Origin of the sequence: Methanosarcina sp. UBA411 (assembly GCF_002495725.1) — an archaeon.
Classification (GTDB): domain Archaea; phylum Halobacteriota; class Methanosarcinia; order Methanosarcinales; family Methanosarcinaceae; genus Methanosarcina.
This window is the reverse complement of record NZ_DAGK01000002.1, coordinates 1-57,671: the sequence shown is the minus strand read 5'-3', so window position 1 is coordinate 57,671 and position 57,671 is coordinate 1. Positions and strand designations below refer to the sequence as shown.

At 39.5% G+C, this 57,671-nt stretch carries 53 protein-coding genes and 4 tRNA genes (1 of these 57 running past the window's edge); 39 read left to right on the top strand and 18 right to left on the bottom strand.

All coding sequences use genetic code 11. The annotated features are described in order from the left end of the window. From BP861_RS00645 to BP861_RS00575, 15 genes are all read left to right on the top strand, one after another. Window positions 1-11, top strand: the 3' portion of a protein-coding gene (locus tag BP861_RS00645) for a sodium-translocating pyrophosphatase (protein ID WP_292371551.1). Its footprint begins 2,431 nt before the window's first position; only the last 11 of its 2,442 coding nucleotides appear in the window; its start codon lies off the left edge, out of view; it ends in the stop codon at window positions 9-11. A 989-nt stretch (window positions 12-1,000) separates the two neighbouring features. Next, the gene (locus tag BP861_RS00640) at window positions 1,001-2,119 is read left to right on the top strand and encodes an MFS transporter (RefSeq protein ID WP_292371549.1); all 1,119 of its coding nucleotides are present in this window, start codon (window positions 1,001-1,003) and stop codon (window positions 2,117-2,119) included. Between the two features lie 280 nt (window positions 2,120-2,399). Continuing rightward, window positions 2,400-3,554, top strand: a complete 1,155-nt coding sequence (locus BP861_RS00635; RefSeq protein ID WP_292371547.1) for an MFS transporter — start codon at window positions 2,400-2,402, stop codon at window positions 3,552-3,554. A gap of 155 nt (window positions 3,555-3,709) precedes the next feature. Further along, window positions 3,710-4,195: an RNA-binding protein gene (locus BP861_RS00630; protein ID WP_292371544.1), complete on the top strand. Its 486-nt coding sequence runs from the start codon at window positions 3,710-3,712 to the stop codon at window positions 4,193-4,195. 172 nt (window positions 4,196-4,367) lie between these two features. Beyond that, window positions 4,368-4,748 (top strand): cell division protein SepF, encoded by a 381-nt coding sequence (locus BP861_RS00625; RefSeq protein WP_292371542.1) that lies wholly within the window; start codon window positions 4,368-4,370, stop codon window positions 4,746-4,748. After that, complete coding sequence (locus BP861_RS00620) at window positions 4,745-5,389, top strand: ZPR1 zinc finger domain-containing protein (protein WP_292371540.1); 645 nt, start codon at window positions 4,745-4,747, stop codon at window positions 5,387-5,389. Before BP861_RS00625 ends, BP861_RS00620 begins: the two co-directional genes overlap by 4 nt. 492 nt (window positions 5,390-5,881) lie before the next feature. Further along, window positions 5,882-7,324 carry a proline--tRNA ligase gene (gene proS, locus BP861_RS00615; RefSeq protein WP_292371539.1) on the top strand — a complete coding sequence of 481 codons (1,443 nt, stop codon included), beginning with the start codon at window positions 5,882-5,884 and terminating at the stop codon, window positions 7,322-7,324. A gap of 519 nt (window positions 7,325-7,843) precedes the next feature. After that, the gene (gene cobT / locus BP861_RS00610; protein WP_292371537.1) at window positions 7,844-8,893 is read left to right on the top strand and encodes a nicotinate mononucleotide-dependent phosphoribosyltransferase CobT; all 1,050 of its coding nucleotides are present in this window, start codon (window positions 7,844-7,846) and stop codon (window positions 8,891-8,893) included. Between the two features lie 1,655 nt (window positions 8,894-10,548). Then, window positions 10,549-10,621, top strand: a tRNA-Asn gene (locus BP861_RS00605). Between the two features lie 110 nt (window positions 10,622-10,731). Beyond that, window positions 10,732-10,806, top strand: a tRNA-Ile gene (locus BP861_RS00600). Window positions 10,807-10,879: 73 nt separating this feature from the next. After that, window positions 10,880-10,952: transfer RNA gene (locus BP861_RS00595), tRNA-Asn, on the top strand. A 477-nt stretch (window positions 10,953-11,429) separates the two neighbouring features. Next, a complete protein-coding gene (locus tag BP861_RS00590; protein ID WP_292371535.1) occupies window positions 11,430-12,353 on the top strand; it encodes an aldolase in 924 nt (307 codons plus the stop codon). Between the two features lie 85 nt (window positions 12,354-12,438). Then, the gene (gene pyk / locus BP861_RS00585; protein ID WP_292371534.1) at window positions 12,439-13,872 is read left to right on the top strand and encodes a pyruvate kinase; all 1,434 of its coding nucleotides are present in this window, start codon (window positions 12,439-12,441) and stop codon (window positions 13,870-13,872) included. 267 nt (window positions 13,873-14,139) lie between these two features. Then, window positions 14,140-15,045, top strand: a complete 906-nt coding sequence (locus tag BP861_RS00580) for a hypothetical protein (RefSeq protein ID WP_292371533.1) — start codon at window positions 14,140-14,142, stop codon at window positions 15,043-15,045. A 163-nt stretch (window positions 15,046-15,208) separates the two neighbouring features. Beyond that, window positions 15,209-15,574, top strand: coding sequence for a tetratricopeptide repeat protein (locus BP861_RS00575; protein WP_292371531.1), 366 nt, complete (start codon window positions 15,209-15,211; stop codon window positions 15,572-15,574). Between the two features lie 92 nt (window positions 15,575-15,666). Here the strand turns inward: BP861_RS00575 and BP861_RS00570 are convergent, their stop codons facing one another. From BP861_RS00570 to BP861_RS00560, 3 genes are all read right to left on the bottom strand, one after another. Beyond that, the gene (locus tag BP861_RS00570) at window positions 15,667-16,857 is read right to left on the bottom strand and encodes a geranylgeranyl reductase family protein (RefSeq protein WP_292371529.1); all 1,191 of its coding nucleotides are present in this window, start codon (window positions 16,855-16,857) and stop codon (window positions 15,667-15,669) included. Between the two features lie 175 nt (window positions 16,858-17,032). Beyond that, window positions 17,033-17,437, bottom strand: coding sequence for a cache domain-containing protein (locus tag BP861_RS00565; RefSeq protein ID WP_292371528.1), 405 nt, complete (start codon window positions 17,435-17,437; stop codon window positions 17,033-17,035). Continuing rightward, window positions 17,427-19,382: a transporter substrate-binding domain-containing protein gene (locus tag BP861_RS00560; protein ID WP_292371527.1), complete on the bottom strand. Its 1,956-nt coding sequence runs from the start codon at window positions 19,380-19,382 to the stop codon at window positions 17,427-17,429. The genes BP861_RS00565 and BP861_RS00560 overlap by 11 nt, the downstream gene beginning before the upstream one ends. 283 nt (window positions 19,383-19,665) lie before the next feature. Between BP861_RS00560 and BP861_RS00555 the strand changes: the two genes are divergently transcribed. Beyond that, window positions 19,666-19,806 carry a hypothetical protein gene (locus BP861_RS00555; RefSeq protein WP_292371525.1) on the top strand — a complete coding sequence of 47 codons (141 nt, stop codon included), beginning with the start codon at window positions 19,666-19,668 and terminating at the stop codon, window positions 19,804-19,806. A 91-nt stretch (window positions 19,807-19,897) separates the two neighbouring features. Here BP861_RS00555 and BP861_RS00550 read toward each other — a convergent pair whose 3' ends face one another. Then, window positions 19,898-20,779 carry a class I SAM-dependent methyltransferase gene (locus BP861_RS00550; RefSeq protein WP_292371524.1) on the bottom strand — a complete coding sequence of 294 codons (882 nt, stop codon included), beginning with the start codon at window positions 20,777-20,779 and terminating at the stop codon, window positions 19,898-19,900. Window positions 20,780-21,050: 271 nt separating this feature from the next. Here BP861_RS00550 and BP861_RS00545 point away from each other — a divergent pair, with 271 nt between their 5' ends. Further along, window positions 21,051-21,395 (top strand): P-II family nitrogen regulator, encoded by a 345-nt coding sequence (locus BP861_RS00545; RefSeq protein ID WP_292371522.1) that lies wholly within the window; start codon window positions 21,051-21,053, stop codon window positions 21,393-21,395. A gap of 10 nt (window positions 21,396-21,405) precedes the next feature. Continuing rightward, the gene (locus tag BP861_RS00540; protein ID WP_292371520.1) at window positions 21,406-22,602 is read left to right on the top strand and encodes an ammonium transporter; all 1,197 of its coding nucleotides are present in this window, start codon (window positions 21,406-21,408) and stop codon (window positions 22,600-22,602) included. A gap of 194 nt (window positions 22,603-22,796) precedes the next feature. Here BP861_RS00540 and BP861_RS00535 read toward each other — a convergent pair whose 3' ends face one another. The 4 genes from BP861_RS00535 to BP861_RS00520 form a co-directional block, all read right to left on the bottom strand. Next, on the bottom strand, window positions 22,797-23,732 hold the full coding sequence (locus BP861_RS00535) for a magnesium transporter CorA family protein (RefSeq protein WP_292371518.1): 936 nt from the start codon (window positions 23,730-23,732) through the stop codon (window positions 22,797-22,799). A gap of 212 nt (window positions 23,733-23,944) precedes the next feature. Next, a complete protein-coding gene (locus BP861_RS00530; protein WP_292371516.1) occupies window positions 23,945-24,274 on the bottom strand; it encodes a YnfA family protein in 330 nt (109 codons plus the stop codon). Then, window positions 24,271-24,648, bottom strand: a complete 378-nt coding sequence (locus tag BP861_RS00525; RefSeq protein WP_292371515.1) for a YnfA family protein — start codon at window positions 24,646-24,648, stop codon at window positions 24,271-24,273. Before BP861_RS00525 ends, BP861_RS00530 begins: the two co-directional genes overlap by 4 nt. Before the next feature lie 192 nt (window positions 24,649-24,840). Then, window positions 24,841-24,996 carry a hypothetical protein gene (locus BP861_RS00520; RefSeq protein WP_292371513.1) on the bottom strand — a complete coding sequence of 52 codons (156 nt, stop codon included), beginning with the start codon at window positions 24,994-24,996 and terminating at the stop codon, window positions 24,841-24,843. 1,060 nt (window positions 24,997-26,056) lie between these two features. On the opposite strand from BP861_RS00520, the gene BP861_RS00515 reads away from it, so the two are divergent. Genes BP861_RS00515 through BP861_RS00490 form a run of 6 tightly spaced genes read left to right on the top strand, consistent with a single transcriptional unit; the run spans window position 26,057 to window position 31,139 of the window. Further along, a complete protein-coding gene (locus BP861_RS00515) occupies window positions 26,057-27,973 on the top strand; it encodes an NADH-quinone oxidoreductase subunit L (protein ID WP_292371511.1) in 1,917 nt (638 codons plus the stop codon). Continuing rightward, complete coding sequence (locus BP861_RS00510) at window positions 27,970-28,833, top strand: respiratory chain complex I subunit 1 family protein (protein ID WP_292371510.1); 864 nt, start codon at window positions 27,970-27,972, stop codon at window positions 28,831-28,833. The genes BP861_RS00515 and BP861_RS00510 overlap by 4 nt, the downstream gene beginning before the upstream one ends. A 14-nt stretch (window positions 28,834-28,847) precedes the next feature. After that, window positions 28,848-29,318: an NADH-quinone oxidoreductase subunit B family protein gene (locus BP861_RS00505; RefSeq protein ID WP_229396110.1), complete on the top strand. Its 471-nt coding sequence runs from the start codon at window positions 28,848-28,850 to the stop codon at window positions 29,316-29,318. Then, window positions 29,311-29,664: an NADH-quinone oxidoreductase subunit C gene (locus BP861_RS00500; RefSeq protein WP_292371506.1), complete on the top strand. Its 354-nt coding sequence runs from the start codon at window positions 29,311-29,313 to the stop codon at window positions 29,662-29,664. The genes BP861_RS00505 and BP861_RS00500 overlap by 8 nt, the downstream gene beginning before the upstream one ends. Window positions 29,665-29,685: 21 nt before the next feature. Then, complete coding sequence (locus BP861_RS00495) at window positions 29,686-30,762, top strand: nickel-dependent hydrogenase large subunit (protein WP_292371504.1); 1,077 nt, start codon at window positions 29,686-29,688, stop codon at window positions 30,760-30,762. Window positions 30,763-30,785: 23 nt separating this feature from the next. Next, complete coding sequence (locus BP861_RS00490) at window positions 30,786-31,139, top strand: 4Fe-4S dicluster domain-containing protein (RefSeq protein WP_292371503.1); 354 nt, start codon at window positions 30,786-30,788, stop codon at window positions 31,137-31,139. A 570-nt stretch (window positions 31,140-31,709) separates the two neighbouring features. Here the strand turns inward: BP861_RS00490 and BP861_RS00485 are convergent. Continuing rightward, window positions 31,710-32,234, bottom strand: a complete 525-nt coding sequence (locus BP861_RS00485) for a GNAT family N-acetyltransferase (RefSeq protein WP_292371502.1) — start codon at window positions 32,232-32,234, stop codon at window positions 31,710-31,712. A 268-nt stretch (window positions 32,235-32,502) separates the two neighbouring features. Between BP861_RS00485 and BP861_RS00480 the strand changes: the two genes are divergently transcribed. Then, window positions 32,503-32,952, top strand: a complete 450-nt coding sequence (locus tag BP861_RS00480) for a hypothetical protein (protein WP_292371500.1) — start codon at window positions 32,503-32,505, stop codon at window positions 32,950-32,952. A gap of 649 nt (window positions 32,953-33,601) precedes the next feature. Next, window positions 33,602-35,341, top strand: a complete 1,740-nt coding sequence (locus BP861_RS00475) for a DEAD/DEAH box helicase (RefSeq protein ID WP_292371498.1) — start codon at window positions 33,602-33,604, stop codon at window positions 35,339-35,341. Between the two features lie 173 nt (window positions 35,342-35,514). On the opposite strand, the gene BP861_RS00470 is transcribed toward BP861_RS00475, so the two are convergent. Next, window positions 35,515-35,877, bottom strand: coding sequence for a sulfite exporter TauE/SafE family protein (locus BP861_RS00470; RefSeq protein ID WP_292371496.1), 363 nt, complete (start codon window positions 35,875-35,877; stop codon window positions 35,515-35,517). 457 nt (window positions 35,878-36,334) lie between these two features. Then, window positions 36,335-36,835, bottom strand: a complete 501-nt coding sequence (locus BP861_RS00465; RefSeq protein ID WP_292371495.1) for a metallophosphoesterase — start codon at window positions 36,833-36,835, stop codon at window positions 36,335-36,337. A gap of 470 nt (window positions 36,836-37,305) precedes the next feature. Between BP861_RS00465 and queC the strand changes: the two genes are divergently transcribed. From queC to nifB, 5 genes are all read left to right on the top strand, one after another. Continuing rightward, complete coding sequence (gene queC / locus BP861_RS00460) at window positions 37,306-38,001, top strand: 7-cyano-7-deazaguanine synthase QueC (protein WP_292371493.1); 696 nt, start codon at window positions 37,306-37,308, stop codon at window positions 37,999-38,001. Between the two features lie 71 nt (window positions 38,002-38,072). Then, window positions 38,073-38,633: a DUF366 family protein gene (locus BP861_RS00455; RefSeq protein WP_292371491.1), complete on the top strand. Its 561-nt coding sequence runs from the start codon at window positions 38,073-38,075 to the stop codon at window positions 38,631-38,633. Continuing rightward, on the top strand, window positions 38,633-39,400 hold the full coding sequence (locus BP861_RS00450; protein WP_292371489.1) for a 7-carboxy-7-deazaguanine synthase QueE: 768 nt from the start codon (window positions 38,633-38,635) through the stop codon (window positions 39,398-39,400). Before BP861_RS00455 ends, BP861_RS00450 begins: the two co-directional genes overlap by 1 nt. Before the next feature lie 83 nt (window positions 39,401-39,483). Further along, on the top strand, window positions 39,484-39,837 hold the full coding sequence (queD, locus tag BP861_RS00445; protein WP_292371487.1) for a 6-carboxytetrahydropterin synthase QueD: 354 nt from the start codon (window positions 39,484-39,486) through the stop codon (window positions 39,835-39,837). A 335-nt stretch (window positions 39,838-40,172) separates the two neighbouring features. After that, entirely contained in the window at window positions 40,173-41,141 is a 969-nt protein-coding gene (gene nifB / locus BP861_RS00440; protein ID WP_292371485.1) for a nitrogenase cofactor biosynthesis protein NifB, read from the top strand. 174 nt (window positions 41,142-41,315) lie between these two features. Here the strand turns inward: nifB and BP861_RS00435 are convergent, their stop codons facing one another. Further along, a complete protein-coding gene (locus BP861_RS00435; protein WP_292371483.1) occupies window positions 41,316-41,489 on the bottom strand; it encodes a 4Fe-4S binding protein in 174 nt (57 codons plus the stop codon). 417 nt (window positions 41,490-41,906) lie between these two features. On the opposite strand from BP861_RS00435, the gene BP861_RS00430 reads away from it, so the two are divergent. Beyond that, window positions 41,907-42,887: a methanogenesis marker 2 protein gene (locus BP861_RS00430; protein ID WP_292371481.1), complete on the top strand. Its 981-nt coding sequence runs from the start codon at window positions 41,907-41,909 to the stop codon at window positions 42,885-42,887. A gap of 280 nt (window positions 42,888-43,167) precedes the next feature. On the opposite strand, the gene BP861_RS00425 is transcribed toward BP861_RS00430, so the two are convergent. Further along, window positions 43,168-43,476, bottom strand: a complete 309-nt coding sequence (locus tag BP861_RS00425; protein WP_292371479.1) for a hypothetical protein — start codon at window positions 43,474-43,476, stop codon at window positions 43,168-43,170. A 768-nt stretch (window positions 43,477-44,244) separates the two neighbouring features. On the opposite strand from BP861_RS00425, the gene BP861_RS00420 reads away from it, so the two are divergent. The 5 genes from BP861_RS00420 to BP861_RS16070 all read left to right on the top strand — a co-directional run bounded on the left by BP861_RS00420 (window position 44,245) and on the right by BP861_RS16070 (window position 48,854). After that, window positions 44,245-44,559, top strand: a complete 315-nt coding sequence (locus BP861_RS00420) for a DUF5611 family protein (RefSeq protein ID WP_292371477.1) — start codon at window positions 44,245-44,247, stop codon at window positions 44,557-44,559. A 67-nt stretch (window positions 44,560-44,626) separates the two neighbouring features. Next, window positions 44,627-45,139 carry a chorismate--pyruvate lyase family protein gene (locus BP861_RS00415; protein ID WP_292371476.1) on the top strand — a complete coding sequence of 171 codons (513 nt, stop codon included), beginning with the start codon at window positions 44,627-44,629 and terminating at the stop codon, window positions 45,137-45,139. A 197-nt stretch (window positions 45,140-45,336) separates the two neighbouring features. After that, a tRNA-Thr gene (locus tag BP861_RS00410) sits at window positions 45,337-45,408 on the top strand. Between the two features lie 1,159 nt (window positions 45,409-46,567). Continuing rightward, complete coding sequence (locus tag BP861_RS00405; protein WP_292371475.1) at window positions 46,568-48,409, top strand: PKD domain-containing protein; 1,842 nt, start codon at window positions 46,568-46,570, stop codon at window positions 48,407-48,409. Window positions 48,410-48,734: 325 nt separating this feature from the next. Next, window positions 48,735-48,854 carry a DDE-type integrase/transposase/recombinase gene (locus BP861_RS16070; protein ID WP_394339153.1) on the top strand — a complete coding sequence of 40 codons (120 nt, stop codon included), beginning with the start codon at window positions 48,735-48,737 and terminating at the stop codon, window positions 48,852-48,854. 505 nt (window positions 48,855-49,359) lie between these two features. Here BP861_RS16070 and BP861_RS00395 read toward each other — a convergent pair. Next, a complete protein-coding gene (locus BP861_RS00395) occupies window positions 49,360-49,707 on the bottom strand; it encodes a hypothetical protein (RefSeq protein WP_292371474.1) in 348 nt (115 codons plus the stop codon). A gap of 283 nt (window positions 49,708-49,990) precedes the next feature. Here BP861_RS00395 and BP861_RS00390 point away from each other — a divergent pair, with 283 nt between their 5' ends. Next, entirely contained in the window at window positions 49,991-50,878 is an 888-nt protein-coding gene (locus BP861_RS00390) for a DHH family phosphoesterase (protein ID WP_292371473.1), read from the top strand. Window positions 50,879-51,221: 343 nt separating this feature from the next. Beyond that, window positions 51,222-51,542: a hypothetical protein gene (locus BP861_RS00385; RefSeq protein ID WP_292371472.1), complete on the top strand. Its 321-nt coding sequence runs from the start codon at window positions 51,222-51,224 to the stop codon at window positions 51,540-51,542. A gap of 427 nt (window positions 51,543-51,969) precedes the next feature. Here BP861_RS00385 and BP861_RS00380 read toward each other — a convergent pair whose 3' ends face one another. The 4 genes from BP861_RS00380 to BP861_RS00365 all read right to left on the bottom strand — a co-directional run. After that, window positions 51,970-53,205, bottom strand: a complete 1,236-nt coding sequence (locus BP861_RS00380) for a TIGR04279 domain-containing protein (RefSeq protein WP_292371471.1) — start codon at window positions 53,203-53,205, stop codon at window positions 51,970-51,972. A 265-nt stretch (window positions 53,206-53,470) separates the two neighbouring features. After that, window positions 53,471-54,346: a hypothetical protein gene (locus BP861_RS00375; protein ID WP_292371470.1), complete on the bottom strand. Its 876-nt coding sequence runs from the start codon at window positions 54,344-54,346 to the stop codon at window positions 53,471-53,473. A gap of 340 nt (window positions 54,347-54,686) precedes the next feature. Further along, a complete protein-coding gene (locus tag BP861_RS00370; protein ID WP_292371469.1) occupies window positions 54,687-55,766 on the bottom strand; it encodes a hypothetical protein in 1,080 nt (359 codons plus the stop codon). Between the two features lie 342 nt (window positions 55,767-56,108). Beyond that, window positions 56,109-57,671: TIGR04279 domain-containing protein (locus BP861_RS00365; protein ID WP_292371468.1), on the bottom strand; the 1,563-nt coding region annotated here is incomplete at its 5' end.

The following is a 57,671-nucleotide window of genomic DNA, read 5'->3' as shown; positions in this document are numbered from 1 at the left end:
CAAAGGAGTAATAAAGGAATCATTAGCCTAACTAGGTAAGAATATGGGATCAAGCCTCACAGCCTATAGTTGTGAGGCTTCGAATATTTATTTCACTAAATAGTAAATCTTATTCTCAAACTTTTTTCATTATGAATAAGTCCACTTCCCTAGAGTACTTTTATTGGTAAGCCTATGGTATTCATAATTTCTCTGGAAATGAAATTTCATTGAACATAGTTCGAATTTCTTTTTTCTGAAACATAAAAACTGATTTCTATACAATGATAAGTTCCCTTGACCTTTTTTTCTTCTGAACGGTGAGGCAAAAAAACTGGGAGGACTGAGGGTCTAAGTAAATAAATCAATAAATCAATAAATCAATAAATCAATAAATCAATAAATCAATAAATCAATAATCAATAAATCAATAAATCAATAAATAACTAAAATTGAAATTACCATACAGAATTGAAATTCTAAAGAAATAATATTAAAATTCAAGGAATAAAACTAAGTTCTAAGGAAATAACTAAAATTCTAAAGAAGCAGGAACTAAAAGCTCAACATATAAGGAAAAGTTCCATCAATTCAACATATTGAAAAAAATTCCATTGACCTTTGTTAGATTGATAAGTAGAAGTAGTGTGAGCGGGTTGGGGAGTGGGGGGTCATATGGGGAGTGGGGGGTATGGTATGTGAAAAAAGTTTCCCGCTCACATTACTCACATTACCCCTATTCAAACTAATTATATAAATAACTATGCATTCTATCCAACTTATTATAATAAAAGTGTTATATTACATTAATGACCAGAGCTTAGTAACTGGATTTAATCTTCTTAAAGCGTTATGACTATGCAATGGATAAAAGTCCTGCGAAGAGCTGAAGAGGGTTTTAAAAATCGATCCCTGGCCTCCCAGCCTCCGGGAGACGGATTTTTGAAACTTTTACGGACAAGAAATACAGACCGGAAACTAATAAGAAACTATATACTTAGTTAAGGGTTTTTTTAGTGCTATGAACCTCCACAGGCTTTTGATTTACGGAGCAGCTTTTACTATAATGGGACTCTCTAATGCTGTTGTCCCTATCCTTCCGGAGCTTGCGAGCCTGAGTAATAATTCCCCTGGAGGGTTCGCCTTAAGCCTGTTATTTTCCGCCTACTTCCTTGGAGCTCTGGGAACAATGCTCCCTTTTGGAATTCTCGCGGATAGGTTCGGTAATTTTAAGTTCATAGCACTAGGTATCATTCTGACGTTCAGTTCAGGGTTGATAATTCTACTTTCCGAGAACCTCTGGATTCTTTTAATTGCAAGGTTTATAGAAGGTTCGGCCTGTGGAGCCTTTTTTCCGTCTTCTTTTGCTATATTATCAAAACTCAGCAATCCAGGGCGCTATCTAGGAGAGCTTACTTTTCTTTTTAATGCCGGCTTGGCAGCAGGAGCCTTTCTCTCAGGGGTGCTGGCAGAAACCTATTTGAAAGGAGCAATTCTGATTTTCACGATTCTTACCTTCCTTTTGACCACTTCCCTGCTTTTCAGGTACAAAGAACTGGCTTGTCCTGAAATCTTAGGGAAAACAAGTGCATTAAAAAGTCCCGATTTTTTCAGAAAGCCTTATAGGGAAATTAAGGATCTCCTGAACTGTGGCAGTTTTGGACTCTGGCTCAGTTCTTTCTTGCTTAACGGAGCCATCGGAGTGCTTTTGGCCTACTATCCTGACTACAGCTTGGGCACTATAACAAAAACTCACCTTGGGATCTTGATTTCCAGCCTTTATATTTGTGCAATGATTACCTCTCTTCTTGGAGGGTATTTCAAATTAAATGAAAAAACTTTAATTCGAATTGGATTAGGGTTTTCTGCCCTTGGAGCTCTCTCTGCAATAAAATATCCCTTGCTGGGATTCTCAAGCCTTGGTGGAGGGTCCGGAATTGCAACTGTAGGCTTTGCCCTTGCGGTTGCCAGAATAAACGCTGACAGAGGTCTTGTAATGGGGCTTTTTAACACGACTATCTATGCTGGGCTTTCGCTTTCCCCAATTGTTGCAGGTTTTTTTACAGACTTTGTGAGCATTGAAAAGTTGTTTATAGCAAACGGCTGTATTCTCGCAGTTACTCTTATTTTGAAAAAGTAAAGATTCCTTAATGGATATTTATCTCGGTTTTATATCAATAAGCTTCTTTTGATATATTGCAGAGAATATTGCGTAAAATATTTATTCAAAGGAATTTTCTGATATTTAGGAAAATTTTTAGAAATAATAGTCGTTTTTAGAAATAGAAGCAGTTCTCTAAAATAGAGTAGTTCTCCGAGATAAAGTGTTTTTTTAAAAGTAATAATAATTTTAGAAACCGGAAATATAAGCACTGGGTAGAAAATCAGTATAGGGCTCAATACATAAACTCGAATTGTCTATGAACCTCAAAAAACTAACACTCTATTCTTCAGTTTTTGCGCTCCAGGGTCTCTCAAACGCAGTAATCCCTGTTCTTCCAGAACTTGCTGGAGGAGAGAGCGGAGGTTCTGTGATTTCAAGCCTTATTTTTTCAGGATATTTTATGGGAGCTTTTCTTGCTCTTGTGCCCCTTGGAATTCTAGCAGACAGGATCGGGAGCCTTAAGGTGATAAGATTTGGAATGCTTCTTACTGCCTTATCGGGTCTTGTTATTACATTTTCGGACACCCCGTGGATTCTTGGAATTTTCAGGTTCTTAGAAGGAGTCGGTTGTGGGGCTTTTTTTCCTGCAGCTTTTTCAATACTTGCAGAATGGAAGGATAGCCAGCAAAGCCTTGGCGAATTTAACTTCCTGCTAAACGGTGGGCTAGCTGCAGGTGTTTTCTTCTCAGGGTTGCTTTCCGGGTTTGGAATTAAAACCGCAATATCCAGCTTCACTTTCCTTGCAGGTTTTTCCTGCATTCTCCTCCTCTCGAGAACCGGAGAACTACTTTCTCCGAAAATAAACGGGAAAGAGTTAATCCATGAAAAAAATGAAACCCATGTAAAAAATCATCAAGATACCCTTTTACTCCCTGAATTAAAAAATTACCTAAAAAAAGCCAGAAGAACTCTATTTAATACCAATTTTGGGAAAATATGGGGAATTTCAGTACTTCTTTATGGGACAACAGGCCTGTTAAATGCGAACTATGCCGATTACAGTGCTGGCTTTCTGACAAAACCCGAACTTGGGCTGGCAATTTCAGTATCTTATCTGGCTGCAATGATGAGTTCCCTGATTGCAGGCAAGGCAGATATCAATTCTAATAATATAATAAGGACAGGAATAGTTCTTGCAGCAGCAGGTATCTTTCTTTCGGTAAAGCTGCCTTTACTGGCTTTTTTTCTGATAGGGGCAGGAGGAGGAACCGCGGTAGTGGGGTTAATTATAGCTGTTTCCAGAATCAACTCCAGTGGCTTCGTAATGGGGCTTTTTAACACCGGAATCTATGCAGGGCTCGGGTTTGGTCCTGTGCTTGGAAGCTTCTTCTTGGGACCCTTAGGTTATGAGGTCGTATTTATCGGAAGTGCCGTTGCACTTCTTTCAGTATTCTTTATAAAACTTGAGTAAAAGTACCCTGAAAAATTTCCTGAGCAGACACTCTGAGTATAAAATCGAAGATGGCAAAATCTATTTCAGGAAACCTCGGCTCTCCACATAAGTTTTAATAGGCACAAAAACACTATGCTATAAATAATATCTAACATTTGAAATCCGGTGATTAATTGAAAGTCAAGTCAAGAGTTCAACTGAGAAAGAATGTCAAGAACAAAATGTTGAAAGACCTTGTATCCACTTTTGGCGAAGAAATGTCAGGGCTGGAAAACAAAACCCTGGAAAAAATTACCCTTGAGGAATATTCCCTTATTCTGGTGGATGGCAAGCCTTTGCTTTTCGAAATCGAAGGACATCTTTTTCCTACCGTTCGTGGAGCTCTTGAGATGGGACTTCAAAAGCGGGTTGTAACTGTGGATAAAGGAGCTATCCGTTTTGTTTCAAACGGTGCGGATATAATGGCCCCTGGAGTTGTGGCTGCAGATCCAGATATCAAAAAAGGAGACTTCGTAATCATAGTAGAAGAGACTCATCAAAAGCCTCTCGCAATAGGAAAAGCCCTTATGGAAGGATTGGAAATGGTCGAAGCTACTTCGGGTAAAGCCATAAAGTCTATAACTCATGTAGGAGACAAACTCTGGAACATGGAGCTCTGAAAGTTCCCTAAATAAATATATTTTCATTAAATGAAACCTGAGCCAGGGAATGAGAATTTCCTGAAACAGAAAGAAAACCAGAATCAGCTTTATAATAGCAAAATTAATTAATATAGATTTCAATATAGGACAATGCGATTCGAATTTTAAAAAATACAATAGGTGCGCATAAATGGCAAAACTCATAGACAAGCTCCTTGGCAGCAATGTAAAAAGTCCAACCAGTCCCGAAGATTACACTGAAATCGATCTCAGCAAATATGAGGAAGTTCTCGAGGACGAGCCTGCAGAAACTTATGTAAAGATTGCGGAAATCTCGAGTATTAACCAGGTATCCCAGCTCAAGCAGGAAATCTATAATGGAAACATCCTGATGGTAGATATTTCAAACATCAGGGGAGATGACCTTCTGAGAGATAGGGTTTTAAAAGAGCTCAAAGACGTTATTATCGATGTACATGGGGATATTGCAGGAGTCAAAGGAAATACCGTAATTGTAACCCCTACAGGCATTAAAATCGACAGATCTAAACTTACTGGTGGAAAATATTGAATCCGGATTTTTATAAACAGGAAAGGTTTGAAACAAAAATCTGCTGCCCTCTGTGCCATACAGATCTTGTGATGAACTGGCAGAGAGATAATATTCCCTATTTTGGGGAAATCCTATACGTCAGTGCAAGATGCCAGTGCAGTTTCCGTTTTGCAGATACCATGATTCTCTCGAGTAAAGAGCCCATGCGCTATGAGATGCCAGTTGAAACTCTTGAAGACCTGGATGCAAGGGTCATCCGTTCAACCTCAGGAACAATACGCATTCCGGAAATGGGAGTTACCATCGAACCTGGATCGGTTTCGGAGTCATATATAACGAATATAGAAGGTGTAATGCAGCGGGTCCGCGAAGTCCTTCTGACCGCGAGCAGGTGGGTACAGGGAGATGAAGAGAAATCCTCCCGTAGTGAGGAACTTCTGGGTATGATTGAAGAAGTGATCCAGGGAAAGAGAAGAATCACAGTCATAATCGAAGATCCGCTAGGGAACAGCGCGATCATTTCAAAGAAGGTAAAAGCTACCAAACTCTCCGAAGAAGAAGCAAAGAAGCTAAATACCGGCATGATTGTTTTCGATGTTGACAAATCCGAGCTCGTACACGATGTCTCAGACAATGTTCAGCCCCTCGGAGGAGATTAATTCTTTTTTCCGGTTTTTCGAAGCCTGACAAATTCCAGGGGCTACTTCCAATATAGTTATTAACTTTTATTCCATAAAGGCAGGCATATTGCGGAATATGAAGGCAATTTCACGTCAGGGTGCCGCATTCTTAAGAGCCAAATCTCTCAAAATGTCACCCCTCAAATGTGACCGCTCGGAAAACCTTCTATAGAATTTCCGGAGAAAAAGTATGCTCAGGATTATTGTATTTCTTGGGCAAGCCTTTAAATTTCCCGAGAACTGTATCCAAAAGAACTGTATATTTCTCTCAGAAAATTCTAATTGGCACTGAAGGCATGAGAATTGAATCTACTCTTATCTCTCTTAGAATTAGATCAAATAAACGCCAATTAAATATAATTCTGAGAATTTAGAATTATCTAAGAATTATTCAATCTATCTAAGAGTTCAATCTATTTAAGAGTTTAAGATTTGTTTTAGATTATCAGATTATAATAGTACGGTGAAGGTATGGCAGAAAGCGAAAAAGAAGCAGCACTCCCTCCAAAAGATGAATTCAGCGAATGGTATAATGAACTCCTGTGGATGGCCGAAATAATGGACGTCCGCTATCCTGTAAAAGGATTATACGTCTGGTATCCTTTCGGTTTTGCAATCCGGAGAAACACCTATAATATTATCAGAGAAATTCTTGACAACAGCGGGCACCAGGAAGCTCTCTTCCCTCTTCTTATCCCGGAAAACGAGTTCATGAAAGAAGCCGAGCATATAAAAGGCTTTGAAGACGAAGTGTACTGGGTAACCCACGGTGGAAGAGATCCTCTTGACATCCCTCTGGCCCTTCGTCCAACAAGTGAAACTGCCATTTACCCGATGTACAAAATATGGGTCAGGTCCCACGCGGATTTACCTGTTAAAATTTATCAAATAGTCAATACTTTCCGCTACGAGACAAAACATACCCGTCCTCTTATAAGGCTTCGAGAGATTACCTCCTTTAAAGAAGCTCATACAGTCCATGCTACCTGGGAAGATGCAGAAGCTCAGGTTAAGGAAGCTGTCAGACTCTATACCGAGATCTACCGCAGACTTGGAGTCCCTGTGCTTCGCTCAAGGAGACCTGATTGGGATAAATTCCCGGGTGCAGACTATACCGATGCTCTTGATGCTGTCATGCCTGACGGAAAGACCCTTCAGATAGGGACTGTCCACCATCTGGGGGATAATTTTGCAAAAACTTTTGATATTAAGTATGAAGCCGCTGACGGAGAACAGCGTTATGCCCACCAGACCTGTTACGGAATTTCAGAGAGGTCTATTGCAGCTACAATTTCTATTCACGGAGATGACAAAGGGCTGGTTTTACCCCCAGAAATCGCGCCTGTACAGGTTGTCATTATCCCGATTATCTTCAAGAACGGAGCCGAAGAGGTTCTTGCAGCCTGCAAAGATGTCAAGGAACGTCTGACGAAAACTGGAGTCAAAGTCGAAATTGATGCAAGTGACCTTCGTCCCGGAGCAAAGTACTACAAATGGGAAATGAAAGGTGTACCCCTTAGGCTCGAAATCGGGCCCAGAGACCTTCAGAATAATGTTGCTGTAGCTGTCAGGAGAGATACCGGAGAAAAAGAACAGATTCTACTCACTGAAATCGAAGCCGGCGTGAGATCGAGATTTGAGGCAATCCACGAAAATCTGTACCAAAAAGCGAAAGCCGAACTTGAAAACCGCATATTTGACTGTACTGAACTTGAAGAAGTAAAGGAAAAAATCCAGGATGGCGTTGCAACAATACCTTGGTGCAGAAAGAGAGAATGCGGACTTGCTATGGAAGATGTAATAGGTGCAGGAATTCTTGGAATTCCTCTAGAGCAGAAAAAAGATCGAAAAGAAAAATGCCCTATATGCGGGGAAGAAACCGAAACCCGTGTGTACGTGGCAAGAACATATTGAAACAAGAATTTGCTCTTAAAACAAGAAAGTTGCTTTTGCACAAACTGGAAAGCTGATCATTCTGTATCTGCTCCGGCTTTCATCTTTTTCTTTTTCTTTTTATTCTATGCAGGTTATTATATAATCTTTACAGGCTAAGTGAACCTGAAAACAAAACTATCAGGGCCTAGTTATATCCAAAGACTTAATCAACTGATCTTTAATAGAGACTCAATCAATATCCTGTATCTGAGCCCGAAAATTAGGATAAATAAAGTAAATTTAATTTGAGTAATATTAAAATATATTTGTTTATGGATAAATATTAAATAGTAAGTTGAATAATTCTCATTAGATCTCAGAAAGAATTTAAATTTTTTACAAAAGCTTGGCCGCAAGCCTTTTGAGATAAAGGCTGAGCGAAAACCTCGAATAGCTGCATGGTCAAGAGATGCAACGCAAGCCGTTTGAGAAATGGTTTGATAGAAAACCCCGAGTAACTATGTGGTCAAGTAACGCTTGCATGAAGGAGATACAATAATGTCTTGGATCGAACCGGAAGTAATCAGAAAACCCAGAAGACCAATGTTTTTATGCGTCCTTTCCAATACCAAAACCGCGCATATTCCCAAGCTTTCAGCTGCAGGAAAAACGGCTGAACTTACGGACTATACGCCTGCAGGAGATGCGGAACTTATGGAAACAGGAAATATTATAAGCGTACCCGTTCTTCCCATGACTCCTCCTTATGATACCCCTACTCCTGCAATTATGACCCGTTCTGCATTGAAACTTACAGATGTTCCTTATCATTTCATTAATTCCGGTCTTATTGTAACTCCGGAAGTTCCGTGCATTGACCTCAAGGCAAAGCCCGGAGAGGATATTCGGAAACCAATTGCAGTCAATGATGTACAGGGAATCTACGAACGAGCAAAGTTCTTGGCCAAGAGGCTCAGAAACCAGGTAGATCATGTAGTCATCGGAGAAAGCATCCCGGGAGGCACAACAACCGCAATGGGAGTTTTAATGGCATTGGGATATAATGGAAATGTCAGCAGCAGTGCTGATGAGAATCCTCTTGAACTAAAAAAACAGGTTATTGAAGAAGGCTTGAAAGCATCAGGCTTGACGTTTGGCTGCCTGAAAGATGATCCCGTGAAAGCTATTGCCTGCATGGGAGATCCGATGATGCCTGCTGTTGTAGGGCTTGTCGCAGGTTTCCAGGGCACTGATGTCAGTGTCGTGCTTGCGGGGGGGACTCAGATGGTAGCAGTGTATGCCCTGATCAAACATCTGGGTTTCAATACGGAAAAGCTGGCAATTGCTACTACTCGGTACGTCGTGGAGGATAAATCCGCAAACTTTTCCGAACTTACCAGAATCCTCGGGGTGCCCGTGGTTTACGTTGCGGATCCTGGATTTGGAAAGTCCGAACTCAAAGGGCTTCAAAGATATGAGACAGGTACGATCAAAGAGGGTGCAGGCGCTGGCGGAGCAATGTATCTTGCAGGTCTCTACGGAATCTCCCAGGACGATTTCAGGACAGAAGTAGAAAATGTTTGCAAACTACTCAAAGCAGGGCATTAAAATAGCCGCCTTCTGACTGATTTTTAAGGAATTAACCCTTTTAAATAACTTTCTTAATTCAATCCTTTTCTTTATTTTTTAAATTATTTTATTCTAGCACGAAATATTGAAAAGGTTTACGAAATTTTCAGTCAAGGAATTATGAAAGACCGATGATTATTCAGAATAATATGATCTGTAACATATAAAAACGTAATAATTAAATCGTTAAATTTTATATCAACTTTAAAAAGAGAGTTTGGAGCCATTAAGGCTCTTTATAAGCTAATTTTTCCAGCTTTTTAAAAATCAAACTCCTTTTTTCAGTCCAAGTTTTAATTATAGCGGTTTAGGTGTCTTCATAAGGTTTGAAGGCGAAGATCTCATACCTATATATGTCGGTGGTTTTTGGGAGTGGAGAACGTTTATCCCCTCTGATAAATATGATTCCGAGCTCACACTTCCACAGTTCCGGCAGTAGTAGAAGACATTAGAACCTAGGACTTGACGTTTCAACGCCGTCTGGCATACGCTGCAAAACATAGAAACATTTGCGTTTCTCATGCAGGGTCCTCATCCATAAATCATAATCGAATCGAGCCTTGCAGTACCCACTTTTGTCCAGTACTTGCAAATGCTACAGTACTCCATTTTCCCATCTGAGCTCACTTTCAGTCTAGCATGGCATTTTGGACATATTTTTAGCCTTTTCGTAAACAAACCCCCTTGGATTTTCCATTTTTTTAAAACTGCAAGATCAGGTGGTCAAAAGCCCGAAAAGATACTCTGACAGTACACAAAGTATCTGAAAGAATATCAATCAGTACGGAAAACTACTGACCCTGAACCTTGAAGTTACAACTAAAATCTGTTTTTGACCTTTAAATGACAATACATTAATTCCCCCGGACAGGACCGCAGATAAAGTCTTTTTAAGCGATATGAGTTAATTGCTTAAAATCAGACCCGTCCGACCTCGCTGCAAATTGCTACAACAAGCTAATCAAATATATTATTCCTGATAAGATATAAGTTTTGGCTCAATATGAACTGCTTTTTATACAACCAAGAGGAAAAAGGATGCCGTGTGGCTAGGTCGGAGGCTCTCCATGGAGTGCTATAAAGTGAGGGGAAAATAAATTCGAAAATGACAGCAGGGATTATTGGTAGGTCTTATTAGTAGGAGTTAGACCGCTATTTAATAAGGCATTTTAATTTAATTCCATTAGTTAAATAAACATCAATTTATTGATGTCAGTTCAGTTTAACAGCAGTTCAGTTTAATAGTAGTTCAATTTAAAAGTGTTAATTAAATTCCATTAGTTTTACCGATACCGATTTAACCATAATTCAAGTCACCTATATGTCTATTAATCTAACAGAGATTGAACAATTATAATTGAATAAGTTGTTGAATAAACTATACATTGAACAGAAATTAAATAATGATATTTGTTAATAAGCGATAAGTGAGTGAAAAATAAAAATAAACGGGTTTGGAAACAATATATAATGGCCAGACTGATAATATTCTGGATTAACAGGCATTCACGTTGTCAGATTTTTCAACTCAGTTATGGCTATTAAAACGGCTCCAAGCGAAATATATAAATAAGATCATCGCTTTAGGAATGTTCGCGACAGGGTGGGCAAAACGGGCACATCCGATAACATAAGCCGCTTTAACTCAGTTGGTAGAGTGTCTGGCTGTTAACCAGAATGTCGTAGGTTCGAGCCCTGCAAGCGGCGTAAAATTTTTGCATTTTTATATTAATATTTCCTGAATGGAAAATACATATGCAAAAACTTTATTATTATAGCCATACTAAAAGTTACTAATCACGCTATTAAGTCCATAAGGGCCTGTAGCTCAGTCAGGTTAGAGCGCTCGGCTCATAACCGAGTGGTCACCGGTTCAAATCCGGTCAGGCCCATAAACTTTATATCCAAAGAATCTCTTGTATAAGGAAGCTCTAGTGTAATATATAATAACTCTCCTATCAGAAAGCCGCTTTAACTCAGTTGGTAGAGTGTCTGGCTGTTAACCAGAATGTCGTAGGTTCGAGCCCTGCAAGCGGCGTAAAATTCTTCTAATTTTTATTTTTTATCGATTACATTATTTTCTAGTTATTTTTATTTTTTTTTATTGAAAGGGACTTTCAAGGTTTATTTTACTGAAATGAGATTACTTTGCATTCTTGCCTGTTCCTTTTGGTTTATTTCATCTGAAGCCAGTTTTGAATTTGTTTTATCTGAAGCCAGCTTTGAATTTGTTTTATCTGAACCTGCCTATTGATTAAATTTTTAAATTTTAGGAACATACAGTTTTTAATCGAATATATTTTAAAATCATACATGGGGAGTCAGAAATTTCAGGAGAATATCAACAAATTCGATTCCTGAATAGACTTAACAATACTATGTAAAAAAACTATTGATGCCTTGTGGGGGATAAGGTAGTAGAAGGGTTACAGATTATAGATAATAGATAAATACAGTTTCACAGTATTACTACCATCCAACTAATAACCATAGAATAAAACTGAGGTTTATACATATGATTTCAATTAACAAAGAAGATGTAATCGTACCTTTAGATGTCCCAAAAGCAATGCGTGAAACATACGTAAATAATTATATGGAAATGACCCGGGGAACCGGAAGGCTGATGCTTTTTGCAGGCGACCAGAAGGTAGAGCATCTTAACGATGACTTTTACGGAGAAGGAGTGCCTGAGGACGATGCTGATCCCGAACACCTTTTCAAGATAGCATCCCAGGCAAAAATAGGAGTTTTTGCAACCCAGCTTGGGCTTATCGCTCGCTACGGTATGGACTACAAGGATGTGCCATATCTTGTAAAGGTAAATTCCAAAACCAATCTTGTTGAGACTGCTCAGGCTGATCCTTTTAGCAACCTCTGGTATGATGTTGATCAGGTCGTTGAATTTAAGGAAAATAGCGGGCTTAATATTCTTGGTGTAGGGTATACAATCTACCTCGGCAGCGAGTTTGAAGCTGAAATGCTTGTGCAGGCCGCTCAAGCAGTTTACGATGCTCACCAGCATGGCATGTTATCCGTGCTCTGGATCTATCCTCGCGGAACTGCAGTAAAAGATGAAAAAGACCCGCACCTTATTGCAGGAGCAACAGGAGTGGGAGCCTGTCTTGGTACGGACTTTGTAAAGGTCAATTACCCGAAAAAAGAAGGAGCAAAGTCTGCCGAGATCTTCAAGGAAGCTATCAGAGCCGCAGGGCGTACCAGAGTGGTTTGCGCAGGCGGTTCAAGTGATGAAGCCGAAGCCTTCCTGAAAAAGCTCTATGATCAGATTCACAGTTCCGGAGCACAGGGAAATGCAACCGGAAGAAATATTCACCAGAGGCCTCTTGATGAGGCTGTCCGTATGTGCAATGCGGTCTATGCAATAACGGTTGAAGACTCAAGCGTTGAAGAGGCCCTTAAGATCTATAAGGGTAAATAACAGGGTAAATAACAAAGACTGCAGAAAACGATAAGATTTACAAAGGCTACACTGACAAGAGGCTGGGCATTAAAGGCGTGAAAATATGAAAATTCCGGACCATAAGACAAAAATCGTCTGCACCATAGGCCCGACTTCCTCTTCCGAGGAAGTGATCCGGGAACTTGTGCTTGCTGGCATGAACGTGGCAAGGATCAACTTTTCCCACGGAAGCTTTGAAAGTCATAGAGAAGTAATCCGGAGAGTCCGCAAGGTTGCAGCAGAGCTTGACAGAACCGTTGCGATTCTTGCCGATCTGCCAGGCCCGAAGATCCGTATAGGTAAATTGGAAAAAGAACCTATCATGCTTCACAAAGGAAACTTTGTGACCCTTACGGTTGATGAGGCTCTCGGAGATGAGAGCCGTATTTCCGTAAGCTATAAACAGCTTCCGGAAAGCGTGGTTCCAGGGAGCATTATTTACTTAAGCGATGGGTTTATCCAGCTTCGCTGTTTGGAAATCTACGGAAAAGACGTGCTTTGCGAGGTTCTTATTGGGGGTCAGCTTTACTCTCAAAAAGGGTTGAACCTGCCAGGGGCAAAGGTGTTCCTTGACTCTGTAACGGAAAAAGACTTTAAGATCCTTGAGTTTGCCCTTAATGAAGGGATTGACACTTTTAGTATTTCCTTTATAGAAACTGCAAACGACATTCTTAAGGTCCGGAATTTTGCTGCAGCTAGAGGAAAGTCTGTATGTATCGTTGCTAAAATCGAGCGCAGACAAGCTGTAGAAAATATTCAGGAGATACTAAAAGAAACCGATGCCCTCATGGTCGCCAGAGGAGATCTCGGGGTCGAAATTCCTATTCAGGAAGTTCCCTCAGTTCAGAAAGAACTTATCCAAAGTGCAAAACTTCTTGGAATTCCAGTAATTACAGCCACTCACATGCTGGCTTCAATGACCGATAACATAAGGCCTACTCGCGCAGAGGCGACCGATGTTGCCAATGCAATTCTTGATGGCACAGACGCTGTCATGCTTTCTGAAGAAACAGCTGTTGGTAATTATCCTGTGGAAGCCGTTGAGATGATGGCAAAAATTGCAAAAACCACAGAAGAATGGCGTTCCAAGACAAAATGGGGTCTTGATACTATTATTAAGGGCATAACTGCAAGGGAAATGTCAGTAGATGAGGTAATAACCCTCCAGGTGCACGAAGCCCTGCAAAAATTGCCTGTCGCAGCCGTACTGACCCCTACGAGAAGTGGAGCAACTCCCCGCAGGATTTCACGCTTCAAGCCCGAAACCTGGATCCTTGCTTTCAGCCGCGTTCCGAGAACCTGCAGCTTCCTCTCTTTATCTTATGGTGTTTATCCCGTTATTGTAAAAGAGAAAATTGAAAGCTGGGAAAAAGAGACTACTGAAATAGCCAAAGAACTGGGATTTGTAAAAAGCGGAGACATTGTTATTTTCACCCAAGGGCCTCCTTTAGGAAAACCTGGAGGCACAAATATGCTTAAAATTCTCACCCTTGAGTGAAGAAGGCGTAGGTCATATGAAGAATTCCAGTTTAAATTCGAGTACCGGTATGAGATCCAACATCCAGTTTTATGAGTGGAATATTAGGAAAACTTCTTATCTCAATAAATCTCAAACCAGTATGTTTAAGTCGATATGTTTAGATATCAAGTGCATGATTTCTAATGTCGGAATGTTTAAGCCAATGTGTTTAGATATCAAGTTAGACATCATGTGCATGATCTCTACTGTCAGTAAAAATTAAGTTTATGTTATGAGGTTTCATTGATGAAACAAAAGGACCCAGCAACAAAAAACCAGAAGTATCTGGCTGTTTTTTTAGCATTAACAATGCTTCTGTCAGCCGGTGCAGTCTTCTTTTCAAGCAACTCTAATAAAGATAATAGTGATGATGCTTCCTCTTCTAAGACTATAGAGGATAATACTACGATCGCTTTTTCTCAAATTCCTAGCAGGCAGGTCCACCATGAATTCAACTCCATTGCCGACGGATTAAACATGTCCCCTGAAGGGGTAGTAAGTGCCACATATGTAGACCTGCAGAGAACAACAGGAACCCCCTTTGAACAGGTCTTTGGGAATACATCAATGATGTACTCTCTATATGGGGCAGATGTAACCAGACGCTACGGGGCAGTTTATGCTGATGGTAATGGGTTCGAACTCCACCAGATTCCGGAACAGAAAATCTTAATGCCTTGGGGAGCAGTCCAGTACGATAACTACAGTCTCCTTGCGAGGACAAACAATACCCATGATATTTGGAACGTCGCAGGAAGCCCTGTGATCCTTAGCTCTCGCCAGAGCGCGCAAGATATAATTGACATACTGGAAGGAAACGCAACTGCTACAACCGAATACGATAGTCTCCTTAGCCAGGCGGATCCGAAAGGAAGCTTCTATCAGGAAGTGGTCACAAAGACGAATTCCACTAATATCCCGGCCGAGAAGCTCTACACAGAGCTTAAAAAACTAGATGATGGCAGTTACAAGCAGACGTCTCTTTACCTCAATCCAGAACCCGAATTCGTTGAAAATCTTCAGGCTCTGCAGGTAAACTCCACTGAACGAGGAGTAACCTATAACGTAACTACCTCAGAAAACATTACCAAAATGACAATTACATCCGACTTTGGAAACTTACTTAATGAAACACAGAGGCTTTCACAGTAAGCTTCCAATTTTATCTTTTTTAAATGGCCTTAAGCTTTTAACATTTCGTATTTTTCGATATCATTTTCAATTCTGGATCTTGATTTTATTCCCTTTTTGCTATTCTGGCTAAAGAAGAATCATCTATTTCTACCTGTCAGATATATCTTATAAATGGGAAGTGATGCTATTGGGATTTCTGGACAGCTTATTCAAAAAGAAAATTGAAGGCAAAACTGCAGAGGAATGGTATGGTCTTGCAACCCGCGAACTCGATCCCGAAAAAAAAATAGAGTACTTCGATAAGGTTCTGAAGCTGAAACCTGATTTTGCAGGAGTCTGGAACCTCAGAGGGCTTGAATACGTAATTCTCAAACGGTATGAAGAAGCTATTGCATCTTTTGATAAAGCCCTTGAGATCCGGCCTGCCTACCCGGAAGCAAAGTACAACAAAGAGGATGCAGAAACCGAATTAAGAAAGATTAGAGCAGCCGAAGTAAAAGCCGGAGAAAAGAGAGGAGAGAAAATTAAGGAAACGAAGGGAGTGTAAAGGAAGAGCCCTGGACTCAATTTTTTTCAACCGACGCAACAATTATGCTGTCGATCACGCCAGATAGGTTTTGGGGATAATATCCTCATACCTTACTTCTTTCTCCGGTTCAGCGCTTGAAGTCCAAGTTTTACTGGGCCTGGGAGTTTTCCGCATTGCATGACTTTCATCTGCTCAGGAGAAATAAGTTTGAAAGCTGCATTCATGAGAGTATCGGATTTCATAATTCCATCCATGAGTTGTCTTGCCTGTACCGATGTTTCAAGTGCAGATCCAAACTGAGCTCGCCAGCGGCGGTCGTATTCTTCAAGCCTGCATTTCCCGGCTGTAAATTCGGCTGCAGTTTCTCCTGCTACTTTTGCGGCAATCATTGCAGGAGGGATTCCACCTCCGTTTGTTGCAAATATCTGGCCAGCTGCGTCTCCTACAATCAGCGTGTTTTCAGTTGCTGTTTTTTCCGGAGCGCCATTTACAGGGATAATGCCTGCGATCACGTTCATAATTATGCTGTTTTTCAGTTTTGGGCCTGCAAGCGGATGATTTCGCATAAAACGGTGCAGGTATTCTCTTGCAGAAATCCCTTTTTCAGCCATACCGCTTCGGATTCCGATTCCTACATTTGCCCGATCTTGGCCTTCGGGAAAAATCCATGCATAGCCGCCGGGCACAAAATCCTTTCCGAAATACATTTCCAGGGAAGAAGGATCAATATCCACATTCCTTACCTGGTATTCTAGAGCAACCGAAGTTACCCTTGATTCTGGCTTAAGGGCAAGCCCTTTTGATTTTGCAACTAGAGAATTTGGGCCATCAGCTCCGATAATTGCTTTTGCTTTGATTCTATGTTTTCCAAAAACTCCCGAAGTCTCAACAACTGTGCCTTCAAATTTCACCACGCGGGTTTTAACCATCAGTTCAGCGCCTGCTCTTGCAGCCTGCTCGGCAAGGAACTGGTCATATCTGCGCCGGTCAAGGACTGTCCCCCTGACAGCAAATTCCTTTATGTTGCAGTTTGGAGTGATAAGACGCTGAGTATCAATCCTCTGCAGCACGCAGGAATCAGGATAATTTTTCAGTGTGTCCGGAAGCCTAGCTTCAGGGAGTAGGGCCTGGATTTCCGAAGCATCTGGAAGAAAGCCGGCACACTGAATTGGGCTTCCGATCTCTCTTTTTTTGTCAAGAAGAAGCACCGAGGCGCCGTTTTTTGCAGCATACCGGGCGGCTGTAGAACCTGCAGGGCCTGCGCCCACAACAATTACATCATACGAGGCTTCGGGGATCATGAAAGAGTCTTCCTGTCATTTATTTCAGCTTGCAATTTACAGGGAACTATTTATTAATCCTTTCCCGAAGCTCGCAAAATAAATTCCCCTGGCAATCAAAAGGCTAAGATATGTGCCCGGGGTATTACATGCAAGAAGATTCCCACTGGTTGTCTGGATGATTTCTCCTCTTGCATCACGTGTAAGTTCCTGATCCGATGATCCAGTCCTGATCCACCATCATCACATAGCTGAGTTTTTGTTTGACGGTGAAATTATTGGCAGGATCTGCATACAGATACCTGACGAAACCCCCGCCGGATTTCGCGGTGGCGATCAGATTCTGGATATATGCGGTGCCGTTAGCGTCCGTGGCATTCCATCGGCTTGTTCCAAGAAGCTCGGGCTGGAAGGGTAGAGCTAACGTGGTGCCGTTCATGTCGTGTGCAAAGATATAAAGTTCGCCATCTACGAATTGGCCTGTCTGGTTGTTGAATTCCTGAAGAGCAGTTTCCCGTCCGTGTACGTGCGTATATTCGAAGGCTTTCTCGACGAATGCTACGAGCTTCTCAGGAGATACAGTGGAGTTGTTAACTGGCATCGGGCTGGAAGCCTGGTGTCACTTCCGATTGGTTATCGCAGCGCTTATAATTGCCACTGCATACAATGTAGGACTTACCATCGCTTCCATTAGTTAACCGATAGTAGGTGGTTTTATAGTACAGATTCGTCTGCACTGGATGCATATAAACATAATCCACCCAACCAGTCCCGTTTTTCAATGCTCCTTCTAGTATTTCATCACGAAACAGTTTACCAGTAACATCTGTCTTGCCCTTAAAGTTCATGCCGACAAGCTGAATGTTATCTGCATGAGCAACGATGGTCAGGTTCTCATCGTACACGAAAGTGTAAAGGGCAGGATCCTTAGCGTCTCTATACGGCGCTTCGCCCGCATTGATGCGCCGGAAAGTATTCGAGGCGTTCTTCTCAACGGCTGCAGCGGTTGTATTTACAAGTTTCACTACCGCATCATCCGTGAATGTCTGCCGGGTGCATCCAACCCCGAGGTTCCGGTAGATGATCCGCTCATAATCGCTGACCCCCTGTGCATCTTTCTGGTTTCGCACATTCTCAAGTGCCTGCTGGAAAGCGTTGACCAATGTATCTGGGACATCCTTACTAAAGATATAGTACAAGTCATCCTCTTTCAGAGTATATACGATCCCATAGGCATTGGGGTCCGTTGCAGTCTGTAGCATCTGATGCCGCCCGGCGAGATCACCAGTTGCCCAAAGATCGATCTGGCCCTCTTCCAGCATCCTGAGGAGATCCTCTGGATTTTTGCCATTGACAATTTGTGACGCATTCACGCCCTGGCTGGTGAGGAGGTTATTTTCGATGGAGGATTTTACCACGCCGATCCGGTACTTATTAAGATCCTCTGGAGAAGATATTGTAATATTCCTGCTCATTGGGGCATAGAGAACGAAACTAGCTTTAGTAAAAGGTCCTGCCCACTTGTAGAGAGACTCGCGTTCGGGTGTTCGAACGATGGAGAAAAGCACCGTACTGGTGTTGTTCTGTGCGATTTGGAAGCCTTCTTCCAGAGGGAAAATGCGGACATTTGCCTGTGAGCGGTTTACGCCAGTATTTTTGAAGACCGCCTCAAGTATCTCAACAGAGATCCCGGTGACATTCCCCTTATCCTGGTAATTGAAGGGAGCCCATTCTTCAGTCAGGTAATTGAGCTGAGTAAGGCCTATCGATGGAATGTATCTCCCGAGAATCCGCTCATAAGTACTGATTCCCGCAGCGTCTTTCTCCTGTTTGACTGTATCGAGTGCCTGCTGGAAGGATTGAACGACTGAATCTGGGACATCTTTACTGAAGGCATAGTAAACATCCTGGGTCTGTAATTTATACACGACCTTGTAGGAGTAGTAGTTCCCTGTTATCTGTTCAGAAAAGTACCTGCCTGCTTCTTCCGGGTATGCCCACAGGTCAATCTCACCGTTATCTAGTTTTTCAACAAGAATAGATGCATTTGTCTCCTGCACGAGCTGGCTTTTATTGACACCAGCATCGAGCAGTTGCTGGACTGCGATATCATCAACAACTACCCCGATCCTGTATCCTCTCAGATCTTCAGGGCTCTTTATTGTGATTTCCTGGTCCGGTCGGGCAAAGAGAACATTGGTATATGTATAGATGGGCCCGGCCCATTTGAAGGATTGCTCACGCTCGAGATTCCTTACGGTAGTGAAAAGCACGGTATTATTTCCGCTGAGAGCAGACTGGTATCCCTCAGTCCAGGGAACGAGTTTTATCTCTTCCCGTGCCACTTTTTTTCCCATCTTCTCGGTGATTGCTTCAAGAAGTTCAACGGAAATCCCTTGCAGTGTACCGTTCTCTATATAATTATAGGGCGGTAGCTGTTCGGTGTAGTATGTCAGATTAGCCGACATCGTGGTGTCGTTCTTGTCTGTGGATGCAGCTTCGCTTTCCGGAAGACATCCGGCAGTTGGAAGCAGCGCTCCAAGCAACACTGTAATAAGGATAAGATATGTGTAGCGTAGAGATAGCGACATGAAAAGAGTCTATAATCAATATATAAATGAATACTCAATGCTTCTCACCAATTTGCAAAAGATAACCCTTTTGAGAGGAGAAACTGGAAAATTAGAGTGTTCAATATCCTGCAAATGCGTGCTTTTTCCAAAAAAATATCTATTAAACTATATACTTTAACGATTATACATTTCTGCACGTCAATTTATGTTATCCTTGGAAAACTGACACAAAAAGCTATTGAGTAGATGAAATATTTTGTTGACAGGGGTGAAGGGAAAAGGAGATATTCCAGGCGGGGGCGGCGAATCGTTTGCCAATTACTATGCACTCGGCCAGTATGACTTTGTGATCTTTGTCGAGGTCCTATCGGAGGAAGCAATTAAAGCTCCTGCTTGAAGTCGGAAAATAGAGTACTATAAGCACGGAGTTCTAATAGGAATGCCACACGAACTGGTTTATCGAGCGGCAGCCGAGATGTGACATAATTTCATTCTCTTTTTAGAGCTTTCAGGATCGCCGCCCCTTCCATATTCTCAGCCTCTACAGCGAAGCCGACATTTTCGAAAATTTCTTTCCACTCAGCCTCAGAGAGTTGGGGGCCGTGTGGGTGCTGATGTGCAAGCGGCTCAACTGCTATCAACAGGCCCCCGTTTTTAAGCACTCTTTTTATCTCGAATAGGGCAAATTTAATGTCTTCAAGATGATGAAGCATTAAAAAGCAAGTAGCTACATCCACCGAACCGGCTTCAAAAGGCAGGGCATAGGCACTTCCGTTCCTGAACTCCACATTTGACACACTAAGGACATCGGCATTCATCTGTGACTGACCTGTAAGGGAATCGTGAATATCAATGCCGTAAACCTGTGAATCCGGGTTATTTTTTGCAAGCTCCATTGTGAGGTTTCCAAAACCGCTGCCAATATCGAGGATTATTTCTCCTTTTATGTCGGGGAGCACAATAGGAAGCATCCGCTCCCGCACACGTGCCATGCGGTCTTCAGGATATGCCGCTTTCTTCGTTTTTTCCGCATCTATTGCTGTAAATGGAAGGATAGCATAGATTTTTGACCCGTTAACTGCCATGAGCCCTTTTACGTAAATCCTGCCGGCTTCAGCTACAACAGGTTCCACAATCGAAACTCCGGCACCCCTGCAAAAGCGCATATTCCATTCTTCCCTTTTTTCAGGGAACCGGATATTCAAAGGAGTGTGTACCACAACGTAGTGAGAATATTCCGGCTTAAAATATTCTGACACGGATTCAGGCTCATTGAGGTGAATCTCACTGATACTGTCCCTATAAAGGGCAAGAATTTGCAGGGAAATCTCATCAGCCTCGTTTCTTATACTTCCTATCTCTTCAAACATATCCCTAAATCTGCTTTCGCTAAATAAAAGCCCTTTTACAGTATCGCTAGATAACAGGAAAGCAGAACTATATAACTCGGATTTCTTTTTTCTATATCTCTATCTATTCTGACTACAGAAAACGCGGAAAACTCATTTTAGGCTCTACAACTATAGAAAAAAACCAGTTCTAATTTAGAACCTTTTTTCCAAGCTGTGTAAATAATTTAAATCTTTATGGATAATTTTATATACTTTAAAGTAGGACACAAGTTACCGATTGGTGGTCGAGATGAAATATATAATCGCAATCATAAGGCCGGAAAGACTTGATGCGGTCAAACGAGAGCTTCAGAAACTTGAGGTAAACAGATTAACAGTCTCATCTGTCGCTGGTTACGGTGCACAAAAAGGGCATCTGGAGCTTTACAGGGCAATAGAGCATGAGGCAAACCTGCTTGAAAAAATTAAGATCGAAATTGCAGTGGAAGATCATTTCCTTCAACCAATTATTGAAGCAATAAAGACTGGAGCGAAAGGCAATGATGGCTACATCGGAAGCGGTAAGGTCTTTGTGCTTCCACTTGAGGACGTAATACGGATTCGCACAAACGAAGCCGGACCTGACGCGTTATGAGGGGATAAACATGGCTATCGAAGCAGCAGATACAGTGTGGGTACTGATTTCATCTGCTTTAGTATTATTAATGGTTCCCGGACTGGCTCTATTCTACGGTGGGCTGGTCCAGCGTAAAAACGTTTTGAGCAGCATGATGCATTCATTCGTTGCAATGGGCGTCATGGCTCTGGAATGGATATTAATAGGTTATTCGCTTGCCTTTTCCGAGGGCAACTGGTTTGTGGGGGGCCTTGGACATGCATTACTAAACGGTATTGATGTATACTCGGTAACAGGCACAATTCCTACCTATGCATTTGTTGCGTTTCAGGGAATGTTTGCAATAATCACACCTGCTTTAATTTCAGGTGCAATTGTAGGCCGGGTTAAGTTTAAATCTTACCTCGCGTTCATCGCACTGTGGGGACTTCTTGTATATGCACCCGTCTGCCATTGGATCTGGGGTGGCGGATTCCTAACAGGAAAAGCTCTGGATTTCGCAGGAGGCACGGTTGTTCACATAACTTCAGGTATCTCCTCGCTTGCAATCTTAACCTACCTTGGCAAGAGGCGGGGCTATGGGGTAGATTCAATAAAGCCTCATAACGTTACTCTGACGCTTCTTGGAGCCGGGCTGCTCTGGTTTGGATGGTTTGGGTTCAACGCGGGGTCATCCCTTGCTGCAAATCAGATTGCAGCTCTTGCATTCATTACAACGCTAGTAGCTCCAGCAGCCGCAGGATTTGTCTGGATGGCACTGGAATGGCACCATCTGGGGCATCCAACTGCTCTGGGATTTGCAACAGGGGTTCTGGCAGGACTTGTTGCAATAACTCCAGCTGCAGGCTTTGTAACTCCAATTGCAGCAATTCCTATAGGTGTGATCACAAGCTTCGTGTGTTACAAAGCTGTAGAACTTAAAGGAAGGTTCGGATATGACGATTCGCTGGATGCCTTTGGAGTACATGGAGTAGGAGGAATAACAGGTGCGCTTCTGACAGGTATATTTGCAAGCGTGGGGTCGGCCACTGGACTCATTCTTGGAAATTCCAGCCAGTTACTTATTCAGTTTGAAGGCGTCGCCATTACGGCTATTTATGCAGCTCTCTGTACCCTCCTGATAGGGTTTGTGCTCATCAGGACTATAGGGCTTAAGGTCAGTGAAAGTGAAGAAAACATCGGACTTGACAAGACGCAGCATGGTGAAGTTGCATATAATATTTGAGTACAGGAAGTGATGCAGGCAAAGCTTTACCTGCATTTTTCTAATTTTTCCTTGATATGGGAGATTGAGGAAAAAATCTCACAAACAATCAAGAAGCAGGTTCGGGACAAATTTTAATAATTGAGTCTACTGACTTGGATTTCGCATCTTTTTAAAATTGGATAGTCAGATAAGATTTATTTTAAAATCCACATTCAGAAAAACTGTTTTTTTACCATTGTGAGAGCCAGAACTACCGAGGAAACCAATGTCATTATGAAAATAATTGTAAATGCATGCGGATTATTCTCGAAAGGGACGTCAACATTCATTCCAAAGAAGCTTGCAACCATTGTTGGGACTGACAGAACGATTGTAGCTGAAGTAAGAAATTTCATGACAATATTTAAGTTATTGGAAATAACCGATGCATATGCATCCATAGTCCCTGTCAGGATATTGCTGTAAATATTTGCCATTTCGATTGCCTGCTTATTTTCTATTATGACATCTTCAAGAAGCTCAGTATCTTCAGGATACATTTTTACAGGATTGGATCTCAGGATTTTTTCAAGGACTATTTCATTGCTTTTTAAAGATGTAGAGAAATATACAAGGCTTTTTTCCAGCTCAAGAAGCTGGATTAATTCTTCATTTTTCAGGGATTTATGCAATTTGGACTCGATTTTATCACTTGCTTTATCGATGCGTCTGAGATATTGAAGATATAGCTTTGAGTTTCTATACAAGATCTGTAAAAGAAAACGTGTTTTTTTGAATGTATAGAAAGATTTTATCCTCCTTTCGATAAAGCTATTAATTACGTAATTTTCCTGGAGAGAAACTGTAACAATGTTTTTGTCGTTAATTATAATCCCAAGGGGAATTGTAAAATAAATTCCGCCATCCTGCAGGCTCGTGTTCGGTACGGGTATATCTATTAATACGACAGTACAGCCTTCATCCACTTCAAGTCTGGAACGCTCCTCTTCATCGAGTGCAGCTTTAAGATGTTCAACTGGAATATTCAAATTTTTTGAGATGGAGACTATTTCCTGCTCTTTTGGATTTATAAGATTAATCCATGCGCCGTCTTCAACCTGATCAAGGGTTACCAATCCGGAATCTGTTGATTTGAATATTTGAAGCATGGATATCTCTCCCTGTTGCAGTGTAGCGATTACACTCACTCAAAATGAGAATATTATTACAGACCTTCAAGCAGATCGCTTATCTATAAATATATTTTCATAATAAACATTTCTGGCAGGTGTTGTTACTTCAGTAAACTTTCTTTCGTCTTAATTTCCTCTTTATTCTCCTTTCCTCTTCTTTTTCCTGAATTTTCCTTTATACTAATTCGTCAGCGAGGGATGTAAAACATTATAAGTACGCCTACAAGTGCAATCACTGCCCCTATTATTTCATATTTGTCGGGATTTTTCTTATCGATAATTGCCCCCCAGATCAGGGATGAAACGATAAAGATTCCTCCGTAGGCAGCATAAACCCTGCCGAAATGTGCAGGCTGAAAAGTTGGAATTATTCCGTAGATCGCTAATGTCAGCCCTCCGAGAAGCCCAAATAATGCTCCTTTATTTTCCCTTAACCACAACCAAACAAGATAACCTCCTCCTATTTCAAAAAGTGCAGCCAGAAAAAACAGACCAAGAGAGACGATGGAATCAATCATATGTTATCATCTTCTCTTGGCCAGTAGTAAATAATTGACACTCCAATAAGAATTATCAGGGCGCCTATGAGATCATAATTATCAGGAGGGATTTTATCGAAGATCCAACCCCATAAAATAGACATAACGACAAAAATGCCACCATAAGTTGCATATATCCTGTGAAAGTAAGACGGCTGAAAAGTGGGCACGACTCCATATAAAAACAAGATAATTGATCCTGATAATGCGAAAAGAAGGCCTCTGCCTTCACGCAACCACAACCACAGAAGGTATCCTCCTCCTATCTCAAAAATGCCTGCAAGGATAAACAGGAGAATAGTATAAACAAAGCTTCTTTTTCTGGATATACTCCCTGATTCCATTTTTATCATGTTTCCAAAAATTGCTAAAGAATATATAACTGTTCTGATTTGAATAATTGACATTTGTCTTGTAAACTAAGCCAGTAAGACTCCTGAATTGCAGGATTTAAAGCTTATCGGCAGATCGTAATACTGAACTCGGTATCCAGAACAGCAAGGAAATTGAGTGAAGAAAGTAATTACAAACATCTGAGAATGAACTCATTTACAACAGTCACATCCGCATGAAGGAAGTAGATTCTTGTTGCTGTTTTCCACTTCCCAGCATTCAAAGCAGAGCTTTATTATGCCAAGCTTTCTGTGCTTAACTCTAAGCAGTGAATTTTCGTCCTTCCCGCAAATCGAACACTTAACCATACTTAAACCCTCATTTAATGTTCCCACAGTCCAACTTTTATCATATTTGAACTTTCAATCGAAATTTTTCATGTTAGTATATTCACTAGCTAGTATATTCACTAATATCTCTTATCGGTTTAGGTACACATTAACTCTTAAACCAGGAAAAGGTTTTGAACATCATTGTAATAAGATATTCCATCTAACTCAGGTATTATCAGGTATTATTATACTACGTCTGTCTCATTTACCTGATATCAATGAAATAGATTGTCTTGCTATTTTTCTATATATAAATACAATTGTCTATGTATACAGTATGACTATTTCTCTCGGTTATATAACAAAATTTATATAAAAGTATTAATATGGTTACTTAAATGGTTAATCATAATTAATATAAAAGTAAAGTTAAAATCACTTTATTTAAATAGCACATTGTTATATTAATTATTGTAATAATTTAATTATTATTTTATCGTTTTATTTTAGTATTTTTATTTAAAAAACTGTGATATTTACAGCCTATTCAAAAAACAAATCTCGGGAGCAACAGGGTAATAAATTAAAACCATTATATTTAAATAGAGCTTTGTGCATGCTACTTTATACTATTTTAGTAGTACTGGAATTATTTGGTAGTATCTGTTGGCGTTAAGTAGTATTTATAACGAGAAATATAATCAAAAAGAAAAACAATATTTGGGGGCTATTTTGTCCATTATTCTCGTTAGTAATATAAATCTAAAAAGAAAATCACTATCTTTAAATATGCCTTTGTTATATTAAGAATTGGCAACATGTCGAATTTATCTCGACATTATCCACATATTATTATCTCTTGTGATTTTAATATAAGAATACTATAATATTTGTGGAATATTAGTCCATATTCTTATATACTCAGGGATTGCGCAGTTGAGCTGAGAAATCAATATAGTATGCCATTCGAGAATATAAAATATAGGTTCTAAAAGCGTCCTATATATTGGGTTCTGTTTTTTAGCTGCGCAAATTCCAACATCGTACGTTAGAAAATAAACAGATCGGAGGATTAATAGATCGGAGGATACGCTGTATGATAGAAAACACCGTTATGCTATTAATTTTAGTACCCTTACTGTTTTCGTTATTATTTGTAGCCCTTCCCAAATCTCTATATAAAATTCTTGCTTGGGCTTTCTTCATAATTGGAGTAGTTTTATCAGTTACTTTAGTATTGGATTGTTTACCAACTGGTGGTGCTGGAGCCTTTGATGTCTCTGAGTCAAGTTTCCCAATGTTGGAAAATATTGTCCTTGTGCTAGAAGTACTAGTAATACTATTTATTCTTGCTGTTTCAGCAAAATATAAAAACTGGCCTACACTTGGACTAGGAATAATTTCAGCAGCTTTATTTGCTTACACTTATGCCAATGTTCCAGGTGCTGAAGGTGCTTCTTTTAATATCGATCAATTTTCTCAGGTCATGATATTAATTGTTAATATAGTCGGTACTGCGATCATATTATTTGCAACTGGTTATATGGATATTTATGAAGAGCACAGACATCTGCACAGACAAAAGACATTTTACTTTACAATGAGCTTCTTCCTGGCAGCCATGAATGGTCTGGTAATGGTTGACACACTGGGATGGCTGTTTCTTTTCTGGGAAATCACAACTCTATGTTCGTTCGTGTTGATCTCATATAACATGGACCAGGAAGGAATAAACAACGGTTTCAGGGCGCTGGCTTTAAACCTGGTTGGTGGAATTACTTTTTCGATAGCCATCATCTTACTCAGTACTAAGTTCAATATCTCTACCCTTTCCGGAGTCGGAACTGACGCTGCTGCTGCTGCTGTAGCTCTTCCTGTTGCCTTACTCTGCATTGCAGGCTTTGCAAAATCTGCTCAGATGCCTTTCCAAAGCTGGCTCTTAGGGGCAATGGTAGCTCCCACTCCTGTTTCGGCATTACTTCACTCAAGCACGATGGTAAACGCAGGTGTTTACTTAATTGTCAAGCTTGTACCAGCTTATGCTAACACCTCCCTCGGAACAGCCATCGCAGTTTACGGTAGCTTTACCTTCGTTATGTGTTCAGCTTTAGCCTTATCTCAAAGAAATGCTAAAAGAGTACTTGCATATTCAACCATTGCAAATCTTGGATTAATTATCGCAAGCGCCGGAATTGGTACACCTCTGGCTGTAGCTGCTGCGATTATGCTTATCCTGTTCCACGCAATATCAAAAGCTCTCCTCTTCCTGTGCACAGGTGAAATTGAGCACACTATCGGAAGCAGAGATATCGAGGACATGTCAGGATTAATAAAGAAGGCTCCTCTTCTCACCACTCTTGCAGCTCTGGGAATGGTCTCCATGCTCTTACCTCCTTTCGGAGTACTGCTCACAAAGTGGGTGTCAATGGAAGCTGCTTCAAGCAACCCTGTTGTCATAGTCTTCCTTATCCTTGGGAGTGCACTCACTACAGTTTACTACGCTAAGTGGCTTGGAACAATCTTATCATCCAGCATGGACAAAAATGCAGTTCCGCATAAAAAACCGGAAACTTATTTCCCACTGTCCTTCCTTGGATTAGCCATTGTAGTTACAAGTATTTTTGTATTCTCAATATACCATTATTTCATTGAACCTCAGGTAAATATTTTGCTCAAAGCTGTTCCTACAATCTCCGGACAGGCTGGACAATTTACCACTGAAATAGGGGCATTTGCCTATGCAGCAATATTTGTAGTGCTTGCTCTAGCTATTCTGATCTATCTTGCTACCAAGAGTATGTTCAAACCTCGTATGACTAGCTATTATATGTGTGGGGAAAACAACCTTGAAAGGGACAGATTGATGTTCAGAAATGGGCTTTGCAGTTACGAGAAAAGCAGCGTATCTAACATATATCTCCAGAATACTTTTGGAGAAAGTAAACTTACAACACTAGGATACGCGATTTCCATAATTCTTATTGTAATTGCACTGGCAGGAGGAGTATTATGAACAATATTTTATTAGCTGTTCTTGTTTTAATTGGTGCTCCTATCATCGGCTGTTTAGCTTCAGGAGTTGACAGGAAAATCACCGCAAGATTGCAGGGTAGAGTAGGTCCTCCTCTTTTGCAGCCATATTATGATGTTAAGAAGCTCCTTAGCAAAGACAACATGGTTGTAAATGCATCTCAAAACTTTTATGCAGTCGTGTACCTGGTCTTTATCATTTTGAGCCTCTTGATGTTAGTCTTCGAACAGGACTTCTTGATGATAATCTTCGTGTACACAGTAGCTTCGGTAGCTCTAATTGTAGGAGGAATGAGCACTGGTTCCCCATACGCCAGAGTAGGAAGTTCAAGGGAAATAATGGCTATACTGTCCTATGAGCCAGTTTTAATCTTATATGCCCTTGCAATCTACTTGCTTACCGGCACTTTCAAACTATCTGCACTGTTAGATGCATCCACTCCTCTGCTGATGTATACGCCTCTTATATTCCTAGCAATGATAGTTGTTCTGAATATAAAATTGAAAAAGTCACCCTTTGACTATTCAACCTCTCACCACGGTCACCAAGAGCTGGTTAAAGGTATGACAACCGAATATTCAGGGCCAGGGTTTGCCACCATTGAGATTGCACACTTCTATGAATACGTGTTCTTAACTGGACTCATATTCTTATTCTGGGCATCAACCCCAATAATAGGTGTGCTTATAGGTATCATTGCTTACTTGCTTGTAATTGTTATAGACAACATTACTGCAAGAGTATACTGGCAGTGGATGCTCAAACTGAGTTGGTCAGTTCTGCTAATAATTTCGATTGTGAACATAGCATTCCTGTACGTTAGCGGAGCCCAATTAGCTTAAAAAGAGGGACACTTATGAGTTTGGCAAAATCCCCATGGATTATACATGTAAACGTGAACAGTTGCAATGGCTGTGATATTGAAGTAGTAGCTTGTCTTACTCCTCTATATGATGCTGAAAGATTCGGTGTTCTAAACATCGGTACTCCCAAGCAAGCTGATATAATGGTAGTTACAGGCTCAGTGAATTATAAAAGTGTAAATGTGCTTAAAAACATTTACAACCAGATTCCTGATCCAAAAGTCGTTTTAGCTGTAGGCGCCTGTGCATCTACAGGTGGAATATTCCACGATTGCTATAATGTGATAGGTGGAGTAGACCAGGTCATACCTGTAGATGCATATGTTCCCGGATGCTGCCCAAGGCCTGAAGCCATACTTGATGGCGTAGTAGCAGCACTTTCAATACTTGAAGAGAAGAAGAAAGGGAATATCAAAGGAAAGGAAGTAAAATTGAAAGGAAACGAGGTGCCATCCAATGCCTGATAATGTGATTCAAAACATAACAGAAATTAAAAGCATGCCAGAAGTGCTAAAAGCTGTTGAGGGTATGAAAAGTGATGGCTATCGATACGTTACTATGATATGCCTGAAAGCTAACGAAGGCCATGAGTTAATATATGTCTTCGAGAAAGATGACAAACTAAAGCACCTGAGGTACTTTGTAAAACCCGGTGAGAAACCCAAGAGTGTATCAGGTATTTACCTATGTGCACTTTTGATTGAGAATGAGTACCAGGATCTCTTCGGATTGACCTTCGAAGGTTTAGCAATCGACTATAAGGGCCACCTTTACTTAACGCCAAACAGTCCAAAAACTCCTTTGGCTTAAAGCATTTGAGAGGAGAATCACATGACAACCGTAATACCTTTTGGTCCTCAGCACCCCGTTTTACCCGAACCAGTTTCGCTAAAACTCGAGATTGACAACGATGTTGTTGTTGGAGTACTTCCTTCATTGGGCTACGTACACAGAGGGCTTGAGAAATTCATAGACACAAAGGACTACAACCAAACGATGTACATCTGCGAAAGAATTTGTGGAATCTGCAGTGGCATCCACGGTATAACTTATTCAAGGGCAGTCGAAAAACTCTTCGATGTCGAAATCCCTGAAAGAGCTCAGTATTTAAGAGTAATAAATAGTGAACTCTGCAGAATTCACAGTCACCTTCTCTGGCTTGGCCTGTTCGCAGATGGTTTCGGATTTGAAAGTCTCTTTTATGAGTGCTGGAAGTACAGAGAAGATGTACTGGATTTGTTAGAGAGATTCACTGGAAACAGAGTTATACACTCCATGTCCAAAGTTGGAGGAGCTTCCAGAGATTTGACTAAAGAACAGATTGATCAGATTCTGAAGACTCTTGATGACCTGGAACCCAAAGTCAAAAATATAGAAAAAGTGTTTGTAAACAATTACACCGTAAAGAAAAGGCTTGTGGGATTAGGTGTAATGTCAAAGCAGCTTGCATATGAGGCAGGAACTGCTGGTCCTACACTAAGAGGAAGCGGTAATGCTGTTGATGTGAGAAATACCGCAGACTGGGATATCTACAGGGATCTCGGTTTTAAGACAGCTACCGAAAAAGAAGGAGATTGTTACGGCAGAACCAAAGTAAGAATCGATGAAATATACGAATCTATTAAGCTGGTAAGGAATGCAATTTCCAAGCTGCCTGATGGTGAGATTGCAACACGTGTAAAGGGTTTCCCTACTGGTGAGGCGATTATGAGAGCAGAGCAGCCCAGAGGTGAAGTTGTATACTATGTGAAAGGTAATGGTACCAAAAACCTGGAGAGACTTAAAGTAAGGACACCTACCTTTGCAAACATACCTTCACTGTTACTTATGTTACCAGGCGTCAAACTCGCTGATGTGCCTATAGTTGTACTTACTATAGATCCCTGCATTAGCTGCACTGAAAGATAAAAAGAAGGGTGATATTAATGGGCATGTTAAACCTTGTATTAGCAAATGTTTCTCGTAAACCTGCTACCAGACTTTATCCCTTCGAGGTAAGGGCACCTTTTAAAGAGTTCAAAGGAAGAATCGTTTTCAACCCTGATAACTGTATTCTCTGCGGACTATGTCAAAAGAAATGTCCACCTGATGCAATAACAGTTACTAAGGCAGACAAAACATGGGAACTCAATGTATTTAGATGCATTATGTGCACTGAATGCGTTAATGGGTGCCCAAAAGATTGTATATCAATCTCTAATGAAAGAGCAAAGACTGGTGCTAAAGAATTTATAAAAATAGTGGTTCCAAAAGTAGACACTCCAAAAGCAGCACCTTCAAAATAAGAATTTAATATTTAATTAATTCTTTTTTGATCCTGCTTTTAATTTTTTTCAATTTTTATTACTGAAAAACAATACTTAATGTTCTCCGATCTAAGTATGGCATCTAAGGGAATCCTCTAGAGGGATTCCTTTAAAAAGCCATTCAGGCAGAAAAAGCGTTTTCTCTTAATTTCTAGTTTTCTTTTAATTTCTATTTTTATTGATTTCTGTATCTATCAACACTGCCGATTTTGAAAGTGTCTTAATTGTTTTCTTTTAATTTCTATTTTTATTGATTTCTTTACTTTGTTTGCCTCACAAGATCTTTCTCTCTACCTCAGTTCCCACTTCAGTCCCCACAGCATCATCTTTCTTTTCTTCGTGCTTTACGAGTACTTTTTTAAGATAAAATCGTAAATATTTTTGCCATAAACGCTTGTCAGCTAATCTGAGAAATAGCTGCTATGAGCATAGTAATGGCAATGGATTCGGGAATCTACCTTTTCTAGCTTATTAATTTTATCTAGGAAACAGTTATAAAAACTCTTAGTTAGAAAGTTTAACTTTGTTTATTTTCCTTAAAAAGTGTCTTCATTCCTGCCGAATCCAGGCCATAGGAATGTCAGCTTCCAGTTCTCCGGCTTTGCCAGAAATTCGCTTTTCAAGCCTACCTTCAGCCCTGAAACCAAATTTTTTGTAAAATCTTATGGCTTTTTGATTGCTTTCCTTTGCAATGAGTTCAACTCTGAGGATCTCAGGATGCTTTGATTTTATTTCTTTAAAAAGGGTTCGAAAGAGCAATGATCCTATCCCTTTACCCTGATAGTCTGGATGCACAGCTATTGTAAGGTCGCTGAAAAGATGCGAAAAAACCCTTATACCCGGGCTGCAAGTGTGAACTTCCGCGATCAGGAATTCAGGATTTGAAGGATCTTCAATTGTCAGAATGATTCCTGTCTCATGACATCTCTCAATAAAGTTTCGGACATAAGCTTCAGTGACCTCATCGGCTTGCCTTGCGATCCCGCCTGAGTGGGATGCAACAGCCTTATAAAGTACCATGATTTTATGCAGATCCGAAAGTTTTGCTCCTCTGACGCTGTATTCCAGTTGCATTTTACCCAACCCCTTTTAAGAAAAAAATCAACATGACAATATTAAAACATATCCCTATACATGTCAGGAGACTAAGAAAGTTGCCTCAAGTCAGACCTTATTCGGAAATTTCTGGAATTAATAGAAATTACAAACAATATAGGAACTGAGTGAGAGTAAGGAATCCGATGATTACTCAGGTAAAATTCCAGAAAAACTATTAAGAGCCAGAAAATTAGTTAAGCTTTTATTCTTTCCTCTAGCATGTTAATATTGAAAGAATGAAAAGATGAACAGGAGATGCTGGTTAACGAGTAGACTTCCTTTTCCCAATACAGGTCCGGAGATTAATTTTGATAAACAGTGGGCTTTTGAAATTGCTTACTTTACTCAGCATGTAGGGACTGATATCAGGAAGCTCGGGGATCTTCTAAATGCTAGGGATTATGTCGAGTCGCGCCTCTTGGTATCAGAAATGAAACAGAGAGCAGAGTACGAAAAAACTGTCCAGCCTGACTTCAGGACTTCGGGTGATCTTGTAAAGGCCCGCAAGCTGTTCAACAGCTTTCTGGATGAGTGCGTTAATTTTGCCGAACTTTTGAGGATCACAACAATCCAGGAAGAAACCGGGTGTGAAGAAATTATGGACAAGCCTGAACAGATCAGAAATTCAATCGATAGACTGAACCTTCTTAAAGAGATGTTGACCGATGAACTTTGTTTTCATGGCTGGTACTAATGAATAGCTAGTATCATAAACTTTATTCACTCTTGTCCAAAAAGTCCTATCTGAAGCCTTATTTTATCTTTAAGCACTGGCTGTAATTCTAAGCATTCTATTAAATCTGCAACTGCGATCTGTATTGTAATTACTGCCCATACATCTAAGGCAATTACTACCTATAAGTCAAATTTTCTGAAAATTGGCAGTGTATGATTTAAGGGTTTTTCCGGATAATGAAAGCTTTTATTATTAAAGATCTCACTAAAAGGGTAGCAAAGAGTTATATATAGGAAAAAGAGTACAGGGTTACTATTCAAGTTAAAGGTTATTTAATCTAATATTATTTAATCTAATAATTCAGTCTGCCTGTATCACAGGGAAGAACTCAAAAAAGCGTCCGGAACTTATCCAAGAAAATCTAATTTTGCTGTATAAGTTTTATGTATATCGGTTTGAATTTCCCTGGTCCTTAGGCACCTTCTCGCATTCCCGGGGATATTAACCATTTATACGGCGTGTTTACCTGTTTTTAGCTGGTATCATGTACCGGTTTTGATAAGTGGCCTCTTCCGCAAAGGATACTGCCGGGTATGCGGCAGAGTATATATGTAGCAGACCTGCAAGTTGCACGATCTGTAAAAATTGTCAATATTTGAGTGAGTACATGGAAAAACTAGCAAAATTTAAGGCATTGGGGCTTTCAGACAGTACGTTAAAAGCCCTAAAAAAGAAAGGGTTTGAAGAACCAACCCCAATTCAGGAAAAGGTCATCCCGCTTTTTTTGAAAGGAGAATGTGATATTATAGGGCAAGCTCAGACAGGAACCGGGAAAACAACGGCTTTCGGAGCCCCCATTATAGAAAAAATTCCGGAGAAATCAGGAAAGGTGCAGGCAATAGTCCTGACCCCTACTAGAGAACTGGCAATCCAGGTTTCAGAAGAACTCAATTCCCTGAAAGGGGATAAGAAGTTGCACATCGTTCCAATTTATGGGGGACAGTCCATGACCCAGCAGCTCAGGATGCTGAAAAGTGGAGTTGACATCGTTGTGGGAACTCCGGGAAGGGTCATTGACCACCTTGAGAGGAAGAGTTTGAACCTTGAGGACATTGGATATTTTGTGCTAGATGAAGCCGACGAAATGCTTAACATGGGCTTTATTGACGATATTAAGGAAATTCTAAAGGCAACCGGGCCTGATAAGCGAATGCTTTTCTTTTCAGCTACAATGCCAAAACCGATCCTTGGGATCATCAAGAAATATATGAAGAATTATGAGCATGTTGCCATTGATAAAGAAGAGCTTGATGCAAACCTCACCGAGCAGATTTATTTCGAAGTCCGGGAAAATGACAAATTCGAAGCTCTGTGCAGAATTATCGATATTGAAGATGAATTCTACGGGCTTGTATTCTGCAGAACAAAAACTGATACTGCCCAGCTCGCCCAGAAGCTTGGAGATCGGGGTTATGCAGCCGATGCCCTGCACGGCGACCTTTCCCAGCATGAAAGGGAGAAAATTCTTAACAGGTTCAGAAAACAAAAAATAAACATCCTCGCAGCAACCGATGTTGCAGCTCGGGGTATCGATATCATGGATCTGACCCATGTAATCAACTATTCCCTGCCTCAAGACCCTGAATCCTACGTGCACAGGATAGGAAGAACAGGTCGAGCAGGAAAGCAGGGAACTGCAATCACTTTTGTTACATCCACGGAATACAGGCGGCTCACCTACATAAAAAAGACATCAAAGTCCGAAATGAAGAGAGGGCGGATTCCCGAGATAAAAGATGTAATAAAAGCCAAGAGGGCAAGAGTAAAAGCCGAACTCGAGGAGACTATAAAATCAGAGGAATATGGCGACTGCCTTGAGATGAGTGAAAAGCTTCTTGAGGAATACCCAGCTGAAAAGATCCTGGCTGCTCTCCTGAAGTATTCTTTTAAGGAAATGTTCGATGAAAGCATGTATGCAGAGATCTCCGGAAGTTCATATGTCGATCGGAAAGGCAAAACCAGGCTTTTCATCGCAATTGGGAAAGCCGACGGCATGACTCCTGAGAAGCTGTGCGAGTTCCTACAGGAAGAAACAGGAGAAAGCGACCTGAAAATAAGGGATGCAGAAATTTTCCCTCACTTTTCCTTCGTAACCTTACCCTTTGCCCAGGCTTCAGCCTTGCTCGAAATCTTCAAAGACAAAAAGAGAGGCCGAAAGCCCTTTGTGGAACTTGCCCAGAAATCAAAGGGAAGAAGCTCAAAGAATGCTGGCGAATATCGCAGTGGAACTCGTAACGGCTATCGGAATGATTCTCGGAATGATTCTCAAAGTGATTCTCGCAATACGAATAGAAGAGATTATACGAGAGATACACGAACTGCGAAGAAAAAATACTCTTCATATTAATTTTATTCCTTTTTCAGGAGCTCTGGGGCTTCAAGGCTTCAGAGGTTCCTACAAATTATGAGGGTATAGTTTACCGGGGTTTATCACCTTTTTTCCGATTTATGTTGAATCATAATAGACCAATTTTGTCTAAGTTAAATAATTACTGACACTCTTGGTAAGTATTAAAATTCTTATTTTCCCAAATAAGTTTTTATTCCTACTAAAATAACAAATATGCCGAAAGCCTTCCTTAATACCTCAAGTGGAAGCATGTTTGCTAATTGTGCTCCGAATTTGGCACTAATAACCATAGCAATACAGATGACTATACCTGCATATACGTCAGTATATCCTCTTTTATAATACTCAAGAAATGCAAGTATGCCAACAGGTGGAAGCAGTGCGATTAGAGAAGTTCCCTGTGCCTTTAATTGAGAAAATCCTTGTAAAAAGATTAGTGCAGGAATAATTATAACCCCACCACCAATCCCAAATAATCCGCTTAAAATACCTGCTGCAGCACCAATCAGTAAATAAATTATTAAGTCTTCCATAAAGCTATACACTCCGCATATCTAAAGAAATATTGTTAAATCTAAAACAAACAATGTTTTAAATTTTCAGATATTTCTGTTGTAATATTGAAATGACGATAAGGTTAAGACCATCATTTTATTTTTTTTATGTTTATCGGTTCAAATTATATGGTTCAAAATTATGTATTACTTAAGGTGATTGACCTAATAAATCAATAGCATTAAACCTTCAATCATATAAGATATGCATAACAGTATTGAATGCTGCTGATTCCACGCTGTTACAACTTTTTTAGGGTATGCAGTCTTTCTGAGTAAACAACCTTTAATAAGAAATGTTTCAGACAAGGTTGAAATGGAAACTGCGTGAGAGCTTATACATTCCGGCATTACCCCCAGATAACTATAATCGGTTCACCGAGTCAAAAGTATCAAAAGAATCCAAAGCACGCTAAAAAATAAGAAAGAAATAAAATCAGTCAAAGTCAAGCTGAATTATCTCAACATTAAGGTTTGCAATCTCAAGTATTGCAACTGTTGACTTTCCGGAAAGCACACCTGAAGATTCCCCTGGATTTATAACAGGAACCCCTTCTATTATTTTGACATCTGGATCATGGGTATGACCCCGGACTACTACATCAAAATCTCCTGATTTGGCAAGCGCTTTGACCAGGGCCTCATTTGTCCCATGAAGAAGGGCAATATGCAGTCCGTCAATTATCAGATCTCCAAAATTTCCACAGGAGGTAGCTCCTATTTCCTCAAACCATTTTGTAAGTGTTACTTTATCTCCATCATTGTTTCCGAATACAAAGTAAAGTTTTGGCTCCAATTCCTTAAAGGCTCTTGCAGTAAATGGAGAAACGATATCTCCGGCATGTAGCACGGCTTTTACCTTTTTTTCATTAAAAAGTTTTACCGCTTTCCGGATAGCATTCATGTTGTCGTGTGAGTCCGAAATAATTCCAATCAAGTATTCCCACCTCTTCGATTAGCTTTCCCTATTCAATATATAGTGCTGTTTGCTAAAAAGAATTCGGTAAAACAGATTTTTTAGAGCCTTCTCCAAGAATTGAAATTTTATAAGTAGAGTTCTTGAATTAGGTTTTAGAGCAGTAGTTTTTAAATTTAAGGCTTAAATTTAAACCTTAATTGGAGCTACCGTTCCCACTTACACTTGGAATTAATCTGGAGCAACACATATTCACAAGCCGATTCTTGAGACCCATTAAGAAGACAGCTACGTTTAAATATGAGTTGCCAATATTATTGGAGTATTCTCTGGAGAATATCCCAAGAATCTTTGAAGAATAAACTTCGGTAATCCTAAAAAGTAAACTCAATAAAATTTCCTGTTGAAATTTGACAACAATCTTTATTTCTTTTGATTTTAATTCGTGAGTTAAAATCGTGAGTTATATAACGTTTAACTAGTGAGTAAAAATGAAAGCTATAACCCTCCTGAGTAGCGGGCTTGATTCAGTTGCGGCTCTCGCAATCGCAGCGGAAGATCTTGACATTGAGATGGCTATTACTTTTGATTATGGACAGAGGGCAAGAGAGAGGGAAATTGAGTACTCACAAAAGGTATGCGAATATTTCGGAATTGAACACAGGATCATAAAACTGGACTGGCTTTCGGAAATAACTTCTACCTCTCTAGTTAACAGGGATGTTGAAGTCCCATCCTTATCGCTTGAGGACATTGACAAAGCGGCCCCTTCAGAAATTACAGACTCCTCAGCAAAAGCTGTCTGGGTTCCTAACCGAAACGGGGTAATGCTCAATATTACAGGAAGCTTTGCCGAAAGCAGGGGATGTGATTACCTTGTAGTAGGCTTTAATGGGGAAGAGGCAGGCACTTTCCCTGACAATTCTCTTGCCTACGTGCAGGCAATGGACAGAGCTTTTTCTTACTCCACTCAAAATGGGGTAAAAATACTAGCTCCTCTAATCGAACTTGGAAAAACCGAAATCGTTAGAAGAGCTCTCGAAGCAAAAGCTCCTCTTGAGTACAGCTGGAGTTGCTATCAAGGAGGAAAAATTCCCTGCGGAAAATGCGAAAGCTGCGTGCGCAGGGCACGTGCGTTTAAGAACGCAGGTGTAAAAGACCCTCTTCTGGAGAGGCTTGGACTCTGATCTAAAAAATTCGGATCAGATGTCGATAAAGTACATTAAAGAATTACAGAAAAACTTGCAGAGAGAATTCTATGAAATGCATTGTTTTACCTGAGAAATTTGATTATGACGGGAGCCAGATTTCCTCTCTCTGGGCCTACAACAGTTTTGGAGTTCAAGAAGACTCGGTTGTAGTTTTTAGAGGAGCCTGCGACGTAAAAATCGAGCACATGATCGACCTTGAAGACCGACGAGCAAACGAATCAATCTGGTCCGAAGATATGGTAAGTTTCATTATAGAACACTTTGATTCTACGGACCTGAAACTTATCTATGCGCGGCAGCGTCTTTTTACAGCTCTTGTAAGAGAACACCTTGCAGATCTCGGAGTGAAGACAACACGGGAAGGAGATGATCTTTTCCTGAAAGGAAAGAAACTGACAGTCTCGATTGCCAGTACCTCTGCAGTTTCCCAGAAGATCCACTTCGGTATCAATGTCTCTCATGACATATACGGAAATCTGAAAGAGGCCGGGATAGGAGAAGACAAAATGGTTGCAAGCTTCATGCAGGCTGTAGGAGAAGCCTACGTCCGCGAGTTTGAAGATATAGAAAAAGACCTGAGAAAGTCCAGGCCTCTGGGGGTTGTATAATGGCATCTTCGGATTTTATGTCGGCCCCTATAAGGGAGGTTTTCTGTTCTGTGCAGGGCGAGGGTCCGTATGTAGGAGCAAGGCAGGCTTTTGTCCGCTTTTCTGGCTGCAACCTCAATTGCAATTACTGTGATACGGACTTTGCAAACCCCGGAACATGTGATTATGAACAGGTTGAAGGGAGCGGAAGTTTTGAGAAAATTAAAAACCCTGTGAGTATCGGCCAGCTCGAAGCTATAATGAAGCCTTTCAAAAAGCTCCATTCAGTCTCCCTGACAGGAGGAGAACCTCTTCTGCATGCGGATTTCATAGATAAGTTGAATTTAGACTCGCCGCTTTACCTTGAGTCCAATATGACCCTTCCTGAGCAGGCCAGAAAGCTTACTGAAAAGGTAACTTACGTGTCTGGCGACTTCAAACTTCCCGAATCACTCCGGGGTATAGGATCTGAAGTCCGGGAAGCACATATGGAAAATACTGTAGAGTGCTTCAGGCTGCTGAGAAAAAACCATTCAAGGGATTGCTTTTGCAAGATTGTTGTAGATAGCAACACAGAATTAGAAACTGTAACTCCAGCCGTGGAAGCTATAGCCCCTTACGTATCCTGTGTAATCCTCCAGCCTGAAACCCCTATTGGACGCGATGTAATGAATCCGCAATCTATACAGGCATCCGTACAGAATATTATGGGACTGCAGAAAAACCTGCTTGAAATCATAGACACACGAGTTATCCCCCAGACTCACAGGATGTGGGGTTGTCTATAATCGGAATTAAAGAAAACAAAGAACGCACTGAAGTGCCGAAATAAAAGCTTGAAAAACATTTTATTGAAAACGGAGTGTATCAGATGACAAAAATGAGATTAGGTGTTATTGACTACATTGATAGTGCACATTACCTTCCAGGGCACGGAAAATGCGGAAGAGTACACGGTCATACTTATAAAATTGAAGTTCTAGTAGAAGGAGAAGTTAGGGAAAATGGAATGGTCATCGACTTTTACGATCTGAAGAAGGGAATCAAGGAAACTCTTAAAGAATACGACCATATCCTGTTAAATGAAATCCTTGAATTTCCAAGTTCCGAACACCTCTGCCAGCATATTCACTCACGCCTACTGGAGAGATTTGGCTTTCCGCTTCAGGTCAGGGTTTGGGAAGGAGAAGGCAAATGGTGCGAAATGGACAATTTCTCTGAATAAGGAAAACTGAAAACGTTTATCCTGAGAATTTTTAGAATATTTATAATCATTCCCGCAACTTTTTCCGGAAATTTCTTTGAGATTTGAGTTCATTGAGATATTAATTCATTGAGATTGTTATCTTATGCTGGGTTTTTATATGTTTAAAGATATTTTAATATGAATATTAATTTTGAAACTGCAGGAACCTAAGGAAGGATACTAAAATTCTCCTAGATTCCAGAATGATTCAAAATGTATATCAAGGGGTGTATCGTAAATTGGGGTAGACATCCTGAAATCCCCTGTATTGAGGTTCTATTATACTTTTAAACTCCGAATGGAGGAGAACATATTTGCCAGAAGAAAACAATCCTATAACTGAGATCAACAGCCCCAAATTTGAAGAGGAGCTCCTGAGAAAAATTGCCGACCATCCCTGCTATGACAGGAAAGCCCAGCATAAGTACGGGAGAATTCACCTGGCTGTGGCTCCTTCATGTAATATCCAATGTAATTTCTGCGTCAGGGAGTTTGACTGCGTAAATGAAAGCCGCCCAGGGGTTACGAGTAAGGTTCTTACTCCGCAGGAAGCCCTTGAAAAGACAAGGCAGGTCCTAAATGACTATCCTTTTATCAAGGTTGTCGGAATTGCAGGCCCTGGCGACCCTCTTGCCAATAAAGAGACCTTTGAGACCTTTGAACTGATAAAAAAAGAGTTTCCGGAACTTACACTATGTATGAGTACAAACGGGGTCCTGCTTCCCGAAAAGCTGAATGACATTTTGCGCGTAGGAGTCTCTACATTAACGGTAACACTAAACGCAATCGACCCAGAGATTCAGGCAAAAATCGTGGATCATGTAATTTATCATGGAAAGATCTACAAGGGAATCGAAGGCGCGAAAATCCAAATAAAGAACCAGCTTGAGGGCATCAAAGCAGCTGTAGACGCAGGAATTGTAGTCAAAGTAAATACCGTGCTCATCCCTGGCATTAATGACAAACATGTGGTTGAGATTGCCAGAAAAGTCAATGAACTCGGGGTCTATATAATGAATATCATGCCCCTTATTAACCAGGGAGCTTTTGCAAACATTGAGCCACCTACTGCAGAAGAAAGAAAAGCTGCCCAGCAGGCGTGTGAACCTTATGTCTTGCAGATGCGCCACTGCAGGCAGTGCAGAGCTGATGCTTACGGACTCCTTGCTCAGGATATGTCGCAGATGAGCGAAGAGCGTAGAAAACTAATAAAAATCCAGACAAAAGAGGATATTGAAAGAGCAAGAAAAATCCTTAAGGAAAACGGAAAGCAAAAAGCTTGAAATAAGCAGGGATTCTCAGTCTAAGAATTACATTCCAATAGGAGGAGTAATTTTTAGCTCCAGAATTGAAAAACACTTTTAACTAAGAGTTCAGGATCAAATGAAAAGACGGAGTAGAGTTACTCCGCTTCTCATATCCATTTTAAAAACGTGCCTTAAATTCTACTTATAATATTAATCAATTGTGATTGCGTTGTTTGGGCAGGCGTCTTCACATGCACCGCAATCAAGGCATTCGTTTTCATCAACAACTGCAATATCATCATTGAGAGAAATTGCAGCTGCTGGGCATTCATCTACACAAGTTCCACAGCCTGTACAGGAATCGGCATCAACTTTTGCTACCATTTTTGTCAATCCTTTTTATTAGTATATAATTTTTATATATTAGAAATTGTATTAGATTGCCTTAATAGGATAGATATATTTAATAAAAAGCTGTCGCTTCTTTTTTGTAAAACAAGAATAAAAAAGATAAAGGATTAACGGAATATGTACTCACAAAATATCTCAGGATTCTTTCACAGGAGAAGGTTCGTAATCTATCTGAGGTTATCGATAGCTTACTAATAAGGTTATCTGTATTACTGATATTTATCTGTATTACTGATATATTTCCATATTCGTACTACTGATTACTTATATGTGTTTATTGTCATACTTGTATTTATAGAATTGAAATTCTCATATCATACTATATTAAAATATTCTTATTTATACTACTGTAATAGTTTTATTTATTTAAAAACAAAAGGAAGCTTGACATTGAACCTTGAAGAGCTCGCAGAAAGGATAAAAAACTTCGAAGGGGTTACCCGAAAAAAGCAGATTGAGGGCATTGTTTCTATTTTCGAAGCCGTCCGTCCAGAGTATCAGAACGCGATCGTTGATTTTGGAGACGATGCGGCAGTTATCGATATCGGAGGAGACGATGTTATCCTCTTTGCAGCAGATGGTATCTGGGGAAGGCTACTGGATGCCAGTCCTTGGTGGGCAGGCTATGGAGCTGTAGTAGTTAATGTAAACGATATAGCAGCAATGGGAGGTAAGCCTCTTGCTATGGTAGATATCGCTTCCTCGAACTCCGAGATGGCCTGTAAGGAACTCATGGAAGGTTTGGCTGAAGGGGTCAGGAAGTTCGGGGTTCCGGTTGTAGGCGGGCACGTCCATCCTGATACTGAGTATAATTCCATTTCCGTTGCTATTATCGGGATAGTGAAGAAAGATTGTGTTATCCGGAGTGATACCGCTCGACCCGGAGACTTTGTTATTGCAGCTTATGATATGGATGGAAAAATAGGGCCAAATTCACCTTATAGCTGGGATACTACATCGTTTAAAGCCCCGGCAGTGATCAGGCAGAGCTATCTTGTAACCCAGGAAATTGCGACACGAAAACTTGCTACTGCAGGTAAAGACATAAGTAATCCCGGGCTTATAGGGACACTTGGGATGCTTTGTGAAACAAGCAGAGTTGGCGCAGCTGTAGACCTTGAAAAAGTCCCGAAACCTGACAACGTGGATTTTGAACAATGGCTAAAAGTACACCCCGGAACAGGCTACGTATTTACAGCAGATCCGGAAAAGGCCGAAGAATGCATAAAGGTTTTTGAAGAAGCTGGGCTTACAGCTGCCATTATCGGAAAAATTGAAGCTGGCTCTAAACTCGATATGTATGATAAAACAGATAGAGTTACGGTATTTGATTTCTCAAGGGAAAGCATTACAGGCATATGTTCCGAATAATCGGAACCTTCCTGCCCGTATTTTCTTTTTAATACCTTTTATCTCATGACATTTTTTATCTTTTAAGTTTAATCTTTTAAGTTTAATCTTTTAAGTTTAATCTTTTAAAATTTAATTCTTTAAGTTTATCTCTGCGTTTTCTTCAAAAAAGATTAATTTATTGTTTTTTTCAATCCGGAATTTTTTGTTCTCCAGGTTACTGGCCTGAAGAAATTTAACCGGATTGAGAAAGCTTAAAGTGATTACTTGAGATTTAACCGAATTTAGAAAATTTAACGGGTTACTGGCCTTCTATCCAGGCTTTCATTTCTTCATAGAGGAATTTCTCAGCAGCCTGAACCTTTTCCAGAGGACCACGGAGAACCAGTAGTTCTCTTTCTTCACTGTTTGCTACGCCTACGAACATCTTCCTAGTTACAGGCTCAAGTCCGAACTCTTCAACAATGTCGTAAATAATAGACACAACGGTGCCTGGAGGGATTATAAGGTCATAGAGTTCTTCAATTTTCAGATCACCGCATTCTTTATCCTTTTCTTTCTCAAGTTGCTTTGCGGCAACTAATTCTTCCAGATTAAGTGTCTTATGCATCCTGGGATCACCTTTATAATTCTTTTGCTTATAATTTCTATCAATTTCTTATAGCTTCTATAAAAGAGAAGCAGATTTAGTCAGACAGGTTTTTGTTTGCTCATTGTTAAAGCAGTGAATTAAATAATCAAATTAAATGGTCAGATATGTCAGGCAGTTAATCAGGCTTCTGTTTGTATCAACTTATGATAGGTATAATCATATTTATGATTGATTCTTGCGAGCATTATCTATTTCGGGGTTGAATATTCAACTAATAAAACTATCGTGAAACTATACAATTATGCCACAAAACTCAATAAGTTAGATTACAATTCGATCTTTAATTTCATACTAATCTCTGAAATTGAAACTCTAGATAAAGCTACAGAAAAAATAGAGAAACTGTGGCTAATATCAGGTAAAATATTATATATCTCGAATAAAATGGAACTCTCTTAAAGAGAATATAGGGGAAATCCGCATTCAAATTTGTGTGGTATTGATTGAATTTATTCAAATTCATATTAAATTAATGACCAATGTTAAATATTAGCAGAACTGAATTATTAGAGATATATTATAGAAAATCGTGTCTTTTCCTTACTTGACAAAATGTACTGGAGTGTAACGAAATGCGCTAGATGTAAGGAAAATGTACTGGAATATTGGAAATATAATGGTAAGTAAGGGAATGTAAGGGAAAGGTTCTAAGCAAATCGATTCTAAGCAAACTTTATCTGAGATGAAAATCTCTTATAGATGAAAATCTCTTATAAGAGGATAGCAATGCAGCAGTATAAATTGAAGCGTGGTTTTAAGCCTGATGTTGACAGGATTTACTCTGTAATGACAGAGTGTTTTCCCGGGGAAATCTCCAGAAATGAAGGAGTCCTTGAGACCTCCTTTGGAGCAATGTCAAAGATAAAAGTCTGGATTGAGAATAAAATGCTCTCTGTGGACACAGTTTCCGATAAAACCGTAAATGATAATGAAATTGTCCTGCAGACTAATAAGGCCTTCAGGGATTTCCTATATAAGGCGACTGGATATACGGCAAAAGAGCGCATAAAGAATGCCAAGAAAGAAGTCGGAGGGGAGTAAAACTCCTAACGACTTAATCCTGTTTTGAAATTTTTACCACCTGGCATCCCTACCTTGAGGTATCTTTTTGAGTGGCGATTTTCTAGACAAATTGAAGAGCTTTGAGATTCCCACCTGCCTGCGTGTCTGCTGCGGAACCGACGGCTCTGTGACTTTCCTGCTGGAGATAATGACCCGAAAGCCGGTAAGTGTAATAACTGAGTCCCAGTATACCGTTAAGGCTGACAAAGCGATGGCTGCCCTTCTTGGCGTGGAAGAAGGCAGTGAGGTAAACGACAGGGTAGTCCGGCTCTCCGCAGGGGGCACGACTTTTGTTTATGCAAGATCCCTTTCTCCTTTGGAACGCATGCCTGATACAATGAGAGAACAGCTCATGCGGGCGGACATCCCGATTGGTCGGATTCTGCGCAGCCATAACCTTGAGACAAGGCGCGACATGGGTGAGCTCGAAATTCTGGAGGGAGAACCAACCTTCTGCGGCATACCTATCCTTTCCCGCTCCTATAAGATCGTCCACAACAACTACATTCTCATGTGGATCAACGAGCGCTTCCCGATCGATGACCGTTGGAATTTATAAAGGAAATCTCAGGAAATGACAAGCTAAGCAATAAAATCGGAACAAAATGACCTTTTTCAAGCAAGTTTCCTCAATTTATTTAAAATGAAGCTGTATCTTTTTTAGCAGTTTGGAGAAAAATCTCCATTTTTCTTGCTGTCAGTCGAAACCTTTATATCTCTGCTGTGATATTTTGGAGATGCTCTTAGAGCAACAGTGCCTTGGTGGCTTAGGGGTATAGCGCGTCCTTGGTAAGGACGAGGTCGCGGGTTCAAATCCCGCCCGAGGCTTTTTACTTTTTTAATTTATCTTTTAATCTCTTATATATTTTAGATTCAAAGCTTATTTTTGCAGAAGATATTTGGGTGATAGTGATCATTTTAGATTAAACATTTTTTCATTTTTATAGAATCTTTCCATATCAGTGTTAAAACTAAGATATTAAGATATAGAATGCTAATTTTGGACAATAGATATGCATTTAGAATTTCCTCAATTAAGGTACCTCTAAAAACAAATTTTTTAGAGAAATAATCCATAATAATCTTTTAAATAGATAAATGATCGAGATTAAAACTTTGTTTATTCACGATTTATGTTTATTTGTAACTAAGGCATTTAATGTCATTTTCATTCATACAAAATTCAATTTTGAAGGCGAGGGAAAAACGATATTTAATCAATTAATTGAAGCATTTAAGCTCTCTAAATGGCAAATAAATTGTTTAATGAATGTACCTTAATTGGGGAAGTACTGACATTATATTTAATTGGGTAAATAAGGCTTAATACTCCTTAAAAACTAAACAAGAAAGAATGAATTCTTTACATATCTTTTTCAATCTTGAATGCCTAAGCCTGTCTAGGTCATTATTGCTATTTGAAACAGCCTAAATAATATTGTTTGACATAGATGATGTAAGTCTGGTTTGTCTAAGAAAATTCTTATTATTAAAAATACGCTCTAATATGTGCAAAACATAAAAGTGTAGGGTAAATAAGAGGTAATGGGCGGGGAAGGATAACCCCGCCTTGGCTTGAGTGGGGTCAGGGAGCAAATAAGACCTGACCCCGATGATGGCAGACCAAACCTAGGAAATAGGTCTGCATACTAATATCACTGTTCAAAATATTTAAGCGTTTTTACTATCTGCTTTTCAGAAACATTAGGATTCATTTTGTTTGTTGGAACGCTAGTTAAGTAGCGTGAATGATCTCAATGAAGATGTAGAAACATTTTCTTTTTTACGTTTATGATAATTCAGGCTTAAAAGTTCCGGAAGCATCTAGACCTTCAATCATTAAAAAAATATTCATTCTTTCTTTAAAATAGTTAAACAAAGCTCATTTTTAGAAAATTTTAATCCAAGTATAAAAACTTAAGTATGTTTTCTAAATATTGAATAATGGAGTTAAAACTCCTGAGTTATAATGTAGAGGTGAATAAAAATGAATAAAACAAAGACTCTATGTAAGATAAGTTTAGTTTCAATAGCTCTAATCTTACTTTTGGTCTCATCTGCGGCATTAGCAGCTACTGAGAATGATACCGGAAACGCCACTATAAAAGATGATTACGTTCCGTCTACAGCCTTGGCAACTGCTGAAAAAAGCGCTTCGCTTCAGACCACTGAAACTAAGATAAGTACCAGCGGATTCGCACACAATCCTGCTATCTACGGTAATAAAATAGTATGGGAAGATCGGTTCGATGGATACGATATCTACATGTATGATCTTTCCAGTAAAAAGGAAACTCAAATAACCACCACTGGGCACTCAGGCATAAATCCTGTCATTTATGGTGATAGAATAGTATACTCTAGCTACGGAGGTTCGGAAATATACATGTATGATCTTACCACTAATAAGGAAACTCAAATAATCACTAGCGGACACGGAGACAATCCTGCAATCTATGGTAACAGGATAGTATGGGAAGATTATCGCAGCGGAAACGCCGATATCTACATGTATGATCTTTCCACTAAAAAGGAAACTCAGATAACCAGCAGTCCAGATGCTCAGACGCATCCTGCGATTTATGGTGACAGGATAGTATGGGAGGATGATGGCGGTGAGGATGATGGTTGGGCAAATCATGGCATCTATATGCACGACATCTCCACTAATAAGAAAATGAAAATTAGTGCCACTGGATCAGCATGGGACCCTGCTATTTACGGTAACAAGATAGTATGGCAATATCAACGCAATGGAAACGGTGATATCTACATGTATGATCTTTCCACTAAAAAGGAAACTCAGATAACTAGCAGTGCAGATTTCCAGGCACGTCCTGCAATCTATGGGAATAGGATAGTGTGGGAGGATGATGGTGGAGATGATGATGGTTGGGCAAATCATGGTATCTATATGCACGACATCTCCACTAATAAGAAAATGAAAATTAGTGCCGGTGGATTAGCATATTGGCCTGCTATTTACGATAACAAAATAGTATGGGGATATTCAATTGATGCTGGAGAAGAAAATATTTACATGGCCACTGTTTCAGAACCGGAACCAATACCACCTGTTGCTGCATTTTCTGCCTCTCCAACTTCTGGAAATGCTCCACTGAAAGTTCAGTTTACTGACAAGAGTGCCAATAGTCCAACTTCCTGGAAATGGAGTTTCGGAGATGGAACATATTCAACAGACCAGAATCCGGCGCACACTTACAACAAACAAGGAAAATATACTATCTCCTTGACTGTAAAGAATGCAAAAGGAAGCAATACGGTTACAAAGTCCAGCCACATAAATGTTGCAGCTCCATTGAAGTCTCCCGTTGCTGCATTTTCTGCCTCTCCAACTTCTGGAAATGCTCCATTGAAAGTTCAGTTTACTGACAAGAGTACAGGAACTCCGACAAAGTGGAAATGGAGTTTCGGGGATGGAACGTATTCAACATCCAAAAATCCCGCACACACATATAGTAAGGCAGGAAAGTATACAGTGTCACTCACATCAAGCAACTCGGCTGGAAGCAACACATTAAAAAAATCAGGTTATATAAATGTTGCAGCTCCATTAAAGGCTCCAGTTGCTGCATTCTCAGCTTCTCCAAGGTCAGGAAAAGCTCCACTGAAAGTTCAGTTTACTGACAAGAGCGCCAATAGTCCAACTTCCTGGAAATGGAGCTTCGGAGATGGAACATATTCAACATCCAAAAATCCTGCACACACATATAATAAGGCAGGAAAGTATACTGTCAAACTGACAGTAAAGAATGCTAAGGGTAGTAATACTAAAACCATATCTGGCTATATTGTAGCCAAAAAATGAATCGAGTAAAATAATTAAAACATCAGGAGGATTAGAGAGGAGTGGGGAGAGCTTTTTAAATCATTTAGTAGAGGGCATTTCATTAGAGGTTCTATTGCAAAAAATTATGAAACGAATTCACTAAAATAAGTAGGAACTTAGAAATATATATTATGCCAGTAAATTCCTTTAAATGAAGCATATGAAGAGGAAATTATCCTATTGAAACGTAAGATGGTACTTAAAGTATGCATTAAGCTACAGATATTTTAAGGAAATGATGGCAGAAAGGAGAATAACAGTCGATCATACAACAATCATGAGATCGGTACATCAATAAGACCCAATGAATGTTTCATGGAGAGTTGATGAGACTTATATAAATGTAAAATGCGAATGGAGATATCTTTACAGAGCAGTTGACTCTGATGGAAACGCAATCTATTTCATGCTAAGTGCAAAATGAAATAGAAAAGCTACAAAGAAATTTCTTAAGAAAGCTTTGAGTTCAAAATACAATGATTCTGAGAAAAACAACAGTTGATAAAAATAAATATTGTCCTCTTGTTATACATGAACTGAAATATGAAAAGAAGTCGTTTTTGTCTAAAAATGTTGAGATTAGACACTTAAAATGTTTGAATAACATTATAGAACAATATGGCAGGCTATTAAGTGGATACTTGCTCCAATGCTAAGCTTTCAGTCTTTTTGTTCTTCAAGTAAGACTTTAAAATGGACTGAAGCTTTGAATTTGATTAAAAAAGGACAAATCAAGAATCTAAACTATTCAGGTTTTGTCACTTATCTATGAAGCATAGACTCAATCATAAAACTCTAAAAATAAAACTACTGATAATCGAAAATAAGAGTGCTACTCTACCTATCATTCATGTTGTCAACTAGTTTTCTGCGGCATTCTATATAAATTAAGGTAAAATAAGAAAAAGTTTAGAGATTAACTTATTCATTTAATCTAGTTCTTCTTCCTCTTCAAGATTCATGAATTCTTCATAACAGGTGATACAGATACATTTATCGTCTGAGGATATTTCTTTAAAGTCTATCTTGGGCCCACCAGGTTTTACGGTTCCCATCCTTAGTATATAGAAGTGCTCGCCTAATTCGACTGGCTGTCCACACCTCGAACATGTAAAGGGTGGATTCTCAACTGAATCAGCTGCACACTCAATGCATATCAGATCGGACTTATCTCCATGAACGTCCTTGAATTTTATTGGTTTCATATCCTGACTAGTATCCACAACCAGCACATCTTCTAGCAATTCCCTACCACAAATATTGCAAAATTCCTTCATTTTGTCGCCCCCTTATTGTGTTTCCTCTATTCTCAAGAGGATTTCTTCCCGAAATTATCTACTAAGCCTTCATATGTTTTTTAGCGTCTCCGCTTTTCACCCCACTTTCCTCCTTTTTTCTTATACTATACTTATATCGAACTAATATTTAAAAATATTTTTATCTAAATATAACCACTTGATGCAGTATTTTCCACATCGAGTTTTCTTTAAATATATCTTGAAATGAACTATGCAGTAGAATACATGATAGTGAAATCCTGTAAAATAAGGGGAATTGAAAATGATAGATGATAAACGCATGATTTTAATTTATTATCATGATGATAATGACGGGTGCTGTGCAGCTGCTGTCGCTGGAAACTACTATGACCGTAATCAATTTGCCATAAAATTTGTTGCTATAAATTATGGTAAAGAATCTTGGAGTGAGGATGAAATAAAGGCAGCCGAAAAAGTATGGCTTGTTGACTTTACCAGCGATAAGATGGATGAATTCGTAAAGGTTTGCGGGCCTAAACTGATCTGGATTGATCATCACAAGACCGCTGTGGAGAAATTTCCGGATCTTTGGTATTCGAGTAGTATTCCAGGCATTCGTTCCCTTGAAAATGCAGCCTGTATACTTACATGGGAGTTCACACATCCTGAGGACATTTCGTCTCCTGTAGCTGTAGCTTATATCGGGGATAAGGATATGTGGAGGTTTGAATATCCTGAGACCAGAGCTTTCAGTGCAGGCTTCAGTCTAATGGTTAAAACCCCTGATAATCCTGTATGGGATCAACTTCTTGGTTTGAATTATGAGAATACTGTAAATAAAATGATATCCCTCGGTGAATTGCTCTTGGAGGCTCAAAATTACAAACTCCAGAAAGCCTTCGATCGTGGTGTAAATTTCACTTTCCATAACTGGAGGGCCAGGCTTGTAAACACTACCGGGAACATCTCCGAGCTTGGAGAATTCATCTACAAGAAACCTGAATATGATATTGCTATTATGTGGCAGGCCGTAGAGGATATGGTAGTATTCAGCCTTAGGTCTGATTCAGAAAATCCTGATTCTCCTGATTGTGCCAAAATTGCTCAGCTTTATGGTGGAGGAGGACATAGGAATGCTGCTGGGTTCCAGAAAAAAAATGTAGACTTTCCACACCTTCTTTTTACATAAATCAAAGCCTTGTAAGTGAAGACATAATCTGTTTTTATATGACATTTTGCTGTCTACGCGTCACTAAGGCAATTATTCTATTTTTGTTTTTTAGTGTGAAGTTTAAAAATCCCTAAGTCCTTGGAACTGTCCAACGACTTCTTTTAGTAATTATCAAAATTTCCAAACTTTGAGGACTTTTGATCCTTCCGTACTATACAAAATCTAATGTGATTTTTTCCAAATATAATTTATTCATATCTGGTATTTTAGAAAAGTATTTATATTTTAAAACTACCATGTTTAATAAAATTAGTCCGTATATGTAAATAATATTACTTGCTATTGACTTGGGGGTTAGTTTATGTTTAAATATATAATTCAGTTCTATAATATGAAAGGCTTGACTAAATGCCCTTTAAAGCAAGGTCTGGTTTATCTAATAAGTAATTTTGAGAAAGTGAAATTTAATCCCCTTTACTGGTTTACCCTGCCAGGTTCTATTCTCTGGTCTGGTGGGTTATACATAGGCTTCTGTTTATTACGGACTTATTCTCTTGGCGAAAGCCTTGCCTTCGGGCCGACGGTTTTGATGGTTATGAGTTCCTTTATAGGGATGGGTATGACTTTTACCGGAATTTTGCTCCACTCTATCTCGGGTTTATTAAGGCATCTACATGAATAAACTGTGAACTCAAAATGACTAATCCTAACTCCAAAAATTTACTCAATAGCTCTTTCCTGTAATGGATTTTTCAGCCACGAATAGCTTTTCAATAGTTTTTTTGCCGCGGATGTTTTCTTCTATGTGTTTTTTTGCCAAATTAAAAATAAAAAGATCATTGACTGAGAAACCTATTGAGTAATTGTGGTTTGAAACTATAAATTTAAGATTTTACAAGTTAAAAATAGTGAAAAAACCGCAATATAAAAGTGAAAAAATCAAAAATTAAGGGTTCTATAAAAGAACCCATTTTTCAGGCCTTTAACCCTTTTCCGTTTTTTAGAGTTTTAACCTGTTAGATTTTACCTTTTATTTTCTACTGATAATTCAGATTCTAACTCTGTTTCCAGAATCCTGAATTTATGTCAGCTTCTGAGTACTTCTCCAGTTATATTGGTGAAGTTCCGGCTGTGCATATGGTCAGTTCTTTCTGGTCTATGCCTACAAGGCCTTTACCTTTTTCATAGGCGCCTGTAAAGAGGAGGTAGTCTCCTGGCTGGAGGTCGAAGGTTGTCAGGGAAAGAGCATCCTGGTTCTTCTCACCTATGCTTATAGTACCGTTGCCTTCTCCAATAATAGTCTGGATTTCGTTTGTAAGTTCACTCTTACTTAACTTGGACTTATAATTTGTGGAGTTAATGCACAGGTCATTGACAAGATCGATATCGTTAACGAAAATTTCTGTTCCGTCTCTCGTTCCGTCGCTGCTGACGCTTATTTCAGCTTTATAAGCCTCTTTCTTTATCAGCATGGCACCGTATGTGTATTCTCCACCAGCGGGTGCATCTTCCAGGCACATCTCAACGTCAAGGTTATCTCCTTCTTCAAATGTGTCAACTGCATCTGTTTCTAGTTTGTAGTTGACTACTTCAAAGGCGGTTGCTGACAGAACTTTCTTTTCGGCGCTGAATTTTTTCTTTTCAGTTTTATCCTTTTTATCTTCGTTGTCAGCAAGTGTTATGAGGATGCCGTAACTCCCTGGTTCAAGACAGTCAAAGGTAAGCGGTCCAGTCAGGTCACCATTCTTATCCAGAGTTGCGCATGTTTTGGTGTAAGAATTCGTGCCCTCGTTAAAAACTTCTTCAAGGCTTTTGCTCTCGTTATCCACAAGGTCAATGGCCTCTTCGATGGAATTCACACCAATTCCTTTGACAAGATAAACATTCACTTCCTGCTTCTTAAAGGCTGAAGGACCATTATAGTCCATTGTCACTTTCTGGTCTTCAGTATAAAATGGATGTGTGGAGTAAGGGTACGTAAATTCCAGTTCAGTGTCTTTCTCCTTGTCTGACTTTGGTTTTGTGTTGGGCTTTATCTCTGGATTTAGTTTCAGTGTAGTTCCGTCCCTCTCCAGGGTATCCGTCCCACAGTAACTAAAGCTAAGAGGTTGTGGAAGCTGGATTTCTTTTCCTCCACTGAGTTGAATCCAGCCACCTTCAGTTTGGCTGTCATCGTGATCTGCAAAAAGAACATTATCTCCATTTTTCTCGATAGATGCAACCCAGAGTCCCTTTTCGGAAACAGCTGCTGATACCGAAATAAGTGCGAAAATGCAGATTAAAACCGCGAAGGTTAATTTACATCTTCTGAGACTTATCTCATTTGTTTCTATTTTTTTCTTCAATAGTTACACCCCTAAATTAACATTTATTGTTTTATCCCGGATTTTTGCTATATATTTTTTACTTTTGTTTATTATCTACTTTATTAATTATTAAGCTTTCATCCGCGAATTTCTTTTTTAATAAATTTCTCTTTTAATTAAATTAATTATCATTCATATATTTTATCTACAAGAGATGTCTACTATTAATATGTATTTATAGTTTATCGAAATACTATTCAAAATATTATATTAATTAATGTATCTAAATCTATTTACTAATTTTTTACGACTTCCTTATTTTCAAATAAACTAAGAATAATATTAATCCAACTAATATTCCTGCTATCCATACTTTCTTCGATTTCGTGTCAAAGGAGCTTCCAATAAATTTCTTTTCATTGGAAGTGTTTTTTTCCTTTACTTTTTCTTCGTTTACTCCATCGGTTGTTTTCCCAGTTTTCTTCTCATTTGTTTCCTCGGCTTTTATATCTCTCGAATTTATTCCCGAAGAAGTTGTTTCCGAAGGCTGTAATTTTATCTGTTTTGTAATATCTCCAACTTTTACTTCAAAATCGCCTGCTGGTATAGACTTAGTATTATATTGATAGCTTAGACTTCCTTCAGAATCTACCTCTATCTCTTGCATGGCTTTTATCTTGAGCTTTACCTCAGAACCAGTTGACTTTCCGTCTATCCTGATCTGATATGTTCCTGGAGGTACAGTTTTCTGGGATACGGTAGCAGTGCCATCTTTTGTCTCTGCACTTTTAGTTAGCCACAGGAGCATCTTTGCTCTCACATTTAAGTCTTCGACTCCTTCCGCTTGCACGGTAAAGCTGTTGTCGAAGCCAGAGGGAATAACTACATTTTCAAGTGTGTACTCGTATTTTCCGTCCTGAACTTCTACCTCTTTTTCAAAGGTTACTACCACTTTTGCCGTCTCACCCTCAAAACCGTTCCCTTTTATCTCCATTATATCCCCCACAGCGGGATTTTCTGGGTCAAGTTCCCAGCTGCTTGAGGCAGATGCTGCTCCGGGAGATATAATCAGGAACAGGCAAACAGAAAGCAAAAACAGTAATCTCAAACTTTCCTTATTCTTAGGGTTTTTGATTAATGTAAGAACGGGCTTTAATATCTTAGTTTCTTCAGGAAGCAATTTTTCTAACCTCTCATCTTGGTATTCTTTTGACTAGAAAGGCTATTGTCCATTGGAATAGGTGTTAATAAAAAACTGTATTATACCTGGACTAATCATAACTAGTCTATACAGATATAAAGACAAATGATAAAACTAGTTTATATATTTTGCTTTTTAATATTTATCACCGTCTGCAGTAAAACATATTTTCGTATTCATGTTTTCGTGTCCGGGTATATGGAGAAAGGGTTGTAACTTTCGACATCCTTTCTCTCAATCTCTTTTTTAAGTTATCCTGTTTTTGTTAAAGCAGGATGGAGATTCTCCATCCTGGCTTTCTGGGTTTATTTTATTGCTTTTACTTCCATTTTCTCAGTACAGCAAGCCCTATCAGGAGTGTTCCTGCAAAACCTAACATGAAGGAGGGAACTTTTGGAGGATTTCTTACCATTTCTGTTAATGTTTTTGCCTTAATGTGCGGCTTGATCTCTTCGAATATGAATGTTTTTGGATTTTCTAGAATGGACTTAATTCCCATTAGCGAAGATACTTTATTTTTCATTAAAGATATGTTATCCCCAATATTATTCTCAGAGCTGGATTTCAAGCCCGATCTGTGTGAGTTTCCATTGGATTCCTTCATCTGTTCCTGGTCTTTATCTCCAAGGCTTGCATTATCTTCTTTTTCACTTGAATTCTGTTCCGTAGAAGAGTTTGCTTCCGAAGGCAGGCTTTCATTATTTTGTTCTTCACTCACATTCTGTTCCGTAGAAGAGTTTATTTCCGAAGGCAGGATTTTTGAAGGCCGTAATTCAATCTGCTTTGTAATGCCTTCGACTTTTACTTCAAAATCTCCAGCCGGTATAGACTTAGTACTATATAGATAGCTTAGACTTCCTTCAGAGTCTATATCTATCTCTTGCATAGCTGTTATTTTGAGTTTTACGTCAGAACCAGTTGCCTTTCCATCGATCCTGATCTGATATTTCCCTGAAGGAACACTTGTTTGGGAAACGGTAGCAGTGCCATCTTTTGCCTTTGCACTTTTAGTTGTCCATATGAGCATCTTTGCTCTTACATTTAAGTCCTCGACTCCTTCTGCTTGCACGGTAAAGCTGTTATAGGAACTGGAGGGAATTACTATATCTTCAAGTATGTACTCATATTTTCCATTCTGAACTTCCACCTCTTTTTCAAAGGTTACTACCACTTTCGCCGTCTCACCCTCAAAACCGTTCCCTTTTATCTCCATTATATCCCCCACAGCAGGATTTTCGGGGATAAATTCCCAGCTGCTTGAGGCAGCTGCTGCTCCGGGAGATATAATCAGGAACAGGAAAACAGAAAGCAAAAACAGTAATCTCAAACTTTCCTTATTTTTAGGGTCTTTGATAAATGTAAAAACTGGCTTTAATATCTTAGTTTCGTCAGGAAGCAATTTTTCTAACCTCTCATCTTGGTATTCTTTTGACTAGAAAGGCTATTGTCCATTGGAATAGATGTTAATAAAGAACTGTATTTTATGCCTGGACTAATTATAAAAATTCTATACAGATATAAAGACAAATGATAAAACTAGTTTATATATTTTGCTTTTTAGTATTTAGGACCGTCTGCAGCAAAACATACCTTCGTATTCAGATTTTTGCATCCAGGCATAGGGAGAAAGGACTGTAACTTTCTACATCCTTTCTCTCAATCTTTTTTTAAAGTTTTCCTGTTTTTGTTAAAACAGGATGGAGAATCTCCATCCTGGCTTTCTGGATTTATTTTATTGCTTTTACTTCCATTTTCTCAGTACAGCAAGCCCTATCAGGAGTGTTCCTGCAAAACCTAAAAGGAAGGAGGGAACTTTTGGTGGATTTTTCACCATTTCTACCAATGAGTTTGCTTGAATGTATGGCTTTACATCCTCCAATATGAATGATTTTGGGTTTTCTAGAATGGACTTAATTCCCATAAGCGGAGAGACTTTGAATTTCAGTGATGAGTTACTATCGAATGTATTTTCTGAGCTGGATCTCACGCCCAATCCATATTTATTTTCAGCGGATATCCTCAACTCTTTCTGGGCTATACCTGCTAGACCTTCACTATTTTCATAGGCGCCTGTAAGAAGCAGATAGTCTCCTGGGGGAAGGTCGAGACTTTTCAGGGAGAGGGTGTCCTGGTTCTTCTCTCCTATACTTATAGTACCATTACCCTCTCCAATAAGGGTCTGGATTTCGTTCTTAAGTTCATCTTTTTCATTTTTGGATTCAGACTTCATCAAACTAGTTTCCAAACTCTTTATAATGTCAACACCGTTCACGACAGGTCTGACTCCAACTGTCATCCAGCTTGGATTCTTACTTTCAGACACTGTATAGGCATCATCTTTTATCAGTACAGCCCAGTAGGTATAATTCTTCTGAGCAGGTGCATTCTTCAGATTCAGGTTGACTTCTAAGTCTTCACCTTCCGTGAGTGTATGCGGAGCTCCGGCTTCCATTTCGTATTCGAGTACTTCAAAATAGTTTGCTAAAAGAATCTCTTTTTCCGATTCAAGATTTTCCGTTTCGTTTCCTGCAAGGGTTATAATAATCCAGTAGTTGCCAGCTTGAAGAGGGCCCAGTGTCAGGGGAGTGAGGTCTCCGTCTTTGTTCAAAGTCGCAGGTATCTGAATGTAAGATTCTGTATTATTATTGAAGATATCTTCGAAGCTAATCATGCTCCCATTCATGTTGCTTGAAATCTCTTTTTCTGGAACGTTCGAGTTGCGTTCCTTGACAAGATATATATCAACATTCTGCTGTCCGAAAGCCTCAGGGCCATTATAGTTTAACTTCAAGCTCTCTTTTACGGTATAAAATGAATGAATAGAATAGGGATATGACAGTATGAAGTTCAGATTGTTCCAGCTATTTTTCTCTGTTTTTATTTCAGGTATTACTGACTCATTTCCTTGGCTGTCTGTCCAGTTATATACTTTTATCTCCGTATTTACTTCCTGATTTCCTAGACTTGTCATCCAACTGGAAACGTTCACTTCAGTTTTCACTACCTTACATTCCACAATTTTTGTGCCATTACATGTTTTGATTTTTGATTCTTTTTTAACTTCATTAATATCTTTGCTGACTGCTCGGTCTATTGTTTTTATTTTTTGTATTTCTTTTTTTGATTCATTGCTCACTTCGGTAATATCTTTGTCGATTGTTCTGTTTATGGTTTTTACTCTTAATTTATGGTTAGATTTATCACTTTTTTCTTCAATTTTGTTTTCTACATTTTCGGGACTTTTTTCTTCTCCTGTTTGTGTTTCTGTATTGTTTGTATCAGTCTGTGTTTCTGTATTGTTTGT

Excerpts from the sequence above, each read along its gene's own strand:
- BP861_RS00640 (WP_292371549.1), top strand. The coding sequence starts at position 1,001 with ATGAACCTCCACAGGCTTTTGATTTACGGAGCAGCTTTTACTATAATG.
- BP861_RS00635 (WP_292371547.1), top strand. The coding sequence starts at position 2,400 with ATGAACCTCAAAAAACTAACACTCTATTCTTCAGTTTTTGCGCTCCAG.
- BP861_RS00625 (WP_292371542.1), top strand. The coding sequence starts at position 4,368 with ATGGCAAAACTCATAGACAAGCTCCTTGGCAGCAATGTAAAAAGTCCA.
- proS (WP_292371539.1), top strand. The coding sequence starts at position 5,882 with ATGGCAGAAAGCGAAAAAGAAGCAGCACTCCCTCCAAAAGATGAATTC.
- cobT (WP_292371537.1), top strand. The coding sequence starts at position 7,844 with ATGTCTTGGATCGAACCGGAAGTAATCAGAAAACCCAGAAGACCAATG.
- BP861_RS00590 (WP_292371535.1), top strand. The coding sequence starts at position 11,430 with ATGATTTCAATTAACAAAGAAGATGTAATCGTACCTTTAGATGTCCCA.
- pyk (WP_292371534.1), top strand. The coding sequence starts at position 12,439 with ATGAAAATTCCGGACCATAAGACAAAAATCGTCTGCACCATAGGCCCG.
- BP861_RS00580 (WP_292371533.1), top strand. The coding sequence starts at position 14,140 with ATGAAACAAAAGGACCCAGCAACAAAAAACCAGAAGTATCTGGCTGTT.
- BP861_RS00575 (WP_292371531.1), top strand. The coding sequence starts at position 15,209 with ATGCTATTGGGATTTCTGGACAGCTTATTCAAAAAGAAAATTGAAGGC.
- BP861_RS00570 (WP_292371529.1), bottom strand. The coding sequence starts at position 16,857 with ATGATCCCCGAAGCCTCGTATGATGTAATTGTTGTGGGCGCAGGCCCT.
- BP861_RS00565 (WP_292371528.1), bottom strand. The coding sequence starts at position 17,437 with ATGCCAGTTAACAACTCCACTGTATCTCCTGAGAAGCTCGTAGCATTC.
- BP861_RS00550 (WP_292371524.1), bottom strand. The coding sequence starts at position 20,779 with ATGTTTGAAGAGATAGGAAGTATAAGAAACGAGGCTGATGAGATTTCC.
- BP861_RS00545 (WP_292371522.1), top strand. The coding sequence starts at position 21,051 with ATGAAATATATAATCGCAATCATAAGGCCGGAAAGACTTGATGCGGTC.
- BP861_RS00540 (WP_292371520.1), top strand. The coding sequence starts at position 21,406 with ATGGCTATCGAAGCAGCAGATACAGTGTGGGTACTGATTTCATCTGCT.
- BP861_RS00535 (WP_292371518.1), bottom strand. The coding sequence starts at position 23,732 with ATGCTTCAAATATTCAAATCAACAGATTCCGGATTGGTAACCCTTGAT.
- BP861_RS00530 (WP_292371516.1), bottom strand. The coding sequence starts at position 24,274 with ATGATTGATTCCATCGTCTCTCTTGGTCTGTTTTTTCTGGCTGCACTT.
- BP861_RS00525 (WP_292371515.1), bottom strand. The coding sequence starts at position 24,648 with ATGATAAAAATGGAATCAGGGAGTATATCCAGAAAAAGAAGCTTTGTT.
- BP861_RS00520 (WP_292371513.1), bottom strand. The coding sequence starts at position 24,996 with ATGGTTAAGTGTTCGATTTGCGGGAAGGACGAAAATTCACTGCTTAGA.
- BP861_RS00515 (WP_292371511.1), top strand. The coding sequence starts at position 26,057 with ATGATAGAAAACACCGTTATGCTATTAATTTTAGTACCCTTACTGTTT.
- BP861_RS00510 (WP_292371510.1), top strand. The coding sequence starts at position 27,970 with ATGAACAATATTTTATTAGCTGTTCTTGTTTTAATTGGTGCTCCTATC.
- BP861_RS00505 (WP_229396110.1), top strand. The coding sequence starts at position 28,848 with ATGAGTTTGGCAAAATCCCCATGGATTATACATGTAAACGTGAACAGT.
- BP861_RS00500 (WP_292371506.1), top strand. The coding sequence starts at position 29,311 with ATGCCTGATAATGTGATTCAAAACATAACAGAAATTAAAAGCATGCCA.
- BP861_RS00495 (WP_292371504.1), top strand. The coding sequence starts at position 29,686 with ATGACAACCGTAATACCTTTTGGTCCTCAGCACCCCGTTTTACCCGAA.
- BP861_RS00490 (WP_292371503.1), top strand. The coding sequence starts at position 30,786 with ATGTTAAACCTTGTATTAGCAAATGTTTCTCGTAAACCTGCTACCAGA.
- BP861_RS00485 (WP_292371502.1), bottom strand. The coding sequence starts at position 32,234 with ATGCAACTGGAATACAGCGTCAGAGGAGCAAAACTTTCGGATCTGCAT.
- BP861_RS00480 (WP_292371500.1), top strand. The coding sequence starts at position 32,503 with ATGAACAGGAGATGCTGGTTAACGAGTAGACTTCCTTTTCCCAATACA.
- BP861_RS00475 (WP_292371498.1), top strand. The coding sequence starts at position 33,602 with ATGGAAAAACTAGCAAAATTTAAGGCATTGGGGCTTTCAGACAGTACG.
- BP861_RS00470 (WP_292371496.1), bottom strand. The coding sequence starts at position 35,877 with ATGGAAGACTTAATAATTTATTTACTGATTGGTGCTGCAGCAGGTATT.
- queC (WP_292371493.1), top strand. The coding sequence starts at position 37,306 with ATGAAAGCTATAACCCTCCTGAGTAGCGGGCTTGATTCAGTTGCGGCT.
- BP861_RS00455 (WP_292371491.1), top strand. The coding sequence starts at position 38,073 with ATGAAATGCATTGTTTTACCTGAGAAATTTGATTATGACGGGAGCCAG.
- BP861_RS00450 (WP_292371489.1), top strand. The coding sequence starts at position 38,633 with ATGGCATCTTCGGATTTTATGTCGGCCCCTATAAGGGAGGTTTTCTGT.
- queD (WP_292371487.1), top strand. The coding sequence starts at position 39,484 with ATGACAAAAATGAGATTAGGTGTTATTGACTACATTGATAGTGCACAT.
- BP861_RS00435 (WP_292371483.1), bottom strand. The coding sequence starts at position 41,489 with ATGGTAGCAAAAGTTGATGCCGATTCCTGTACAGGCTGTGGAACTTGT.
- BP861_RS00425 (WP_292371479.1), bottom strand. The coding sequence starts at position 43,476 with ATGCATAAGACACTTAATCTGGAAGAATTAGTTGCCGCAAAGCAACTT.
- BP861_RS00420 (WP_292371477.1), top strand. The coding sequence starts at position 44,245 with ATGCAGCAGTATAAATTGAAGCGTGGTTTTAAGCCTGATGTTGACAGG.
- BP861_RS00405 (WP_292371475.1), top strand. The coding sequence starts at position 46,568 with ATGAATAAAACAAAGACTCTATGTAAGATAAGTTTAGTTTCAATAGCT.
- BP861_RS16070 (WP_394339153.1), top strand. The coding sequence starts at position 48,735 with ATGAATGTTTCATGGAGAGTTGATGAGACTTATATAAATGTAAAATGC.
- BP861_RS00395 (WP_292371474.1), bottom strand. The coding sequence starts at position 49,707 with ATGAAGGAATTTTGCAATATTTGTGGTAGGGAATTGCTAGAAGATGTG.
- BP861_RS00390 (WP_292371473.1), top strand. The coding sequence starts at position 49,991 with ATGATAGATGATAAACGCATGATTTTAATTTATTATCATGATGATAAT.
- BP861_RS00385 (WP_292371472.1), top strand. The coding sequence starts at position 51,222 with ATGTTTAAATATATAATTCAGTTCTATAATATGAAAGGCTTGACTAAA.